General features: G+C 59.9%; 56 protein-coding genes (1 of these 56 cut by a window edge). 23 read left to right on the top strand and 33 right to left on the bottom strand.

The window, feature by feature from the left end:
• The 7 genes from ubiB to ACZYTD_RS03340 all read left to right on the top strand — a co-directional run.
• A protein-coding gene (gene ubiB, locus ACZYTD_RS03370; protein WP_463889188.1) for a ubiquinone biosynthesis regulatory protein kinase UbiB crosses the window boundary here: on the top strand, positions 1-1,083 show its 3' portion. 552 nt of this gene lie to the left of the window's left edge; the window shows 1,083 of its 1,635 coding nt (coding positions 553-1,635); its start codon lies beyond the left edge, outside the window; it ends in the stop codon at positions 1,081-1,083.
• A 40-nt stretch (positions 1,084-1,123) separates the two neighbouring features.
• Entirely contained in the window at positions 1,124-1,399 is a 276-nt protein-coding gene (gene tatA / locus ACZYTD_RS03365; RefSeq protein ID WP_463889186.1) for a twin-arginine translocase TatA/TatE family subunit, read from the top strand.
• Between the two features lie 3 nt (positions 1,400-1,402).
• Positions 1,403-1,864 carry a Sec-independent protein translocase protein TatB gene (gene tatB, locus ACZYTD_RS03360; RefSeq protein ID WP_463889185.1) on the top strand — a complete coding sequence of 154 codons (462 nt, stop codon included), beginning with the start codon at positions 1,403-1,405 and terminating at the stop codon, positions 1,862-1,864.
• Positions 1,861-2,595, top strand: a complete 735-nt coding sequence (gene tatC / locus ACZYTD_RS03355) for a twin-arginine translocase subunit TatC (RefSeq protein ID WP_463889183.1) — start codon at positions 1,861-1,863, stop codon at positions 2,593-2,595. The genes tatB and tatC overlap by 4 nt, the downstream gene beginning before the upstream one ends.
• Positions 2,588-3,382, top strand: a complete 795-nt coding sequence (tatD, locus tag ACZYTD_RS03350) for a 3'-5' ssDNA/RNA exonuclease TatD (protein WP_463889180.1) — start codon at positions 2,588-2,590, stop codon at positions 3,380-3,382. The genes tatC and tatD overlap by 8 nt, the downstream gene beginning before the upstream one ends.
• 68 nt (positions 3,383-3,450) lie before the next feature.
• On the top strand, positions 3,451-4,464 hold the full coding sequence (hemB, locus tag ACZYTD_RS03345) for a porphobilinogen synthase (protein WP_463889178.1): 1,014 nt from the start codon (positions 3,451-3,453) through the stop codon (positions 4,462-4,464).
• Positions 4,465-4,635: 171 nt separating this feature from the next.
• Positions 4,636-6,255, top strand: coding sequence for a phosphoethanolamine transferase (locus ACZYTD_RS03340; protein ID WP_463889176.1), 1,620 nt, complete (start codon positions 4,636-4,638; stop codon positions 6,253-6,255).
• A 67-nt stretch (positions 6,256-6,322) separates the two neighbouring features.
• On the opposite strand, the gene ACZYTD_RS03335 is transcribed toward ACZYTD_RS03340, so the two are convergent.
• The 18 genes from ACZYTD_RS03335 to ACZYTD_RS03250 form a co-directional block, all read right to left on the bottom strand.
• Entirely contained in the window at positions 6,323-8,497 is a 2,175-nt protein-coding gene (locus ACZYTD_RS03335) for a TonB-dependent receptor plug domain-containing protein (protein WP_463889174.1), read from the bottom strand.
• 350 nt (positions 8,498-8,847) lie between these two features.
• Entirely contained in the window at positions 8,848-9,828 is a 981-nt protein-coding gene (locus ACZYTD_RS03330; protein ID WP_463889172.1) for a transposase, read from the bottom strand.
• 266 nt (positions 9,829-10,094) lie between these two features.
• Positions 10,095-11,336, bottom strand: coding sequence for a beta-ketoacyl-ACP synthase (locus ACZYTD_RS03325; RefSeq protein ID WP_463889673.1), 1,242 nt, complete (start codon positions 11,334-11,336; stop codon positions 10,095-10,097).
• A gap of 37 nt (positions 11,337-11,373) precedes the next feature.
• Complete coding sequence (locus ACZYTD_RS03320; protein ID WP_463889171.1) at positions 11,374-12,099, bottom strand: 3-ketoacyl-ACP reductase FabG2; 726 nt, start codon at positions 12,097-12,099, stop codon at positions 11,374-11,376.
• Positions 12,096-12,572, bottom strand: coding sequence for a hotdog family protein (locus ACZYTD_RS03315; protein WP_463889169.1), 477 nt, complete (start codon positions 12,570-12,572; stop codon positions 12,096-12,098). The genes ACZYTD_RS03320 and ACZYTD_RS03315 overlap by 4 nt, the downstream gene beginning before the upstream one ends.
• Positions 12,569-13,765 carry a beta-ketoacyl-[acyl-carrier-protein] synthase family protein gene (locus ACZYTD_RS03310; RefSeq protein ID WP_463889166.1) on the bottom strand — a complete coding sequence of 399 codons (1,197 nt, stop codon included), beginning with the start codon at positions 13,763-13,765 and terminating at the stop codon, positions 12,569-12,571. Before ACZYTD_RS03310 ends, ACZYTD_RS03315 begins: the two co-directional genes overlap by 4 nt.
• A gap of 61 nt (positions 13,766-13,826) precedes the next feature.
• Positions 13,827-14,441 (bottom strand): DUF3261 domain-containing protein, encoded by a 615-nt coding sequence (locus ACZYTD_RS03305; protein ID WP_463889165.1) that lies wholly within the window; start codon positions 14,439-14,441, stop codon positions 13,827-13,829.
• Between the two features lie 182 nt (positions 14,442-14,623).
• On the bottom strand, positions 14,624-17,062 hold the full coding sequence (locus tag ACZYTD_RS03300; RefSeq protein ID WP_463889163.1) for an MMPL family transporter: 2,439 nt from the start codon (positions 17,060-17,062) through the stop codon (positions 14,624-14,626).
• Positions 17,034-17,696 carry an outer membrane lipoprotein carrier protein LolA gene (locus ACZYTD_RS03295; protein ID WP_463889161.1) on the bottom strand — a complete coding sequence of 221 codons (663 nt, stop codon included), beginning with the start codon at positions 17,694-17,696 and terminating at the stop codon, positions 17,034-17,036. The genes ACZYTD_RS03300 and ACZYTD_RS03295 overlap by 29 nt, the downstream gene beginning before the upstream one ends.
• Positions 17,693-18,115, bottom strand: coding sequence for an acyl-CoA thioesterase (locus tag ACZYTD_RS03290; protein WP_463889159.1), 423 nt, complete (start codon positions 18,113-18,115; stop codon positions 17,693-17,695). Before ACZYTD_RS03290 ends, ACZYTD_RS03295 begins: the two co-directional genes overlap by 4 nt.
• Before the next feature lie 84 nt (positions 18,116-18,199).
• Positions 18,200-19,792 carry an HAL/PAL/TAL family ammonia-lyase gene (locus ACZYTD_RS03285; RefSeq protein WP_463889158.1) on the bottom strand — a complete coding sequence of 531 codons (1,593 nt, stop codon included), beginning with the start codon at positions 19,790-19,792 and terminating at the stop codon, positions 18,200-18,202.
• Positions 19,776-21,455, bottom strand: coding sequence for a glycosyltransferase family 2 protein (locus tag ACZYTD_RS03280; protein ID WP_463889156.1), 1,680 nt, complete (start codon positions 21,453-21,455; stop codon positions 19,776-19,778). The genes ACZYTD_RS03285 and ACZYTD_RS03280 overlap by 17 nt, the downstream gene beginning before the upstream one ends.
• Positions 21,452-23,293, bottom strand: coding sequence for an ApeI family dehydratase (locus ACZYTD_RS03275; RefSeq protein WP_463889154.1), 1,842 nt, complete (start codon positions 23,291-23,293; stop codon positions 21,452-21,454). The genes ACZYTD_RS03280 and ACZYTD_RS03275 overlap by 4 nt, the downstream gene beginning before the upstream one ends.
• On the bottom strand, positions 23,287-23,883 hold the full coding sequence (locus tag ACZYTD_RS03270) for a COG4648 family protein (protein ID WP_463889153.1): 597 nt from the start codon (positions 23,881-23,883) through the stop codon (positions 23,287-23,289). Before ACZYTD_RS03270 ends, ACZYTD_RS03275 begins: the two co-directional genes overlap by 7 nt.
• Positions 23,883-24,131 (bottom strand): acyl carrier protein, encoded by a 249-nt coding sequence (locus ACZYTD_RS03265; RefSeq protein ID WP_463889151.1) that lies wholly within the window; start codon positions 24,129-24,131, stop codon positions 23,883-23,885. Before ACZYTD_RS03265 ends, ACZYTD_RS03270 begins: the two co-directional genes overlap by 1 nt.
• A gap of 16 nt (positions 24,132-24,147) precedes the next feature.
• Positions 24,148-24,414: a phosphopantetheine-binding protein gene (locus ACZYTD_RS03260; RefSeq protein ID WP_463889149.1), complete on the bottom strand. Its 267-nt coding sequence runs from the start codon at positions 24,412-24,414 to the stop codon at positions 24,148-24,150.
• The gene (locus ACZYTD_RS03255; protein ID WP_463889147.1) at positions 24,371-25,180 is read right to left on the bottom strand and encodes a lysophospholipid acyltransferase family protein; all 810 of its coding nucleotides are present in this window, start codon (positions 25,178-25,180) and stop codon (positions 24,371-24,373) included. Before ACZYTD_RS03255 ends, ACZYTD_RS03260 begins: the two co-directional genes overlap by 44 nt.
• The gene (locus ACZYTD_RS03250) at positions 25,177-25,884 is read right to left on the bottom strand and encodes a beta-ketoacyl synthase chain length factor (protein ID WP_463889145.1); all 708 of its coding nucleotides are present in this window, start codon (positions 25,882-25,884) and stop codon (positions 25,177-25,179) included. Before ACZYTD_RS03250 ends, ACZYTD_RS03255 begins: the two co-directional genes overlap by 4 nt.
• Before the next feature lie 234 nt (positions 25,885-26,118).
• On the opposite strand from ACZYTD_RS03250, the gene ACZYTD_RS03245 reads away from it, so the two are divergent.
• The 6 genes from ACZYTD_RS03245 (at position 26,119) to ACZYTD_RS03220 (ending at position 31,658) form a co-directional block, all read left to right on the top strand.
• Positions 26,119-26,514, top strand: a complete 396-nt coding sequence (locus tag ACZYTD_RS03245; RefSeq protein ID WP_463889143.1) for a hypothetical protein — start codon at positions 26,119-26,121, stop codon at positions 26,512-26,514.
• Positions 26,515-26,561: 47 nt separating this feature from the next.
• Positions 26,562-27,629 carry a methyltransferase gene (locus ACZYTD_RS03240; protein WP_463889140.1) on the top strand — a complete coding sequence of 356 codons (1,068 nt, stop codon included), beginning with the start codon at positions 26,562-26,564 and terminating at the stop codon, positions 27,627-27,629.
• A gap of 299 nt (positions 27,630-27,928) precedes the next feature.
• The gene (locus tag ACZYTD_RS03235) at positions 27,929-28,822 is read left to right on the top strand and encodes a cation diffusion facilitator family transporter (protein ID WP_463889137.1); all 894 of its coding nucleotides are present in this window, start codon (positions 27,929-27,931) and stop codon (positions 28,820-28,822) included.
• Positions 28,823-28,884: 62 nt separating this feature from the next.
• On the top strand, positions 28,885-30,621 hold the full coding sequence (gene treZ / locus ACZYTD_RS03230) for a malto-oligosyltrehalose trehalohydrolase (RefSeq protein WP_463889135.1): 1,737 nt from the start codon (positions 28,885-28,887) through the stop codon (positions 30,619-30,621).
• Between the two features lie 306 nt (positions 30,622-30,927).
• The gene (locus tag ACZYTD_RS03225; protein WP_463889133.1) at positions 30,928-31,350 is read left to right on the top strand and encodes a nucleotidyltransferase substrate binding protein; all 423 of its coding nucleotides are present in this window, start codon (positions 30,928-30,930) and stop codon (positions 31,348-31,350) included.
• Entirely contained in the window at positions 31,350-31,658 is a 309-nt protein-coding gene (locus ACZYTD_RS03220) for a nucleotidyltransferase domain-containing protein (RefSeq protein WP_463889671.1), read from the top strand. Before ACZYTD_RS03225 ends, ACZYTD_RS03220 begins: the two co-directional genes overlap by 1 nt.
• A gap of 51 nt (positions 31,659-31,709) precedes the next feature.
• On the opposite strand, the gene gabT is transcribed toward ACZYTD_RS03220, so the two are convergent.
• Together gabT and ACZYTD_RS03210 are read right to left on the bottom strand one after the other, a co-directional pair.
• On the bottom strand, positions 31,710-32,987 hold the full coding sequence (gene gabT, locus ACZYTD_RS03215; RefSeq protein ID WP_463889131.1) for a 4-aminobutyrate--2-oxoglutarate transaminase: 1,278 nt from the start codon (positions 32,985-32,987) through the stop codon (positions 31,710-31,712).
• 35 nt (positions 32,988-33,022) lie between these two features.
• Positions 33,023-34,483, bottom strand: a complete 1,461-nt coding sequence (locus ACZYTD_RS03210; RefSeq protein ID WP_463889129.1) for an NAD-dependent succinate-semialdehyde dehydrogenase — start codon at positions 34,481-34,483, stop codon at positions 33,023-33,025.
• Positions 34,484-34,600: 117 nt separating this feature from the next.
• On the opposite strand from ACZYTD_RS03210, the gene ACZYTD_RS03205 reads away from it, so the two are divergent.
• From ACZYTD_RS03205 to ACZYTD_RS03195, 3 genes are all read left to right on the top strand, one after another.
• Positions 34,601-35,548, top strand: a complete 948-nt coding sequence (locus ACZYTD_RS03205) for a LysR family transcriptional regulator (RefSeq protein ID WP_463889126.1) — start codon at positions 34,601-34,603, stop codon at positions 35,546-35,548.
• Positions 35,549-35,792: 244 nt separating this feature from the next.
• Positions 35,793-36,212, top strand: a complete 420-nt coding sequence (locus ACZYTD_RS03200) for a surface-adhesin E family protein (RefSeq protein WP_463889123.1) — start codon at positions 35,793-35,795, stop codon at positions 36,210-36,212.
• 9 nt (positions 36,213-36,221) lie between these two features.
• A complete protein-coding gene (locus ACZYTD_RS03195; protein WP_463889120.1) occupies positions 36,222-36,806 on the top strand; it encodes a hypothetical protein in 585 nt (194 codons plus the stop codon).
• Positions 36,807-36,881: 75 nt separating this feature from the next.
• On the opposite strand, the gene tehA is transcribed toward ACZYTD_RS03195, so the two are convergent.
• The 3 genes from tehA to ACZYTD_RS03180 all read right to left on the bottom strand — a co-directional run bounded on the left by tehA (position 36,882) and on the right by ACZYTD_RS03180 (position 38,640).
• Complete coding sequence (tehA, locus tag ACZYTD_RS03190) at positions 36,882-37,817, bottom strand: dicarboxylate transporter/tellurite-resistance protein TehA (RefSeq protein WP_463889118.1); 936 nt, start codon at positions 37,815-37,817, stop codon at positions 36,882-36,884.
• A gap of 231 nt (positions 37,818-38,048) precedes the next feature.
• A complete protein-coding gene (locus ACZYTD_RS03185) occupies positions 38,049-38,171 on the bottom strand; it encodes a hypothetical protein (protein WP_463889115.1) in 123 nt (40 codons plus the stop codon).
• A 49-nt stretch (positions 38,172-38,220) separates the two neighbouring features.
• Complete coding sequence (locus ACZYTD_RS03180) at positions 38,221-38,640, bottom strand: organic hydroperoxide resistance protein (protein WP_463889112.1); 420 nt, start codon at positions 38,638-38,640, stop codon at positions 38,221-38,223.
• Positions 38,641-38,796: 156 nt separating this feature from the next.
• Between ACZYTD_RS03180 and ohrR the strand changes: the two genes are divergently transcribed.
• Together ohrR and ACZYTD_RS03170 are read left to right on the top strand one after the other, a co-directional pair.
• Positions 38,797-39,234 (top strand): transcriptional regulator OhrR, encoded by a 438-nt coding sequence (ohrR, locus tag ACZYTD_RS03175; RefSeq protein WP_463889110.1) that lies wholly within the window; start codon positions 38,797-38,799, stop codon positions 39,232-39,234.
• A gap of 110 nt (positions 39,235-39,344) precedes the next feature.
• Entirely contained in the window at positions 39,345-40,325 is a 981-nt protein-coding gene (locus ACZYTD_RS03170) for a transposase (RefSeq protein ID WP_463889107.1), read from the top strand.
• Positions 40,326-40,608: 283 nt separating this feature from the next.
• Here ACZYTD_RS03170 and ACZYTD_RS03165 read toward each other — a convergent pair whose 3' ends face one another.
• The 6 genes from ACZYTD_RS03165 to plsB all read right to left on the bottom strand — a co-directional run bounded on the left by ACZYTD_RS03165 (position 40,609) and on the right by plsB (position 48,608).
• On the bottom strand, positions 40,609-41,433 hold the full coding sequence (locus ACZYTD_RS03165) for an ABC transporter permease (protein ID WP_463889105.1): 825 nt from the start codon (positions 41,431-41,433) through the stop codon (positions 40,609-40,611).
• A 13-nt stretch (positions 41,434-41,446) separates the two neighbouring features.
• Positions 41,447-42,694, bottom strand: a complete 1,248-nt coding sequence (locus tag ACZYTD_RS03160; protein WP_463889103.1) for an ABC transporter permease — start codon at positions 42,692-42,694, stop codon at positions 41,447-41,449.
• Positions 42,695-42,755: 61 nt separating this feature from the next.
• Positions 42,756-43,790, bottom strand: coding sequence for an ABC transporter substrate-binding protein (locus ACZYTD_RS03155; RefSeq protein WP_463889101.1), 1,035 nt, complete (start codon positions 43,788-43,790; stop codon positions 42,756-42,758).
• 23 nt (positions 43,791-43,813) lie between these two features.
• Entirely contained in the window at positions 43,814-44,908 is a 1,095-nt protein-coding gene (locus tag ACZYTD_RS03150) for an ABC transporter ATP-binding protein (protein ID WP_463889098.1), read from the bottom strand.
• A 476-nt stretch (positions 44,909-45,384) separates the two neighbouring features.
• The gene (locus tag ACZYTD_RS03145) at positions 45,385-46,071 is read right to left on the bottom strand and encodes a 4'-phosphopantetheinyl transferase family protein (protein WP_463889095.1); all 687 of its coding nucleotides are present in this window, start codon (positions 46,069-46,071) and stop codon (positions 45,385-45,387) included.
• A 56-nt stretch (positions 46,072-46,127) separates the two neighbouring features.
• Positions 46,128-48,608 carry a glycerol-3-phosphate 1-O-acyltransferase PlsB gene (gene plsB / locus ACZYTD_RS03140; RefSeq protein WP_463889093.1) on the bottom strand — a complete coding sequence of 827 codons (2,481 nt, stop codon included), beginning with the start codon at positions 48,606-48,608 and terminating at the stop codon, positions 46,128-46,130.
• A 209-nt stretch (positions 48,609-48,817) separates the two neighbouring features.
• Between plsB and lexA the strand changes: the two genes are divergently transcribed.
• A complete protein-coding gene (lexA, locus tag ACZYTD_RS03135; protein WP_463889090.1) occupies positions 48,818-49,444 on the top strand; it encodes a transcriptional repressor LexA in 627 nt (208 codons plus the stop codon).
• 171 nt (positions 49,445-49,615) lie between these two features.
• On the opposite strand, the gene trmL is transcribed toward lexA, so the two are convergent.
• Entirely contained in the window at positions 49,616-50,080 is a 465-nt protein-coding gene (gene trmL, locus ACZYTD_RS03130; protein WP_463889088.1) for a tRNA (uridine(34)/cytosine(34)/5-carboxymethylaminomethyluridine(34)-2'-O)-methyltransferase TrmL, read from the bottom strand.
• 188 nt (positions 50,081-50,268) lie between these two features.
• Between trmL and fieF the strand changes: the two genes are divergently transcribed.
• The 4 genes from fieF to ACZYTD_RS03110 all read left to right on the top strand — a co-directional run bounded on the left by fieF (position 50,269) and on the right by ACZYTD_RS03110 (position 53,692).
• Complete coding sequence (fieF, locus tag ACZYTD_RS03125) at positions 50,269-51,198, top strand: cation efflux pump FieF (protein WP_463889086.1); 930 nt, start codon at positions 50,269-50,271, stop codon at positions 51,196-51,198.
• 3 nt (positions 51,199-51,201) lie between these two features.
• Complete coding sequence (cysE, locus tag ACZYTD_RS03120; RefSeq protein ID WP_463889084.1) at positions 51,202-51,981, top strand: serine O-acetyltransferase; 780 nt, start codon at positions 51,202-51,204, stop codon at positions 51,979-51,981.
• Positions 51,982-52,063: 82 nt separating this feature from the next.
• The gene (locus ACZYTD_RS03115; RefSeq protein ID WP_463889082.1) at positions 52,064-53,332 is read left to right on the top strand and encodes a hypothetical protein; all 1,269 of its coding nucleotides are present in this window, start codon (positions 52,064-52,066) and stop codon (positions 53,330-53,332) included.
• A 150-nt stretch (positions 53,333-53,482) separates the two neighbouring features.
• Positions 53,483-53,692, top strand: coding sequence for a cell division protein ZapB (locus ACZYTD_RS03110; protein ID WP_463889080.1), 210 nt, complete (start codon positions 53,483-53,485; stop codon positions 53,690-53,692).
• A 71-nt stretch (positions 53,693-53,763) separates the two neighbouring features.
• Here the strand turns inward: ACZYTD_RS03110 and rraA are convergent, their stop codons facing one another.
• The 3 genes from rraA to yedE form a co-directional block, all read right to left on the bottom strand.
• Complete coding sequence (gene rraA / locus ACZYTD_RS03105; protein ID WP_463889078.1) at positions 53,764-54,249, bottom strand: ribonuclease E activity regulator RraA; 486 nt, start codon at positions 54,247-54,249, stop codon at positions 53,764-53,766.
• Positions 54,250-54,388: 139 nt separating this feature from the next.
• Complete coding sequence (gene yedF, locus ACZYTD_RS03100) at positions 54,389-54,625, bottom strand: sulfurtransferase-like selenium metabolism protein YedF (protein WP_463889076.1); 237 nt, start codon at positions 54,623-54,625, stop codon at positions 54,389-54,391.
• Positions 54,622-55,896, bottom strand: a complete 1,275-nt coding sequence (gene yedE, locus ACZYTD_RS03095) for a selenium metabolism membrane protein YedE/FdhT (RefSeq protein WP_463889669.1) — start codon at positions 55,894-55,896, stop codon at positions 54,622-54,624. Before yedE ends, yedF begins: the two co-directional genes overlap by 4 nt.
• Between the last annotated feature and the right edge of the window lie 118 nt (positions 55,897-56,014).

Genomic DNA, 56,014 nt, shown 5'->3' with positions numbered 1-56,014 from the left:
CTGCGTCCGGTGGAGGTGGTGACCGACTACCGCAAGACGCTGCTCGATGAGCTGAACCTGATGAGCGAGGCCGCCAATGCCATTCAGCTCAAACGCAACTTCGATGGCTCCAACCTGCTCTATGTGCCCCTCATCCATACCGACCTGTGCCGGGAAAATGTGCTGGTGATGGAGCGCATCTATGGCATTCCGGTCTCGGATCGGGAGGCTCTGGAGGCCAATGGCACCGACCTCAAGCTACTGGCCGAGCGCGGGGTGGAGGTCTTCTTCACCCAGGTGTTCCGCGACAGCTTCTTCCACGCCGACATGCACCCGGGTAACGTCTTCGTCTCCTATGACCATCCGCACGATCCGCTCTGGATCGGCATAGACTGCGGCATAGTCGGCACCCTGAACCGGGCCGACCAACGCTATCTGGCGGAGAATTTCCTCGCCTTCTTCAACCGGGACTACCGCAAGGTGGCCGAGCTTCATGTGCAATCCGGCTGGGTGCCGCCCGATACCAAGGTCGAGGAGTTTGAGGCGGCCCTGCGTACCGTGCTAGAGCCCATCTTCGCCAAACCTCTCATCGAGATCTCCTTCGGCCAGGTGCTGCTCAACCTATTCAACACGGCCCGCCGCTTCAACATGCAGGTGCAGCCGCAACTGGTGCTGTTGCAGAAGACCCTGCTCTATGTGGAGGGATTGGGCCGCCAGCTCTACCCGCAACTGGATCTGTGGCAGACGGCCAAACCCTATCTGGAGCGCTGGATGCGCCAACAGCTGGGCCCCCAAGCCGCCTGGCGCTCCCTGCAGGAAAACGCCCCCTTCTGGCTGGAGAAGCTGCCGCAACTACCGGATCTGCTCTACGATGCCCTGCAACAGGCCCAACATCAGCAACACCAGTTTGAGCAGTTGGCCCGCCGCTTTCAGCAGCAGAATCATCGCCAGGGGGAAGCACGTTTCCTGCTCGGCATAGGCGCGGCCCTGCTGTTGGGTGGCGCTTTATTACTGGATGGCGCCCACCCCTCGGTCGGTTGCGCCGCCATCACCATGGCGCTCTTGTGCTGGCTGCGCGGCTGGTTCAAGATGCGAGCACATTAATCCCTGCCTCACTGGCAAGGAAACGTCACAGAGGTGAATCATGCACTTTAGTATTACCGAGCTGCTGCTCATCGCCTTCATAGTGTTGGTGCTGTTTGGCACCAAGCGTCTGCGTAACATGGGCGGCGATTTGGGCAATGCCCTGCGCGACTTCAAGAAGGCGCTGCACGAGGATCCGCAAGCCAAGCCAACGGCGGATCCCGCCGCCACAGCGGCCACAACGGCCAAAGCCGACGAGCCGGAAAAGCTGGCCGATGCCCAATTCCATGAGGGGCCAGCCCCCCAGCAGCCGCCCCGCGACAGCCAGGATAAATAATCCATGTTCGATGTGGGTATAGGCGAGCTGCTGCTCTGTGCCGTGGTGGCGCTGATCGTGCTGGGGCCAGAGCGGATGCCAGTGGCGGTGCGCAGTGTGGCCAAGTGGATAGGTACCATTCGTGCCACGCTGCATGCGGTGAAAAACGAGTTCGAACATGAGCTGGAGTTAGACAAGCTCAAACAGGAACTGCAACAAACCAGCGACCAGGCTCAGGAACTGACCCGCAGCACCCTGCTGGACCCCACCCCCAAGGCGCCGCCCGCCGCTCATTCCGCCGACAGCGCAGCTGAGAGCGTAGCCGAGAACAGCATCCCCCCCAGGGCGGAGTCGCAGTTGGAGCTCTCGCTCGATATCCAGCAAGCCGTTATCCAGCAAGCCATAGACGAGCTGAAAAAAGCCAGCCCGGTGCAACCGCCGCTGCCGGAACGCGCTCCCCCCTCTTCGCCCCTGGATAAATCATGAGTCAGCCCCTGATCGCCCATCTGCTGGAGTTGCGCCGCCGCCTACTGCGGGCCCTGGCCGCCGTAGCCCTGCTGTTTATCGGCCTGCTCTACTTTGCCAACGACATCTACCACCTGCTGGCCCTGCCCCTGTTGCAGAGCCTGCCACAGGGAGCGCAGATGATAGCCACAGATGTGGCCACCCCCTTCGTCATCCCCATGAAACTGACCCTCTACGTGTCGCTGTTTCTGGCCATCCCCTATGTGCTTTACCAGATCTGGGCCTTCGTCGCTCCCGGCCTCTACCAGCATGAACGGCGCCTGGTGCTGCCGCTGGTGGTGGCCAGCGCCAGCCTCTACTATGCCGGCATGGCCTTCGCCTACTTTGTGGTCTTCCCCATGGTCTTCAGCTTCTTCGCCAACACGGCGCCGGAAGGGGTGACCATGACCACAGACATAGCCAGCTACCTAGGCTTCATCATGGGCATGTTCTTCTCCTTTGGTCTGGCCTTCGAGGTACCGGTGGCGGTCTGCCTGCTCTGCTGGAGCGGCGCCACTACCCCCGAGCTGTTGGCCAAGAAACGCCCCTACTTCATAGTCGGTGCCTTCGTGGTCGCCATGTTCCTCACCCCGCCCGACGTGCTCTCTCAGACCCTGCTGGCAATCCCCATCTGCCTGCTGTTCGAGCTGGGGCTGCTGATGGGGCGCGCCTATCGCAAGAGCCCGTCGACCGACGAGAGACCCCATGATTGATATCGGCCTGAACCTGGGTAACAGCCAGTTTGACCACGACCGTACCGAGGCAGTGGCCCGCGCCCAGGAGGCGGGGGTAGAGGCGCTGATCCTCACGGGAACCGATCTGGCCGAGAGCCAGGCTGCCGCCACGCTCGCCGCCCACTGGCCCGGTTACGCCTTCAGCACGGCGGGCGTCCACCCCCATGATGCCCGCCACTGGGATGAGCGCAGTGCCGACACCCTGCGCCAGCTGGCTCGGCTACCCCAGGTGGTGGCCATAGGCGAGTGTGGTCTGGACTTCAATCGTGACTTCTCGCCGCGCCCGGCGCAGGAGGCGGCGTTTACGGCCCAACTGGCCCTGGCCGCTGAGCTACAAAGACCGGTGTTTATGCATTGCCGGGATGCGCATGAGCGTTTCATCGCCCTGCTCACCCCTTGGCTGCCGCAACTGCCCGGCGCCGTGCTGCACTGCTTCACCGGCAACCGAGCCGAACTGGAGCAGTGCCTGGCGCTGGGGCTGCATATCGGCATCACGGGTTGGGTCTGCGATGAGCGCCGGGGCGAGGAGCTGCGCAGCCTGGTGCCCCTGATTCCGCCCGGCCGCCTGATGATAGAGACAGATGCCCCCTATCTCATCCCTCGGGATCTGAGCCCCAAGCCCAAGTCCCGACGCAACGAGCCGGCCTTCCTGCCCCATATCGCCGCGACCGTGGCCGAGCTGCGCCAGGAGAGCCTGGTCAGCCTGTTGGCCCATACCCGCGCCACCACGCGCGCCTTCTTTCGCCTTGATGAGCGCGGCGCATGAGCCCAATGGGTGCTATTCCGGCCTCGCGCTCGTCCGTCCCTTTTCCGTTCCCTATGCCGAGGTAATGCATGACTCAGTTTGTCTCCGCCGCCTTCCCCGCCCGTCGTCCCCGTCGTCTGCGCAAGCAGGAGTTCAGCCGCCGTCTGGTGCGGGAGAATGTAGTCACGGTGAATGACCTCATCTATCCGGTATTCGTACTGGAGGGAGAAAACCGCCGCGAGGCCATCGCCAGCATGCCGGGCATAGAGCGCCTCTCCCTCGATCTGCTGCTGCAGGAGGCGGCCGAGCTGGTAGCACTGGGCATCCCGGCCATCGCCCTCTTCCCCGTCATAGGCCAGGAGCACAAGAGCCTGGACGCGGCCGCGGCCTGGGAGAGTGACGGCCTGGTGCAGCGCACGGTACGTGCCCTCAAGGCCGCCCAGCCTGAACTGGGCGTCATCACGGATGTGGCGCTGGACCCTTACACCAGCCATGGCCAGGACGGCATCATAGATGAGAGCGGTTATGTGCTAAATGAGGTGACCACCCGCGCCCTGGTGAAGCAGGCCCTCTCCCATGCGCTGGCAGGAGCCGATGTGGTGGCCCCCTCCGATATGATGGATGGCCGCATCGGCGCCATCCGCGAGGCGCTGGAGAGCCATGGCTTCAGCCATACCCAGATCATGGCCTACTCGGCCAAGTATGCCTCCCACTACTACGGCCCCTTCCGCGATGCCGTCGGCTCGGCCGCCAATCTGGGCAAGAGCAGCAAGGAGAGCTACCAGATGGATCCAGCCAACGGCGATGAGGCCCTGATCGAGGTGGGGATGGATATCGCCGAAGGGGCGGACATGGTGATGGTCAAACCCGGCATGCCCTATCTGGATGTGGTCTACCGGGTGAAACAGCAATATGGGGTGCCCACCTTCGCCTATCAGGTGAGCGGCGAGTACGCCATGCACATGGCGGCCATTCAGCATGGCTGGCTCAAGGAGCGCGAGTGCATCATGGAGTCACTGCTCTGTTTCAAGCGCGCCGGCGCCGACGGCATACTCACCTACTTCGCCAAACGCGTGGCCCAGTGGCTGGCCGAAAGCCGCTAATCTGAGTGGGCGCCATTAGGCGCCCTAGCTATCCCAACTACCGGCTACTGCTCCACAAGCTTAAAGTAACCTTAAGCGGGCCGAAATTTATGTTACCGGCAAAGGTAGCCCTGCCGGGAAACCGCGTATATATTGACCGGCTCGCGACTCCCCCCGCAATTTGGGTTCCCTATGAAAAAACGATTTTCAATTGGCTCAGTGTCTCTCTCTTTGCTGTATGCCCTCTTCTTTGTGCTGACCAGCAACCAGCAATTCTGGTCCAAGACCCTGGCCTTCTTCCCCCTCAGCCAACCCGGCAGTCTGGCCTTTATCGCCTCCATCTTCAGCGTGGTGCTGAGCCTGCTGCTGCTGCTCATCACCCTCGTCGCCTGGCCGGGCGTGCTGCGCCCCCTACTCACCCTGGTGTTGCTCGGCAATGCCTCGGCCGCCTACTTCATGAATAGCTATGGCATCTCCATCGACCGCTACATGTTGCAGAACGTCTTCGAGACCAACCCTGCCGAAGCCCTGGAGCTGCTGAACTTCAAGCTGTGCGCCTATCTGCTGGGACTGGGTCTACTGCCCAGCCTGCTGCTGTGGCGCACGACGATCCGCTACGGCCGCTGGACCAGCCTGTTGCTGCACAAGCTGGGCATCATAGCCCTGACCCTGGTGGTGATCGGCGGCAATGCCTGGTTCTTCTATCAGGATTACGCCTCCTTCTTCCGCAATCAGGGCGAGGTACGCCGCTTCTTCACGCCAGCCAACTTCCTCTATGCCAGTGGCGACTATCTGCACCAAATCTGGTTCAAAAAGCCCAAGGTGCTGGAACGAGTCGGGCTGGATGCCAAGCAGGCGGCTAGCTGGCAACAGCACAGCAAACCCACCCTCCTGGTCCTAGTAGTGGGGGAAACCGCCCGCGCCGCCAACTTCGGCCTGGATGGCTATGGCCGCCAGACCACGCCGCAACTGGCCAAACTGGATGTGATCAACTTCCCCCAGGCTAGCTCCTGTGGCACAGCCACCGCCACCTCTGTGCCCTGCATGTTTTCCCCCATGAGTCGCGAGCAGTACAAGAGCAGTCAGCATCAGGAGAGTGTGCTGGATGTGGTGCAGCGCGCCGGGCTCTCCGTGCGCTGGAAGGACAACAACTCCGGCTGCAAGGGCACCTGTGATCGGGTTAACTACGAAGACCTGAGTCAGGCCAAGGATGCCAAGTGGTGTCAGGGGGGCGAATGTTTCGATGAAGTTCTGCTGCAGGGGCTGGAGCAACAGCTAGCCCAGCAGAAGGGTAACCTGCTGTTGGTGCTGCACCAGAAGGGGAGCCATGGCCCCGCCTACTATCAGCGCTACCCCAAGCAGTTTGAACAATACACCCCCGTCTGTAACACCAACAAGTTGCAGGAGTGCAGCCGCGAGGCCATCACCAACGCCTATGACAACACCATTCTCTACACCGACCACCTGCTGGCACGGGTGATTGAGCTGCTCAAACAGCAGCAAGGTCACTACAACACGGCCATGTGGTATATGTCTGACCATGGTGAGTCGCTGGGTGAAAATAACCTCTACCTGCACGGCGCCCCCTACGACTTCTCCCCCGATACCCAGCGCCACATCCCCATGGTGCAGTGGATCTCCCAGGGCTTTGCCGAGCAGAGCGGCCTGGATCTGGCCTGCCTGCGCCAAGTCGCCACCCGCCCGGTCAGCCACGACAACCTGTTCCACTCTGTGCTCGGCATCCTGGATATCCAGACCCAGGCCTACCAGCCCAGACTGGATCTGTTCCAACCCTGCCGCAAGGTGAACTAAGCGGGTTGGCTCAACACACAAAGGCGCCATCAGGCGCCTTTGTGCTCTTGTGGTTCTCTCTGACCACTTAAAACTGGTAGCGGTAGGTGAGGGCCACGGCCGTGGCTTCGGAGCGGTAGTTGCCCACATTCAACAGATAGAGCCGCTTGTTGAGCTTCTTATCCACGGTTCCCAGCAGGTTGTAGCCGTTGAGGCTGAACTTACCCATGCTCTTGGTCTGGTAGCTCAGGCCCAGATCCAGGAAGGCGGCTGTGCCTACGGAATCTGTGTAGCCTGGGTCCGTCAGGTTGGTGGTGGAGGAGTTGGGATTGGTGAGCCGGGCATCGTTGGTCTGATCTATGATGTCTTGGGCGCCCTGGTAGTGCCAGAACACCCGCACATCACCGGTCAACTCCCAGGCCGGAGCAAAGCGCCAACCCCCATTGAGTTTGGTGATCTGGTTACTCCAGTTGTTGAGGTCGTTGCCATACCCCAGATGGGAGGCCGTGACGCGAGTCGAGCCACCCGGAGCCAGATCGAAGTCATCCAGCTTACTGTAGCCATGAGAGAAACCCAGGTTGATATCATCGCGCTGATAGCCCAGCTCCAGCTCCAACCCGCCATACTTGAACTCCCCCACGGGTTGCGCGTGCAATGTGACATTGTTGAAGTCGAGCACCTCCACCTTGCTGTAGAAGCCGGTGAGGATGAGGTTGGTCTCTGGGGTGAATTGACGGCTATAGGCCAGCTCACCACTGCTCAACTGCTCGGTTTCCCCCTCACTGCCCACCTGGTGCATGGCCCGCAACTCCTCGGCATTGTTCTTGCGCACCGAGCGACTCAGCACCCCCTTCACCGTATCCTTGTCACTCACAGTCGCCACCAGGGCCAGACGTGGTGACCACATCCAGTCGGTGTATTGATCCTTGTCGGCCCGCAGACCGATGAAGTTGGTGAGCCAGGAGTTGATCTGCCACTGGTGCTCACCAAATAGCCCCAGCGCCGTGGTGTCCCACACCTCCATGCGCCCTGTCGTCGCCGAGTAGGCATAGTCATACTCGGAAGTGGGCAAGCCCCAGCGCGAGTAGATCACTTCGCTGCCCAGAGCCGAGGCATGATGCTCATTGTGGTTCCAGTTGAAGGTACCGCGCAGCAGATACTCCTCCTCCCTGTGGTTCTCGGCTATCTTGCCTGCATCGAATGAATCTGGCATCTCCCGCAGGTAGGTCGTGGTGTCATAGCCTCCCTTGAGCTCAAACCACATGGCGGAGTTGATCACCATCTGCTGGGAGAGATCCAGCGCCAACTGCTGGTAGCCAACGCCATTGACGGCATAGGCATCCTGAGGCTTGCCGGTCACCGTCTTGGTGTAGATGGTCTTGTGCTCCCAGGTCAGCTTCTCGCCGCCCTGGGTATAGCGCAGCCAGGCGTTGAAATTCTGCTTCTGGTAATGGGCGTGCAGCTTGGCCTTGGGGTGGTTGTGAAACGACTCATGGTTGTCCGGCGTGTTATACCCCACGGCTTGGCCACTCTGGATATGTTGCCCCCAGGAGGTGGTACCACTCAAACCATAGACCAGAGGCGAGCTACCATCGCTGGCCCCCGGATAATCACTGAGCCCCGCATAAAGCCAGAGGCCATGGTCGGCGCCATCCCCCAAGGGTACCGCCTTGCTCATCTCCAGAGAGCGAAAATCCTCCCCTTCCCCCCACTTCAGCGTCATGCCATCCGGGCCATGGTCGGCGTAGCTGTCGGTCTGGATATTGACCACCATGGAGACAGCCCCAGGCCCGTAGACCACAGAGCCCGGCCCACGCACCACGTCAATCTTGCGGATGTCGCCGAGCATGGGCATGTCCCGCTCACTCAAGGCACCGAAATGGGTTTTCTCGTTCACCACCCGGCCATTGACCACTAACAGATATTTGTCATCCCGGTGGCTGATGAGGCCGCGCACCCCCATATGGGAAGCTTCCCAGTGGTGGGGCAGGTAGTGAAAGTTGGGAACATAGATTTCCAGCAGGTCAAAGAGGGAGCGAGCGCCGGAACGTTCTATCATGGCTCTATCTATGGTGGTGATGGAGGCTGGCATGCGCCGGGTGGCAGTGGGTGTGAGGGTAGCGGAGCCGTCAACCTGCACCTGCATCAACTGATTCAAATCCAGCTGTAGCAGATCCTCTTGCTGTGTCTTTTGACTCCAAGCTGTTCCCGGTAGACAGAGACACAGCCCAAGCCAACTGTAGTTCGGCCATTTCCTATTCATGCCCGACTCCTTGGGTATTCGACTACTTACTATTGTTATAGTTAATAAATTGTAAACATTGTGTAACGAACAAGATTGTTTTGGAAATGAGCGGTGAGAATGAGCGGGACATCCACTTCCAGGAAGACAGCAATGAGCAGGAAGCAATGAGCAGGACATCCACTTCCAGTTTCACCTAAACCTCCGGCACCAGAATAATCGCCTTCTGCATGACGACCATGCTCGATGACAACACTTACTTGCTTATTTTTCCCAATAAAAATAAAGAGTCGCCTGGCATAGCCCAAGCACCGTCAAGAGAGCATGGACTCCCGATCAATCGCATTGGTTAACATAAGTAGATGTACTTATTACAGTAAGGTCGACCTTAGCAAACCGCCCCTGACATTCTGGCGACTGGTGAGTCTGGCGTGAGCGGCGGCGCCGGTGACCAGCCCTATGACAGTGCCGCGTGAGAGCTGCTTTTTCGCCAACTCAGACAGGAAGCTACGGCTATCAATACCCAGACGGGACAAGATTGGCGGAACCGCGGCAGCAATCACTCCCCGCTTGTCATAACGCTGTGCTCTTCCCGTCCAATCGAGTAGCTGCAGGTAATCCTTGAGGGTATAGGGCAAACTCTCAGGCTGGGGTGTGAAGGTTGCAAAGGGAAGTAACCAGGGGTGGTTGACCTCTGGCTCTGATGCAGGTGAGTTTGATTCCACCAACCGTTGATGAATGGATACATCCACCGACTCTTCCGGCCTGGATACCAGACTGGCGCGTAATGGGTTCAGGTCGACATAAACCATACTGGCCAGTAGCCCCTCCTTATCCAGTATGGCTTGCGATTTAAAGCGCCCCTCCCAGAAGCGACCTTTACAACCATCTTCAATGTTGGCCTGACGTGCTATGTATTCGTTCAGGCAACGCATATACCAGGAAACATCGGCCAGACGTTTGCGCCACAGGGCAACCAGTTTCTCTACCACCTCGTTTTCAGCCTCTACCGTTTTGCCTTGCTGCCAGAGTTCTACAATTTCAGGCACACAAAACAGTCGGCCCCAGCGGGAGATAACCTCATCATGAGTCAGAGATAATGCCTTGTTTTGGTTGATGTGAATGACCAGATGGTAGTGATTTGACATCACAGCATAGGCGCCCAGCTCGATGGTGAAAACCTCTGCCAAAAAGGCGAGCCGCGCCAACACCCAGCCTTTGCGATGACTGTAATCCTTGCCGGTCAACTCATCCTCCCCGCACAGGAAGGCTCGACGAACACAACGGCCAATGCAGTGGTAATAAGGCGTGGAGGATGTGCAAATCAGCTGACTGCGAGGTAGGGTCATCATCCACTCCAACAGAACTATCCTGTTCAAAGTGTAGGTGCTGTTTTTATATACAGCAAATTAAGGTGAATGTCCTCTCCACTTCTATGACAGCCGCAGCGTCCTGCCCCCTGTGAGCGAGGAGATGGGTCTCCTGCCCCCTGCTCCCGCTCTCCTGTCCTACCCCGTTGAGGTGGATGTCCTCCCGATCTCTCCCGATCTCCCCACTCTCGGATCCACGGCGTGTCGGCGTCAAGTTGCCCCAACACCATTCCGCCACCAGCCGTACCTCAGCGCTCCAGCCAACGCTTGAAGATAAGTGAGGTGTTGATGCCGCCGAAGGCGAAGTTGTTGGACATCAGATACGCCACCTGCAGCTCACGCCCGCCCCCCACTATGTGATCCAGCTTGCCGCAGGCGGGATCCGGCATCTCCAGATTGAGAGTCGGTGCAAACCACCCCGAATTCATCATCTCCAAAGAGAGCCAGGCCTCTATGGCCCCGCAAGCACCCAGCGTATGACCGAAGAAGCTCTTGAGCGAAGAGATGGGTGTCCTGTCGCCAAATAGGGCGTGGGTGGCCTGGCTTTCGGCCAGATCTCCCCGTTCGGTGGCTGTCCCGTGGGCGCTGATGTAACCAATCTGCTCTGGCCGCAAGCCAGCCTGCGCCAGCGCCAGCTGCATGCAGATCTGCATGGTCTCCTTCTGCGGCTGGGTTACATGGGCGGCATCGCAGTTGCTGGCAAAGCCCACCAGCTCGGCCAAGATAGTGGCGCCTCGGGCCTGGGCGTGCTCCAGCGACTCTAGCACCAGGCTGCCCGCTCCCTCACCAATCACCAGGCCATCCCGCTGGCTATCGAAGGGACGCGGCGTCCGCTCCGGATGATCGTTCATCTGGCTGGTGGCAAACAGGGTATCGAACACCGCCGCCTCGGAAGGACAGAGCTCCTCGGCACCACCGGCCACCATGACCTCCTGATAGCCGTGACGAATGGCCTCGGCCGCATAGCCTATGGCCTGGCTGCCCGAGGTGCAGGCGCTGGAGGTGGGGATCACCCGCCCCCGCAGACCAAAGAAGAGGCCCACATTCACCGCCGCCGTGTGGGCCATCAGCTGCACATAGGTGGTGGCATTGATAAATTCGGTGCTCTTTTGGGTCAGCATGTTGCCAAAGGCCGCCATGGGTGGCGTGCTGCCGATCGAGGAGCCATAGGCTATGCCGGTACGACCATCGGTGAGCAGGCTCTGCCCCAATAGCCCGGCCTGAGCCAGGGCGCGCTCCGTAGCGACTGTGGCCAGCAGGGAAACCCGCCCCATGCTGCGGGTCTGCTTGCGGTTGTAGTGTGCAGGCAGGGTGAAATCGGTGATCGGCGCCGCCAGGCGGGTGTTGAGCCCGGCATACTCGTCCCACTCGGGCATCTGGATGACGGCGCTGCGGCCCGATTGCAACCTGGCGAGAATGGGTGTCCACTCCAGACCAAAGGCGGTCACCCCGGCCATGCCGGTGACCACCACGCGTCTGACTTGCTGCATCGGGTTCATGATGGCTGATCCTCGCTGCGATGCACCATTACGCCATGCCCCCATTGATGGAGATGACCTGGCGGGTCACATAGGCGGCAATATCCGACATCAGGTAGCTGACCAGACCGGCCACCTCCTCCGCCTGCCCCAGCCGCTGCAGGGGTATCATCTTCAGCGCTTCGCCGGCCAACTCATCGGGCACCATGCCGGTGTCGATAAGGCCGGGGGCCACGCAGTTGACGGTGATCTTGCGCTTGGCCAACTCCAGCGCCAGCGCCTTGCTGGCACCGATAATCCCGGCCTTGGCAGCGCTGTAGTTCACCTGGCCCCGGTTACCCATCAGCCCCGAGACCGAAGAGAGGGTGACAATCCGCCCCCCTTTTCGCGCCGACACCATGGGCATGACGCAGGGGTGCAAGACGTTGTAGAAGCTATCCAGATTGGTGTGGATCACCCCGTCCCACTCCGCTTCACTCAGGGCGGGGAAGGCACCATCCCGCACTATGCCGGCATTGTTCACCACCCCATAGTAGGGGCCATGTAATGCCATATCCGCTTCCAGTGCCTGACGACACCCTGGCCGATCGGCGATATCGAACTGGATGAGGCGCCCCGCACCACCGGCGGCGACCAGCTCGGCCAGCGTGGCCTCGGCCCCCACCCGATCAGAGTGGTAATGCACCAGCAGGGTGAAGCCATCGGCGGCCAGACGCAGGGCAATGGCGCGACCTATCCCCTTGCTGGCCCCGGTTACTAATACGGTCCGTTTCATCTCGAGCTCCCAAGCAGGGTCGTCAGTTGTTGTTCTGTGGGCTCCAGTGTGCTGAGCCGAGCCTCGGCCACCCGCTCCCCAGCACAATAGATCAGGCAATTAAAACTGGAGAGGCCCCCATCCTGCAACAGTTGGCTCACCTCTATGGTCAACAGCGCCCCCGCCGGAAGTCGGGGCTGCAGTGCATCATACTTGCGCGCCCCCAGCAATAAGCCAATCTGGGGCGGCTCCCCCCGTAACCACCCCTGATAGCCGCTCCAGGCGGCCACACTCTGGGCCATCAGCTCTATGCCGATCCAGCCCGGCAGACTGCCATCGGGCTCCAGAAACAGCGCCAGCCGCTCCCCGACCTTGACCTCGCAACAGGCCGAGGTGTCACTGACCCGCACTAGCCGCTCCAGCAGCAACATGGGGGCGGAGTGGGGCAACAGCAGGGCGATATCAGGAAAGGTCGCAAGCTCAGGATGGGTCATGGTGTGCTCCAGAGAGAGTCATTACGCCCAAACAGCAGGCTGACATTATTGCCACCAAAGGCAAAGGAGTTGGAGAGGATACGCGGCTCGGCCAGCGCCTGGGGGGCCAGCAGCAGATTGATGGGCGCCAGGCTCGGGTCTCGCCCCTCGGCGCGCACTCTTTGGCTGGGCAGTGACACGTCGCTGGTGAGCAACAACCAGGCCAGGGCGGCCTCTGTGGCCCCTGCCGCCCCCAGGGTATGGCCGGTGAGTGGCTTGGTAGAGCTGCAGGGCACGCCAGCGCCAAAGAGGCGATAGACGGCCTTGGCCTCCATCTCGTCGTTGAGCTTGGTGCCTGTGCCATGCAGGTTGATGTAACCCACCTGGTGGGGCGCTATGTCGGCCTGCTGCAGGGCCATAGCCATGGCTGCCTCGGCCCCCACCCCCTCGGGGTGAGGCGCCGAGATATGATAGGCATCGGAAGACTCCCCCGCTCCCAGCAAGGCCACCGGACCCGGCTCCCGGGTCAGCAGACAGAGCGCCGCCCCCTCGCCGATATTGATACCGTCCCGACCCAGACCGAAGGGGGCACAGATGCCAGAGGAGAGCGACTCCAGAGAGGCAAAGCCGTTGAGCGTCAGGCCACACAGGCTGTCTGCCCCCCCCACCAGCACCAGATCCGCCAGGTCGGCAGCCAGCAGCCGCTGGGCACTGATAAAGGCCCGGGCGCTGGAGGAGCAGGCGGTGGAGAGGGTATAGGCGGGGCCAGTGACCCCCAGATACTCGGCCAGAAACTCGGAAGGATCCCCCAGCTCCTGCTGGGCGTAGTGGTAGGAGTCGGGTAGTTCCCCCTGCCGGGTCGCTGCTGTCAGCGCCTGGGTCCCCTCCTCTATCCCCGAGGTGCTGGTGCCTAGCACTATGGCGATGCGCTCGGGGGCCACCCCCTGCCGCCACTGCGCAAACACCTCGCGGATCTGCATGAAAGCCGCCAGCAACAGGCGATTGTTGCGGCTGGCGTGGCGGGCGAACTCGGCCGGCAGCAGAGGCAGTTCACCCGACACCGCGCCCACCGCCACGCTACGGGCAGGCTGCAGCCAGTCATCACGCCAGGTGAGAGGCTGACTCTGTGCATCATTCAGGGTCGCCGCCACCTGGGCCAGGTCCCGCCCCATGGCGTTGATAAGGCCAACGGCCTGCAGATAACAGGGCATCATAGTCCCGCCTCCTGAACATGGGTCCGATCCCGGCCCACGCCCTGCAAATAACAGCAGCGGATCATGGTGTCACCTCCTGACCACCAGAGGGGGCAGCCTCAGGCAGGGTTTGGATAGAGAGCCGATAGCCGAAGGCGTGTTGCCACAGCATGACGGGCTCTCGCTCTGCGCCAGCAGTCGACATACTCCCCTCACGATACTGGATCTCGCTCACCAACAGCCCCTGCCCATCCCGCAACTGACGCAACATGGGTGTGTCGATGAGCTGCCAGCCGGCGGGCAATTTGGCCTGCCAAACGGCTTGCGGCCAGTAGCTCAACATCACATCGGCCAGCACCTGAGCCGGCGGCGGCAGAGCGCCCAGGGCCGCCAGCGGTGGCAGCTGTTCGCTGCGAATGCCTTGGGCATCATAGTCGATGCGAAAGAGGCGCACCCCCAGCAAAGAGAAGCCCACCAGGCTCACCTTCTGGCCATCGGCCTCCAGGGCCACCAGCAGGCTCTGGCGCTTGGTCGGCTCACCGTCGGCGGTAGGCATCTGCACCGTCAGTAGTTGCTGCAGGCGTAGCGGCGTGGCCCGGTTGGGCGCAGGCAGATTCACCACCACCTCCCGGGTCAGCGCCGCCTTGGGCTCGGGCGCCGAGGCACAGCCACAGAGGCAGAGCAAGAAAAAGAACAAAGCGAACAGGACACCCACTCTCAGCCGCAAGAGAACAGGATGAAAGAGAACAGGACACCCACCCTCAGGAAGAGAGAGAAGAGGACACCCACTCTCAGCACCAGGCCGAAGAGGAAAATAAGGAAGATGAGAAAAGGAGACCCACTTGTGAGAAAAGGACACCCACCCGATGGCACTATGTTTCATGACTTGGCTCCTGGCGTCGCTTTGGGCTCTTTGGGCTCGGCTGGCATGGCCAGGGGAGCAAGCAGGAAGGAGAAGAGGACACCCACGCTCAGCACCAGCCCGAAGCTGGCGATGGCCTGGGTATGACTCAGGGCCAGCAGACCGAAGGCCAGCTGTGTGGTCAGATTGGCTAGCAGTACCGCCAATAGCGTGGCCAACTGCCGCTCCTGACGCTGGGCGCGCGCTTCCGGGGTCTGACTCGCGTGGTGGCGGCCATCACCCTGACTGCTATGCGCAAAGAAGAGACCGTAATCGATACCTATGCCGAACACCAGACTCATGGCCAGGAGGCTGAAGAGGGTGAAAGGCCAGCCACAGAAGCCCAGTACCGCCGCCGAGAGCATCAGGGCTATACCATTGGCCAGCAGCATGCGGCCCGTGGTAGACCATCCCAGCTTGTGTACCAGCAGCGCCGCCGAGAGCAGCCCCCCCAGCAACAGCAGCCCCCCCAGCAAGAGGCGATAACGGGCGAAGAGCTGGCTCCACTCCTGCCGCTTATCCTGCCAGTGGACCCCCGCCAACCCCTGGGTCGCCGCCTGCAGCTGGCTGGCATCCCTGACGCCGCTCACCGGCACCAGTATCGCTACCTCACCCCGCGCGTTGCCAAGCCAAAGCAGCCGCAACCCCTCACTCACCGAGCTGGCAAGCCATGCCTCTGGCGTCAGGAGCGCGAAGGGCGGTACCTGAGCCGCTATAGTTATGCCCGCCTGGCGCAACTTAGCCAGCACCTGGGGCTGCAGTTGACTCAACGCCTGATGATGGGCGCGCTGCCGGGCCGCCGAGGGCAGGCTGTCACTCACGAGCCGATAGTCGGCTATCACCGCCTGCTGCCGGAGTGGGGCCAACCGCTGGCCCAAGGCCTCCAGTCGCTGCAACGCCTGCTCGCTATTTTTCCCAACGACCAGAAAACCGGTGAGCTCACCACTCTGGCCCGTGAGCCTGGCCACTTGCTGATCCTGGGCCTGCAACGCCCCAGGCAGCGGCTGCAGGCGACGGATGTCATCGTCCACCTGCAAGCGCAGCAGCCCGGCGCCCGCCACCAGCAGTAGCAGCAGGGGCAAGCCCTGGCGCAACAAACGACTCTGGCGCCACCAACTGAGCCAGCCGACCAGGGCTCGCCGCCAGGGGATGGGACGACTGGGCATCTTGCCCACCAGCAGGGGAAACCAGCAGAAGAGAGTGATAAAAGAGCCGATGAGCCCGGCCAGCGAAAAAACCGCCATCTGCTGCAGGCCGGGGAACGGCGCCAGCCAGAGCAGCAGATAGGCCAGCAGCGTAGTCAGCAGTGCCAACAACAAAGGCTGGCGCAGCCGCAGCGCCGTGGCCAGCGGCGTCTCCTCCTCCCCATGCAAGCGCCGCTCACTCAGGTAGTGCAGAGAGTAGTCATCCGAGATGCCGATGAGGCTGGTGCTGATCACCAGGGTGAAGAGGTGAATCTGGCCAAAGCAGAGCAGGACAGCCAACAGGCCACACACCATACCCACAGCCAAGGGCAGCAGGCAGAGCAGCAGGGGGCGCCAGCCACGGAACACCCACCAGATCAGCAGCATCACCCCCAGCAGGGACCCTAGCCCTATGGTGGAGATATCCGCCTTGGCGAGCTGTGCCGCATGATCGCTGTAGTAGAGCGTCCCGCGCCGCAACAGCTCACTGCCGGGGAATCGACTCTGCAGTTCCTGCTCCCGCTGCGCCAGCTGGCTCACTAGCTCATGCCCTGCCGCCATGTCGAAGGCCGACCCCTTGAGCTCGGCGCGCAACAGATACCAGTCACGCCCCCCCGCATCTCGACTCACCAGCCAACCCCCCTGCTGACGCAGCGGGCCCGAGAGTTGCCCCTGCAGCGCGGCTCGGGTCAGCAGCAGAGGATCGGCCTGCCACTCGGCGGGGCTGACGCCGGCAAAAGGGGAGTAGATCTGCCCCAGCACCCACTGGCTCCATACCGCCGCCCCCTGGCTCAGACGCTGTTGACTCTTCTCATCCAGTCGCTGATAGCGAAACGCCTGCAGATAGTGACGCCAGGCTTGGGGGTCTACCTGATCCGCCCCCCGGCTATGTTGCAGGCCGGTGAGCTCGTTTAGCTGTTGCTGCCACCAACTGGCTGCCGTAGCACCGGATTCTCCGGCGGGCAGGCTGACAAGCCAGAGCAGTTGCCGATCCAGCCGCTGGCTTAACTGCGCCTGCCACTGAGGATCCCGATCCAAGGCCTCCTCTTGGGGCAGCAGCGCCATCACGCTGCTATTGAGCGGACGCTGGGGCAAGAGCCAGAGCAGAGCCGCCGTCAGTAACAGGGAAACCAGCAACCAACCCCAGGCCAACTGCCGCCAGCGACGGCGTAATGGGGGAGAGTCTGGCAACGCAGTGGTGATCTCAGGGGGCAAAACGGCGTTGCTCGACATCACTCAACTCGACTGGGTTGGGGAGCACAGGGGTAAAGGTCAGCCGGGTGGTATCCCCTTGCCGATCGCGTATGGTGAGCCGATCCAGACTCTGAGCCCCGGCCAGCTCCAGGGATAAAAAGATCTGATTGAGCGGAGCCTGCTTGGGGGTGAGCAAGAGTTGCCAGCCCCCTTCACCCGGGGTAAAGCCGAGCTCGAACTGGCGGGCGAGTACCTGGGTGTCGGAACGAAATAGACTCAGCAGCAGGTGGCTGAACTCGAAGAGCTGGGGGTTGGCCTGCGCCGTGATGACCTCGGCCGGTTGCCCCGCCAACTGCTGCACCAGACGGCTATCATCCAGCAGTAGCATGAGCTCAAAGGGCTGCAGCTGATGCCACCACAGCCCCTTGCGCTGGGAGAAGAGCAGCTCGCCACTGGAGAGCAGAGGCGCCGCCAGACCCGCCACCTGTTTCTCCTGGCGGAAGTGGGCTCGCAGCGTCGGCACGGCTGCCAACTGCTGCTGCAACTGGGCCAACGTCTGCGGCACCCCAGCCTGGCTCGACGCCTGGGCTTGCACCAGACCGCAGAGGCCAAACAGCAGAAAACAAACCGGGCGCAGCAGCGCCGAAGGTTGAAACCGCCGAGACCAGCTCATGAGGCCACACCCAGCTTCTGCAGCAGAATGGGGGGGGAAGCCAGCCGCATCTCGCCGCTGGCCTGCTCCACCGCCACCTGAATGGTGTAGCCCTTGCACAGGCGAACCCCGCTGGCGGCGTCCACTATCTCGTAGTCGATGCGCAGCCGGTACTCATACTCCTTGAGCCGGGCCACCACCCGCACCCTCTGCTCGAACTTCAGCGGGGCGATAAATTTCAGCCGGGTATCGATGATGGGCCAGAGAAAACCTGACGCTTCCATCTGCCGATAACCATACTCGAACTGCTTGAGCAGGACACAACGGGCCAGCTCCAGGTAGCGGAAGTAGTTGCCATGCCAGACCACCCCCATGGAGTCCACATCGTGGAAGGGGATCTCCAGCTCTATACTGGCTTCAGGCCATTGCCATTCACTCATCGCAATCCCCTCTCGACCAATGCGGCCGTCAATGCTGGCACCACATCTCCAGCTCTATGCTTGCCGATCTTGGGCCACTGCCATTCACTCATGCTCACCCCCGGCTCTTGCGGCCATCTCTTCGCGGTAAAGCGGCCAACTGGCTTGCTGTATGGTGGCGATCAGCTGACGTAGCTCCGCCTCCAGGGCTCTATCCTCTACCAGCGGCGGGCTGATGGCCCGCACCTGGCACAGGCTCTGTTGCAACGAAGCGGCCAGACGCGCCGGGCTGGCCCCCTCCAGCGCCAGGCGCTGCTCCACCCCTTGCGTGGCCGCCAGTAGCGCCGCCGCCGCCACCTGCTCGGTGAGTTGCAATACCCGCAAACAGTCCCGGGCGGCTATGGTGCCCATGCTCACCTTATCCTGGTTGTGACACTCGGTGGAGCGGGAGAAGATGCTGGCGGGCAGGGTCAACTTCAACGCCTCGGCGGTCCAGGCGGAGGCGCCTATCTGCAGCGCCTTGAAGCCGTGGTTGATGGCCCGGCGCGCGCCCTGAGCCCCCGTCAGGTTACCAGGCAGCCCCTTGTTAAATTTCACATCCACCAGTTGCGCCAACTGCCTATCCAGCAGATCGGCCAGATTGGCCACCGCCGTCTTCATGCTATCCATGGCCATGGCGATATGGCCGCCGTAGAAGTGGCCGCCATGCATCACATGCTCCTCTTCGCCATCGATGAGCGGGTTGTCATTGGCGCTGTTGAGCTCGTTCTCTATCATCTGGCGCCACCAGGGCAGGCTGTCCGCCACCACCCCGATGACGTGAGGGGCGCAGCGCAGCGAATACCTGTCCTGCAGCCTGTCGCTCTGCCGCGGAAGTTCACCGGCCTGCAGATCGGCCCGTAACCAGGCGGCGATCTGCTGCAACCCGGGGTGTGGCTTGGCGGCAAAGAGCCTGGCATCAAAGTGGAAGGGGTTACCCGCCAGCGCCTCACACATCAGGGCCGTGATGCGGGTCGACAGCCGCATCAGATAGTCGCAGCGGGCATAGGCCAGACAAGCCAGTGCCGTCATCACAGATGTGCCGTTCATCAACGCCAGCCCCTCCTTGGGACGCAGCGCCAGCGGCGTCACCCCCAGTTCGGCATACACGTCCGCCGTCAGGCGCAGTTGCCCGCGCCAGAAGAGCTCCCGCTCTCCCACCAGCACAGCCGCCACATAGGAGAGGGGCGTCAGATCGCCGCTGGCCCCCACCGACCCCTCTTCGGGAATGCGCGGCAAGAGATCCTGGGCCAGCAACCACTGCAGCCGAGTGAGCAGAGTCCAGCTCACCCCGGAGACCCCCTGCACCAGGGAGTTGAGGCGCGTGACCAGCACGGCCCGGGTCGCCTCCAGGCTCAGATCGGCCCCCAGACCACAGCCGTGAAAACGGGTCAGATGCAGGGGCAGCTCGGCCACCAGCTCGGGCGGTATCCCCTGCACCACTGAGTCACCATAGCCTGTGGTCACCCCGTAGATCACCCCCTCCTCAGCCAGCAGGCGATCGAGAAAATCCGCGCCGCGCTGGATGCGGGCGGCAAACTCGGGGGCATCATTGAGCCTGGGCCGGGCCTGGCCATGGGCCAGCGCCACCACCTCTTCTATGGTCAACCAGCCGGCCCCCAGGGTCACGGTAGCAAAAGCGTCAGTCTGTGGAGTCATCGGATAAGTGCCAGAAATCAAAGAAGTTAAACCAATCCAGCGGCGCCTTGAGGCAGTGATGCTGCAACCGCTCGGCATAGCGCTGCACCAGTTGCTGCAGTGCCGCCTCCCGCCCGCGCCGGGGCAGCGTCAGCCCCTCGGCGAAGGGCTCGAAATAGACACGAAACTGGTCCCGCTCCCGCAGGCCAAAGAGCAAGTAGACAGGCGCATCCAGCACACAGGCCAGGGCGAAAGGGCCTTGAGGAAAGGGGGCTGGTGCCCCGAGAAAATCAGCCCACACCACCTTGCGCTCCCGGGTGACTGAGGTGCGATCCCCCACCAGCACCACCCACTCCCCCGCCTCCAGCTTGCTCTTGAGCAAGATGGCGGTGCCGGGGCCCAGCTCGGTCACAGGAATGAGATTGAGGTTGGCCTGGGTGTTGGCGGCCTTGAGCAGCCGATTGAAGCGCTCGGCATGCTGGGTGAAGACCAGGGCATTGATGGTCACCTGCCCCATGGCTGTCCCCAGGGCGCGGCAGAGTTCCAGATCCCCCAGGTGGGAGCCCAGGATCAGCGCCCCCTGCCCACTGGCCTGCAGCAAGCGCGGGCGGGCCTCATCCATAAACTCCACCTGCTGGGGGCGGATCTCGCCCCGCCAGCCCGCCAGCTTGTCGAGCATGGCCTCACCAAAGCGCAGGAAGTGACGAAAGCTGGAGCGGGGCTCGGCAGGCAGGGCCAACCCCTGGGCGGTGGCGAACTGCTCCAGCCGCGCCAGATAGGCCGCAGAGGCCCGACGCTGGGCTCGCCCCGTGAGCCAGAAATAGCCGATCACCGGGTAGAGGAAGAGACGAAAACCCGGTTGCCCCAGGGTGTCATAACACCAGAGCATGAAGTTGAGCCCCCACTGGGCCCCTCGCTCCGGGGTGCGTGACCAGTGGGGCCTGCGCTGCCAGCACAGGCTGGGCAGGGCCAGTAAGCGCTCGCAGACCAGACGGGTATGCAGCCAGGAGATGCGCAGATTATCGCGCCAGAGCTGGAAGTGGGAGAGGCCATCGGCCGGGTAACTGACCTGGGTCGGGACGAAACGCACCGCCACCCCTGCCCAGTGCAACCGCACCATCACCTCGATATCAAAGTCCATGCGCCGCCCCCGCACCCTGGGCAGCAATGCCAGGGTCGCGGCCAGCGGATAGACCCGAAAGCCGCACATGCTGTCCTGAATATCCAGGCTGCAGGTCTCGATCCACACCCAGATATGGGTGATGTAACGGCCATAGCGGCGCCCCTTGGGCGCCGAGGCATCGTAGTGGGGGGCACCGGAGATGAGCGCCTGGGGGTGCACTTGGGCCTCCGCCAGCAGGCGCGGCAGATCGGCCAGCTCATGCTGGCCATCGGCATCCAGCTGCAGAGCATGGCTAAATCCCAGCTCGGCCGCCCGCTGCAGCCCGGTGATGACCGCCCCCCCCTTGCCCTGATTCACATGATGGCGCACCAGCGTCAGCCAGGGGTAACGCGCCGCCGCCTCGGCCAGCAGCTGGGCTGTGGCCGCTTCGCTGCCATCATCGACCACCACACAGGGCAGCACCTGCCCCTCAACGCCTTGATCCAGGTGTGCCAGGGTCGCTATCAGAGTAGCGCCGTGGTTGTAACAGGGGATCACCAGGCAGGGACGAAACTCGCTCATAGTTTGATCCGCCCGGAGCTTGCGGGCTCATCGCCCAGCAGATAGGTGAAGTGCAACTTGCCGGTGACCGGCTGCCAGAGCAGCTGCAGTGTGGCCATAGTCGCCGGACGCAGGGGCTGCTGGAATTTCACCATCTCCATACCGGCAAAGGTGCCCTGCACCCCCAGCAACTGCTGGGCATAGTGGATGGCCAGGTGGATCTGCACCACCCCCGGCAGCAGAGGCGCCTGGGGAAAGTGACCCTGAAACCAGAGCAGTTTGGGATCCAGCCAGAGGGCCAGCGTCAGCCGCTGACTCTCCCCCTCCGCCTGTTGGTGCTGTTCGCGGATCGGCGGCCAGCGCAACGGCTCGGCTGCAGCAGAAGTAGCATGTGAGAGTGGCTGCGCTCTGTCGGGATCAAGAGGCAACTCCTGCAGACAGAGGGCTTTCAATTCGGCATAGGCCAGCTTGCCCTGACTGTTGCGCGGCAGCGCCGCCAGGGGGCGCACGCGGCGCGGCAGGGCCACAGGCTCCAGCCAGGAGCGCAGGCTTTGGCGCAGCGCCAGCAGAAAACGCCCGGCGCCCAAGGTGTGCCACTGATGTTCCCCTTCGGGGGTCAGCACCAGGGCCGCCGCCAGCAGATCGCGATTGGCCAGAGTCAGGGGCACGGCGGCCGCCTCCGCCACCCAGGGGGAGGCCCGTAGCCGCAGCTCCACCTCATCTAACGAGATGCGCTTCTCCGCCAGCTTGATCAGCCGATCCTGACGCCCGACCAGGGCAAATCCCGAGTCACTCAGGGCAACCCGATCCGAGGTGGACCACCACGCCTCCGAGTCCAGAAAAGGGGAGCGGATGAGCAGCGTCCCCTGCTCATCCTGGCAAGTCTCGACCCCCGGGAAGGGACGCCAGAGGGCCTCACGGCTCTGAGCCTGGCGCGACACTGTATCAGCCTGTCTCCAGGCTGTTTCGGCCTGTCGCCAGGCAATGCCCCCCGTCTCGCTGCTGCCGTAGATCTCCACCGGCCACTGGCCATAGAGTTGCTGGCTCAACTGCGCCGCACCATGAGGCAAAGGGCCACCCGAGGAGAAGATGTGGTGACAGTCGGCCACCGGCAGCTCAGGGTCCAATCTGGCCAGGAAGGCGGGGGAGCTGACGAACAGCCAGGGTTGAGCGGGATGCTGAGCCCGCCAGCGACTCAGCTGTTCCGGGTACTCCACCGTTTCCGCCACAAAGGGGATACCGGCGCACAGGGGCAACAGAATACGAAACAGCAGGCCGTAGATATGTTGATGGCTGACGCTGGCCAACAGCGCACTCTGGCTGGCTGAGCTGAGCGAGGCCTGCCAGAGTTCGGCCTGAACGCGCACCTCGGCCTCCAACTGCTGCAGCCCCTTGTGGATGGCCTTGGGCTCACCGGTGGAGCCGGAGGTGAAGAGGGTCAGCGTCAGCCCCTGCCATGCCGGAAGCGGGACATCCACCCTCGCATCCCAAGGCTGTTGAGCCGTCGCCCCGGCCACCAACCAGGCCGACGGGCCCAGGTCATTGACCAACTGGGGTATATCGGTGAGCACACCATCGAAATGGGCCGAGAGCTCGGCCAGCTGGGCCGCCCTGTTATGGCCGGGCAGCACAGCGTGACAGCCCCCATGAGCGCAGGCCAGCAGGGCCACGGTGAAGCGGTAGCTCTCCTGATAGCAGAGGGCCCAACGGCGACCCGGCTGGGCCTGCAACCAGTGGCTTAATGCGGCGACATCCCGCCGCAGTTGTTGCAGCGTCAACGGGCGGCCCGCCAACCAGGCTATGGGGTAATCATCCTGGCGCAACGCCAGCAACTGGGAGAGAGGCAACAGATTCAACATGGCGAATCCTCGCTGCATTGTCCATCATGACTCAGGCGAGCCTGCACCCGCCGTCGAACCAGCCACTCGCCTGCCATCAGGGTGGCCAGCAAGAGGTAACTGAGCAGACCGTTATAGAGGCTCCAGAGGGCCATATCGCCCCACAACACAGTGGCTAGCGCCAGCGTACCGTTGAGCAGGAAGAAGCCGCACCAGATCTGAGTGACCCGGCGGGTATAGGGGATAGCCGCCGCAGGCAATTGCGGATCTTGCAGACGCGCCAACCGTTCAACCAGAGAGCGCGGCTGCCCCAGGCTCCAGGCAAAGAGTGCCAGTAGCAGCAGGTTGACCACCACCGGGTAGTAGAGCAGCCAGAGCGGATCGCGACACAGCAGAGTAAGCAGAGTGAGCGCCACTCCCACACCCGCCAGGGTACGACCCAGCCAGAGCCATTCGCGCAATTTCGGGGAGGCGCCGGGCCAGAAGCGCAGGGCAAACAACCCCAGCAGGATCAGCGCCCAGCCTGAGCCGCCATGGCTGATCCCCAGGTAGACCAGGAAGGGATAGAGCAGCAGCCCCAGGGCGGCCACCATGGTCAGCAGGTGCCGCATCACTGCTCGGCAAGCAGCTTGGCCAAAGCATCGACCACATCGGCCACGGTACGCACCGTCTTGAAGGTTTCCGGCTTGATCTTGTTACCGGTCAGCTTCTGCAACCGCACCACCAGATCGATGGCATCTATGCTGTCCAGCTCCAGATCCTGATAGAGGTGGGCTTCCAGCGTGACGGCCTCAGCATCCAGTTCAAACAGCTCCACCAGCGCGGCCTGTACCTCAGAGAAGATCTCCTGTTGATTCATGATTAGGCTCCTGGCGTTATGCGCGAGATGGGGCTTGAGATGCGACGAAGGCGGCCAAGGCGGCCACAGAGGCGAAATGACGACGGGTCTGCTCATCATCGGCCGCCAACACCAGGCCATATTTGCCCTTGATGGCCAGACCCAACTCCAGGGCATCTATGCTGTCGAGCCCCAGCCCGGCGCCAAACAGGGGGGCGTCGCTCTCGATATCCTCCGGGGTCAGCCCCTCCAGATTCAGGCTATCGATAATCAGTTGTTTGATCTCTTGTTGTAGTGTGCTCATCAGGCTTTCCATGCAACACCCCACTCGCAGGGAGCAGGGCCTGTGTTAAAAATTCGGTCAACTGCCGCGCCGCCACCGAAGGTGCCACGCGCAAAAATGGGGCTACCGCCACCTTATCCCCGATCATGACATGAAAATGGGGCTTACGAGTCGGAATATGATACCAAGACTCCTGTTTGGTGAGGGTGCTCGGCTGGCAGAGTATGTGCGCCAGACGCAGATCCGCGCCACACCGTACCGCTATATTGGCCGCCCCGCGCTGCAAACGCAGCGGCTGGCCCGGCGTGGTGCGGGTGCCCTCGGGGAAGATAAGCAGCAGGCCACCGGCTGCCAGTCGCTGCCGACACGCCGCCAGCAGCTGCTCGCCCTCGCCATTCGGCAGATACCCCGCGGCCCGGATCACCCCGCCAAAGCAGGGGTGCTGCCAGAGCGCCTGCTTCACTATGCAGTCACAGCGCGGAGCCACCGACGCCAGCAGCACATAGTCGATGAGGCTGGGGTGGTTGGCCACCAGCAGAGAGCCCCCATCCAGAGCCAGCCGCTCGGCCCCCTCGATCTTGTAACTCATGACCCCCAGCCCGGAGAGCACCCCCAGAAAGAAGCGAAAGCTGTGGCGGATGGTCCCCTGCGCCAGCTCCCGGCGCCTGGCTTGGCTACGGCAAGCCAGACGCAGCCAGGGAAACCACGCCAGGGTCAGCAGCAGGGCACCCACCCCGAACAAGCCGAAACTGAAGGCGGTGGCCAACAGGCGCCATAAGCGGTTCATGAGGCGGCACATGACCAGAGCGGGCTCCGGCGACCGGGCAAACGTATGCTGGCTTGCCCCAACAGGTATTGGCGCCAGAAACTCAGGGCCTGGTTGCCTTCAGTCGGCTCAGTCGCCTCACTCCCCAGGTAACGCCACTGCTCACCCGCCTCCAGCACCAGAGCCAAGGCATGGGCTGGCTCGTGCTCGGGCTGCCAGGATCCATAAAACGCGGGCAGTTGCCCCTCAAAGTAGAGCAGCAAGATCCGCCCGGATTCGACACTCAGGGTGGCACAGGCCTCCAGCAGGCCCGCCTGAAAGCTATTGGCTCCCGCCGCGAGCGAAGCGGCTGGCAGCGCTGCCTCACCCACTATGGTGAGCAGGCCAGCCACCGTATTGTGTACCGACATGGAGAAGTCGGTGGGCGACAGGGGCTGCTGGGCGACCAACTGCTGTAACAGGGTAAAGGTGCGAGCCAGCTCCCCATGACGGCTGACGCAGAGCAAACGGCAGGGTTGCCACGTCTGGATCAGGGGCAGGGCCAGTTGCAACGCCAGACGCGCATCCTGGCTCAGACGGCGAGCCGTCATGGCCGGTATGGCCGGGGTGGCAGGCATAGGCGCCACAGGCCAGAGCCCACTCTGGGCCCAGCGCAACCAGGCCTCCCGCTCACTCAAGCCAGGGGCCAGCGCATCCATCTCCAGCAGAGAAAACGAGGCGGCCATATCTACTCCCTTTACACCCAACAGACTCGCCGGCTCCCGCCTCTGGCGCTATATGCTACACATCATACAAGCTGTTACACCGCCAGACCATGCGGTAAGCCGACTACGATTCGGCTAATCCGCCTCGCAGGCGCCCAGTTGAAAGAGATAGCGATTACCACCAATACTGCTATCATTTACAAATCGTTACAAACAAAACATCATATATATCAAATAGATTAACACGGGGATGAGATGAAAAAGCTGACGCTGTGCTCCATACTGCTCGGCACGCTGTTGCTGACGAGTTGTGCCACCTATCAACCCATACTCAACATCAAACAAGAGCCGGTGACTCAGACTCTAAGCCAAAAACAGGTGGAGAAAGCCATACTCATGGGCGGCCTGCAAAAAGGCTGGACCATGAAGGTGACGCAACCAGGCCTCATCCGCGGCACCATCACAGTTCGCACTCATCAGGCCACCATAGATGTGCCCTATACTGACAAGGACTTCTCCATCCAGTACGTGAGCAGCGTTGGACTGAATGACAATGGCAAGGGCACCATTCATCGCAATTACAACAAGTGGATCACCCTATTGGATCAAGCCATTCGCATCGAGCTGACTGGCGCCGTCACCATTCCATAATAGTGCAGCATGAGCCGGGGGGATGCGCCCTCACCAAGGAGTCTTGCGTGTCACAACCACACCAAACCGCCAGCCTTTCGGCTCTGGAAGCCATCACAGAAGCCCAGAAGATCGCCTTCGCCCCCATGCTGTTTCAGGCCTGTTGGGCCCTGCGGGAAACCGGCCTGCTGGCCTATCTGGACGCCAATGCGCAAGGGGTCGCGATAGAGCAGGCCGCGACGGCTTGTCAGCTCACCCCCTACGCCGTGGGTGTCCTTTTCGACATGGGGATAAGTGGTCAGGTAATACGCCAGCAAGAGGCGCGCTATCTGCTGGATAAGGTGGGCCACTTCCTGCTGCATGACCCCATGACCCGCATCAACATGGAGTTCAGCCAGCATGTCTGCTACCAGGCCATGGGCCACCTGCTGGAAGCCATCCGCGAAGGCACACCGGCCGGGCTCAAGGTGTTTGGCGATTGGGCAACTATTTATCCGGCCCTGAGCCAACTGCCAGAGCCCGCCCGCCAGAGCTGGTTCGACTTTGACCACTTCTATTCGGATCGCGCCTTCAGCGAGGCTCTGCCTCATGTACTGGCGCTTAAACCTCGCCACCTCTATGACGTGGGGGGCAACACCGGCAAGTGGGCGCTGCGCTGTGCCGCCGCCGACCCACAACTGCAGATTACCCTGCTGGATCTGCCGGAGCAGTTGGCCCTGGCCCGGCAAAATATTGAGGCCGCCGAGCTGACGTCACGCATAGCCTGCCATAGCGTGGATCTGCTGCAGGCCCAGAGTCTACCCGGTGAAGCCGATCTCTGGTGGATGAGCCAGTTCCTGGACTGTTTCAGCCAGGAGCAGATAGTGGCAATACTGCGCCTCATCCGTCGCAGCATGAAGCCGGGGGCCAGGGTCGCCATTCTCGAGCTCTTCTGGGATCGTCAACCCTTTGCCGCCGCCAGCTTCAGCCTGAATGCCACCTCCCTCTACTTCACCGCCCTGGCCAACGGCAACAGCCGTTTCTACTCGGCCCAGGTGTTACTCGATTGCCTGGCGCAGGCGGGTTTTGTGCTGGAGCAGGAGATCAATAATATCGGCCGAGGCCATACCCTGTTGATTGCAGCGAGTTGCACATAGGCCTAGGGCTAACGAAAACCGCGTCGTCTCAGAGCCTAAAGAACCTCGGCAACCGGTCGAGGGCAGTCATCTTACGCTCTGCAGAGCGGCGCAGTGCATAATCGGGGCGGCCGGATGAATAAGAACCATGCGCACAGCGAAATGAGAATTAGTGTAACTACACTGATTAATAACCATTTTTCATCGATTTAGTCATCGGTTTATGATCCTGAATAAGTTTTGCTCACCTGCCCTCTGGCACCCTACGCCACACGTTAACCCTGCCCGACAGGCAGACATCAAAACCAGGGATTCCGGCCATGAGCCATTCAACGTGGAATAGAAAATCGCGCGCGGCGCTACTCTCCATCTGCTCGAATATCACCCTCATCATCATGAAGGTGATAGTTGGCGTCATCAGTGGCTCGGTCAGTATCATCTCCGAGGCCATCCACTCAGGCATGGATCTGGTGGCAGCCCTCATCGCCTTCTTCTCGGTGCGCAAGTCTGATGCCCCACCCGATGAGCGTCACCCCTATGGCCATGACAAGATAGAGAATGTCTCCGGCGTCATAGAGGCGGTACTCATCCTCATCGCCTCCGGCTGGATCATCATAGAGGCGGTGAAGAAGCTATTTAACCCTAGCGACATTGAAGGCATCAGCCTGGGTTTCATGGTGATGCTGGCCTCAGCCGCGGTAAACTGGATGGTCTCTGGCCACCTCTATCGTATCGCCAAGGAGGAGGACTCGGTCGCCCTGGCGGCCGATGCCCTGCACCTGAAGGCTGATGTGCTCACCTCCCTAGGGGTCGCGGCTGGACTGTTTGGCATTTGGGTTGCCAGCCACTTCGGTTATAACCTCTATTATCTGGATCCCGTGGTGGCGATTGGCGTGGCCATTTTCATCACCAAGGAGGCCATCGAAATGCTCAATCACGCCTTCCAACCCCTGGTGGATCACAGCCTGAGCGAGGAGGAGCTGGCCATCACGGCTCAGGTGATCCAGCAGTTCCGCCCGCAGAGCGATGGCTTCCACGACCTGCGCACCCGCCGCGCCGGGCGCCGCCGCCATATCGACTTCCACCTCACGCTGCCCCGGGATATGACAGTCGCCGAATCCCACACTATCTGTGATCAAATCGAGCGCGGCATAGAGGAGCGATTGCCCCATGCCGTAGTGCTTATTCATGTGGAGCCCGAAGGCCACCCCTGACGCAGCAGAAACAAACAGACCGCCCTCGGGGCGGTCCTCTTACCTTATTTTTAGGGGGACATATGGTCGCTTTGGGTCACTATCTGGATGAACAGGGTCGCTCGGCATTTCGCGTCTTCGCCCCGGAGCGGCAAGCGCTGGCGCTGTTACTCGAAGCCGAGCAACAGACTTATCCCATGACCCGGCAGGCCAATGGTCACTGGACACTGCAGCTACCGCAGCTGGCCGAGGGCAGCCGCTACCGCTTCGTCGTCGAGGGTAAGCCCTATCCGGATCCGGCCTCGCGCTGGCAGCCGGAGGGGGTGCATGGCCCCTCTGCCGTCTGTCACCCGCGCCGGGTGAATTCCCCTGGCTGGCGTAGTGTGGCCATAGAAGATGCCATCATCTATGAGTTGCATCTGGGCACCTTCACGCCAGAGGGCACCCTGGCCGCCGCCACCGGCAAGCTGCCCCATCTGCAGGCGCTGGGCATCACGGTGATCGAGCTGCTGCCCCTGGCCACCTTTCCCGGGACACGCAATTGGGGCTATGACGGCACCTACCTGTTTGCCCTGCAACCCAACTACGGTAGCTATGAGGATCTCGCCACCTTTATCGAGCAGGCCCATGAGCTGGGGATGGCCGTGATACTGGATGTGGTCTACAACCACTTCGGCCCCGAGGGTAACTACAGCGGGGTCTATGCTCCCTACACCAAACAGGCTGCCACCCCCTGGGGCGCCGCCATCAACTTCGATGGCGGCTATAGCGAGGGGATCCGCGCCTTCTACCTGGCTAACACCCGCTACTGGCTGGAAGAGATAGGCTTCGATGGCTTCCGCATGGATGCCGTCTCCCTCGTCTTCGACAGCTCACCCCGCCATATATTGCGGGAGATCACCGATCTGGCACGCAGCATAGGGGCCGCCGAAGGACGCGAAATCCTGATGATAGCCGAGCACCTGTGCAACGAGACCACGGTGACCAGCGAGCAGGGCTATGGCTACCACAGCCAGTGGAATGATGACCTCAACCACGCACTGTTTGCCTACCTGACGCCAGAGCGCAGCCGCCACTACGCCAGCTTCGGTGACTTCGCCGCCATAGTGAAGGGGCTGGAAGAGGGCTTCGTACTGGATGGCAGCCGCTTCGACTACCACAGCAACCGCAACAAGGGCACCAACAGCCGCCACACCCACCCCAGCGAACATGTGGTGCATATCCAGGATCATGATCAGGTGGGCAACCGCCCGCAGGGCGACCGGATGATCGCCACCTATGGTCGCGACAAGGCGCTGCTGGCCATCACCGCCATCATGGCCAGCCCCTATGTGCCCATGCTCTTCATGGGAGAGGAGTATGGCGAGACCGCCCCCTTCCTCTTCTTTGAGGCATTTGGGGATGAACGTCTGATCGCCGCCGTGAAAAAGGGCCGCAAGCGGGAGTTTGCCTTCAGCGGGGCTGAACCCCGGGATGCCCATGCCGAGGCGGCTTTTCTGGATTCCAAGCTGCAGTGGGAGCGGTTGGCCAGCAGTGAGGGGCAGAGCCTCTTTCGCTTCTATCAGGCGCTGATCGCCCTGAAGCGAGCCGGAAAACTCGGCCCCCGCGAGCGAAGCAAGATCGAGATCGCCAGTGATGAAGCGACCGGTGTCATCTGCCTGCGCACAGAGGAGAGCCTGACGCTGCTCAACCTGTCGGATCGGCATCAACAGGCCCTGCCCAGCGGGGCCTGGGCCCTGTGTTTAAGCAGCGATGAGCCGGGCACCGCCGGGGAACTCCCGCCCTACAGCGCCCATGTCTACCTGCGCATCACCGAGTAAAGCTCGCCCCCGGTCATAGAGGCCAAGCCTTGTCGAGCCACGATGAGGAGAGAGGATAAAAGCTTAGGGCCAGCCAATGCTGGCCCTTCTGCTTCTTGCCACTGGACACCCACTACATGAATGAAGAGCGTGAGAAGCGAATGCCACTGGACACCCACTTACGTGAATGCAGATTGGATGGATGCAGATTGGACACCCACATAAACGCTGACAGCGCCCAGCGCTAGCGGCAGGGGGAACCTTGTGTGAATACATGACGCTTCTGGTAATCTTGCTGCAGAAGCACGTTTTCAAATCGAGGTGGCAATGTGTTCCGATATTCGCTGGATACAGTGTTTTGACAATTATCAACGGGCGTTACAGACCTTAAGTCGGGCGGTGGCGCTGTCGGCAGAGCGTCCCCTCTCCGAGCTGGAGCAACAGGGAGTGATCCAGGTATTCGAGTTCACCCATGAGCTGGCCTGGAATATGTTGAAAGATTTTCTGGAGGCGCAGGGTATTGCTGGCCTGATTGGCTCGCGGGATGCCATTCGCACGGCGTTCAAAAACGGGCTGCTCCAGGAGGGAGAAACCTGGATGGAGATGATCAAGGCGCGCAATCTCAGCTCCCATACCTATCAACTGGAGCTGGCCAATCGTCTCGCCGCCGAGATTTTGCAGCGCTTCTATCCCGCCTTTGTGGCGCTGGAGCAGAAGATGCAGGAGTTGGTGCTAAGGGAAGCGCCGTGATGCGTTTTGGTCTGCCCGAGTCAGCCATTGCCAGGATCTGTGCCGTCTTTGCCGCTCACCCCGAGATCGAGAAGGCGGTGCTTTACGGTTCGCGCGCCAAGGGTAACTTCAAGCCGGGCTCCGATATCGACCTCACCCTCTATGGTTCCGGGCTGACTCACGCTCTGCTGCTGGATCTGCTGGTGGAGCTGGATGACCTGCTGCTGCCCTGGATGATCGATCTCTCCCTCTTTGCCAGCCTCAATCATCCTGCCTTGCAGGAGCATATCGAGCGGGTGGGTGAGGTGTTCTATCAACGGGGTGAATGAGATGGATACGCAGAGTAGGGCCAGCAGTTGCTGGCCCTTTGCATTTTAGCCTTATGCCAGTTCGGCGAACAGGCTGGCGAGGATGGCGGCGCCTTCGTCCAGCACTTCCATCTCTATGGTCAGCGGCGGCAGGAAGCGGATGACGTTGCCACGGGTGCCGCAGGAGAGCAGCAGCAATCCCTTTTCGGCAGCTTTGGCGCAGATGGCCTTGGTCAGGGCGGCGTTGGGCTTGTTGATATCGCCCTCCTCCACCAGCTCCAGGGCAATCATGGCACCCAGATTGCGGATATCGCCCACCAGCGCTGGATAGCTGGCGCGGATGCCCTGCAGATGCTTGACCAGGCGCTCGCCCACGGCCTGGGCGCGCTCGCACAGCTGCTCTTCGCGGATGGCGTTGATCACCGCCACCCCGGCGGTACAGCCCAGGGGTGAACCGGCGTAGGTACCGCCCAGTCCGCCCGGTTGCGGGTGATCCATGATCTCCGCCTTACCGGCCACGGCGGCGATGGGATAACCCCCACCCAGCCCCTTGGCCATGGTGACCAGATCCGGCTCGATACCGGCATATTCGTGGGCGAAGAACTTGCCGGTACGGGCAAAGCCGGTCTGGATCTCGTCACAAATCAGCAGTATCCCCTTCTCGTCACACAGGGCGCGCAGGGTTTGCAGGAAGCTGGCCGGTGCCGGGTAGAAGCCACCCTCGCCCTGGACGCACTCTATGATGATGGCCGCGACCCGGGCCGGATCGATATCGCACTTGAAGAGCTGGTTCAGGGCTTCCAGGCTCTGGGCCTCGGTGATCCCCAGCAGGGCATTGGGGTAAGGAATGCGGTGCAGCTCGGCCGGGAAGGGACCGAAGCCCGCCTTGTAGGGCTGCACCTTGCCGGTCAGTCCCATGGTCAGCAGGGTGCGACCGTGGAAGGAGCCGTTAAAGGTGATGACGCCGGAGCGACCTGTATAGGAGCGGGCTATCTTCACCGCGTTTTCCACCGCCTCGGCACCCGTGGTGACGAAGATGCTCTTCTTCGGCGTCGGGCCAGGCAGGGCGGCATTGATCTCTTCGGCCAGCGTCACCGCAGATTCATAAGGGTTCACCATCAGACAGGTGTGGGTGAAGCTCTCCACCTGCTCTTTCACGGCGGCGGTGACCTTGGGGTGGCAGTGGCCTGTGTTGACCACGGCGATGCCGCTACCAAAGTCGATATAGCGCTTGCCTTCCACATCCCACAGCTCGGCGTTTTTGGCGCGCTTGACGTAAACCTGATAGGCGTTGCCTTCACCGCGGGCGATGGCCTTGTCCTTGCGTTGTTGCAGTTCGCTGTTGTTCATACTCACTCCTTGTTGCTCCCTGGGTTGGCTTCCGGTCAGGCCAGACCGCCGAGGCAGAGATATTTGATTTCGGTAAATTCTTCGAGCCCATATTTGGAGCCTTCGCGCCCCAGTCCCGACTCCTTGACGCCGCCGAAGGGAGCCACCTCGGAGGAGATGCCGCCTTCGTTGATGCCGACCATGCCGTACTCCAGCTGTTCGGCGACCCGCCAGATGCGGCCCAGGTTCTGGCTGTAGAAGTAGGCGGCCAGACCAAAGGGGGTATCGTTGGCCAGGGCAATGGCCTCGGCCTCGGTGTCAAAACGCATCAGGGCGGCCACCGGGCCGAAAATTTCATTGTCGAAGATGGCCATCTGGCGCTGGATATTGCCCAGTACCGTCGGCTGGAAGAAGAGGTTGCCGGCGCGGGCGCGCTCGCCACCGGCCAGCAGGCTGGCGCCCTTGGCGATGGCATCGGCCACCAGTCCTTCCACCTTCTCTACCGCCTTGCTGTTGATGAGGGGCCCTATGGTGGCACCGGCTTCGGTGCCCGGGGCGACCTTGAGCTGGGCCACGGCGGCCACCAGCTTCTGCACAAAGGTGTCATAGATACCGGCTTGCACCAGGATTCGGTTGGCGCAGATGCAGGTCTGACCGGCATTGCGGAACTTGGAGAGCATCAGCCCCTTGATGGCGGCGTCGATATCCGCATCATCGAAGACGATAAAGGGCGCGTTGCCACCCAGCTCCAGCCCCATCTTCTTCACCGTGTCGGCACACTGGGCCATTAGGCGCTTGCCCACCGGGGTGGAGCCGGTAAAGGTGAGTTTGCGTACCCGACTGTCGCTGCAGAACACATCGCCGATGGCGGCGGCGTTCTTGCCGGTGACAATCTGGAACACATCTTCGGGGATCCCGGCCTGCTGGGCCAGGGTGACCAGCGCCATGGCCGAGAGCGGGGTCTCGTCGGAAGGCTTGAGCACCACTGTGCAACCGGCACCCAGGGCCGGAGCCACCTTGCGGGTGATCATGGCGCTGGGGAAGTTCCAGGGGGTGATGGCGGCGACCACGCCGATACCCTGCTTGATGGTCAGCAGACGGCGATCGGCGGTGGCGGCCGGCAGTATATCGCCATAAAGACGTTTCGTTTCTTCGGCAAACCATTCAACATAGGAGGCACCATAGACCACCTCGCCACGGGCTTCGGCCAGGGGCTTGCCCTGCTCCAGCGTCATCAGCAGGGCCAGCGGCTCCTGATGTTCCATGATGAGTTCAAACCAGCGGCGCAGCAGGGCCGAGCGCTCCTTGGCGCTCTTGGCCTGCCAGGCTGGCAGGGCGGCATGGGCGCGTGCAATGGCGGCTTCGGCCACGGCGGCACCCTGATCGGCGACAGTGGCCAGCAACTGGCCGCTGGCCGGGTTAAATACGTCAAAATAGGGGCCGGTGCTGGAGCGCCAGGCGCCTTTGTGCCATTGGCAGAAGGGTTGCAGCAGGGGCTCGAGGGATGCGTTGAACATAACAGACTCCGGTCGGTAACTGGGGCCATCCGGGGATGGCGATAAGCCTATTATTGGCCTGGCTTGGTCAGGTATAAATCAGAACCCATCAATGTTTGGTTTGAGGAAGTAACAACAATGGCGCAGGTCTCGCTGATCGAGTTGGGGCAGGTAGGGGATTACGAGATCCGTCTGCTGAAGGTATTCAAGACTGTGGTGGAGTGCGGCGGCTTCTCGGCGGCCGAGACGGTACTCAACATCAGCCGCTCCACCATCAGCGTGCATATGGCCAACCTGGAGCAGCGCCTCAAGCTCAAGCTCTGCAGCCGGGGCCGCGCCGGGTTTGCCCTCACCGACGAGGGGGCCATCATCTATGAATCGGTGCGCCGCCTCTTCTCCCAGCTGGAGGATTTTCGCTCCACGGTCAATGCCCTGCATGTGCAGATCTCCGGCGAGCTCAAGCTGGTGGCCAGCGACACCATCAGTCTGGATGAGCGCTGTTGCTTCCCCGAGGTGCTGGCCGAGTTCTGCCAGCAGGCACCGGATGTCTTCGTGCAGTTCGAGACCGCCCCCATGAGCGATATCGAACGGATGATCTTGAACGGCGAGGTGGATGTGGGCTTTATCCCCTATCACCGCCAGCTGGACGGCCTCATCTATCACCCGCTGTATGAGGAGACCTGCTACCTCTACTGCAGCCATCACCACCCGCTGTTCGGCGAACAGGATGAGGCGCAGCTGCGGGAACGGCTGCAGAACTGCCGCTCGGTGCAGGCCGGTATCCAGACCAACCCCGAGGTGGCGATGCAGATGGTGGGACTGGTCAAGAATGCCACCGCCTACTACTACGAGACCCGGGCCGTGATGATCCTCTCCGGCGCCTATGTGGGCTACTTGCCGGAACACTATGCCAACAAGTGGGAAGAGGAGGGACGCCTGCGCAAGCTGCTGCCCGCCGAACGCTGTTACAAGCTGGGCCTCGCCGCCATCACCCACCAGTTCGGCCGCCTCAACAAACCCCGCGACTTCTTTATGCGCCTGCTGCTGGCCCATGTGGATCGGCAACGGCTTGGGATAAAACCTTAATAAAATCAAATTGATATATAATAGTCAATAAAATCAATGATATATAACATATTGATTTTATTGGCTATTGTTTTCATGAGTGCTGACTGACAACGACCGTGAACTGGGATTGTTACAAAGTTTATTGCTAACAATAGGGTTCAATCATACCAATGGCCGCTTCTTTCGAGTTGGCCTACTTTTAAGAAACAGCAGAGTTCAATTTGTTAAGTTTGCACTCACTCCGAGCAAGGAGGGAAAGAGTATGAAGATTACATATCTCACATTGCTGTTGTCACTCTGTGTTCCGATGTTAGTCCATGCTACCGATTGGGTATTGGTTGCCTATGGCGATGGGGTCTTTGTTTTTGCGGATCAAGATTCCGTCCGCAGGAGTGGAAGCCGTGTCAAGACATGGCTCAAATGGCAATGGACAAAGCCTGTTGAGGCGCCAAATACGTTCCCCAAGATAGTCTATCAATCGGCAAAGCAACTCCAAGTCTCCGATTGTGCAAAGGGATCTTTTGCAACGGCTCAGAGCATCCTTTATTCGAAGTGGGACGGAGGGGATGTGGTGTATAGCTCCTCGAGTGAGGAAGTTTTCTGGAGATTCACTGAAGTTGCTCCAGAAACAATCGGAGAGTCAATTCTCAACTTCGCTTGCAAGGACTCTTCAGCCAAATAGGGAATAGGCATGCCTATTGAACTGGATGGATTTGAAATTACTTGGTACATGCAAGAAATCAGCATGCATGGTTTAGGGGCCGACATTGAATTCGACCATCTCATTTCTGTTATTGGAAATCCTGTTACCTGCCAGACACGCCAAGTGTGGTTTCACCTTACATCCTTTTTGTCTCATGCGGCGATGATCTCAAAGTACCTGTCGCCGATCTCAAAAAAAACGCCAGCAGTTGAACGAGCAAAGGCGCTTAGAAAAATTCTCGGAGTCAGCGACTCTTCAGTCGTGTTATCAAGAGACTCAAGAGACAATGTCGAGCACTTTGATGAAAGGATCGACAATTGGATTGGAACCGGAAATCGAAACATTCTTGAACTCGTTCTTCCAGATCGGGCTGGCTATACATTTCTGCGAGTGGATAAAAAACGAGTAAAACGGGTATTAATCTTGGATGAACTTGTTTTCATATCTGAAAAGAAAGATGCAACCAAGTTTGAACTTCCACTTCATCCCCTGCACCAAGAGGTCATCCGCATTGCTGCAGGTGCTGAGCAATGGATCAGAGATAGTTCTCCATACTACTTCATCTTTCCCTAAAACTAGTCAGCGATGGGCGCCATCTGATGGGCAGAACCGGGGCCGGACAGCCACTTATAGATGGCTGTCCCACTCCTAGATCAGCTCTCTTCGCCAGAGCAGGTGGGCGGTGCGCAGGGTCAGGTAGCCGATAAACAGATTGGCGGCGATAAAGATGGGCAGCGCCAGCAGGCGGGCGGGTTCGGCGCCAGCCAGGGCCAGCTTCAGGGTGCCTACCGTGGTGGCGGCCACGCCGAAGGTGTAGGCCCAGTAGGAGGGGGCAAAGCGTTGGGCCCCCAGCCAGCGCCAGAGGCGCAGGCCCAGCAGCAGCTGGAACAGGCCATAGCCCCAGAGCATCAGCAGCCAGGGGGTGACAGTGCCGGGATAGAGGATCAGCGCCGCCATCAGGCAGACCACGGGCGGCGCAAACTGGATGCCCAGCAGTGGCCGTTGCGCCACCGGCAGGCTGGCCTGCTGGGTCAGCCGTTGCAGGATTTGGGATTCCAGCGCCAGCCAGGAGAAGAAGCCCGCCCCCAGAAACAGCCAGCCCCATTGTGGCTGTCCCAGTGCGCCCAGGGCGGCGGCACTGGTGAAGTTGCCCGCCACGGTGGGCAGATAGAGAGTCGGAACCGTGTCAGTGCCTTCGCGCCCCCCTTTCCAGAGTATTCCCGAGTGCCAGAGGGCAAAACCCAGATGCCAGCCTAGCCCCAGCACCAGCAGGAGGCTGGCCAGAGCGCGGCTATGGGGCAGCACCGCCAGCACCATCAGCAGGGTGGCCACTCCCAGCAGCGCCGGTGTGGAGCCCTGCACCGGATGCAAAAACTCCTGCTGGCTGCGCGCCGGATCCCGCACCGCCTGCCAGCCATAGCGCAGCAGTAACAGCAGCCAGATCAGGGCGGCCAGTGCCAGCACTGCCTCACCGATCAGTGGTGGCCATGCCCAGAGTGTCGAAGCCAGACGCCAGGCTTGTCCCAGACCGGAGAGGCCCAGCACCATGCCGAAGAAGGAGGCGGGAACAGGTTTGGTTTTCACGGTTATCCATCACAGGTGGTGGGCAGGCTGCCATTCTAGCCTGTCTGCGATGTGGAACGACATAAGGAGGGTGTGCCTCAGAGGTCTGGCGACGTGCTTAGCCCTCATTGTGTGTTTGCGGCCAGCTCATTCTGGTTAGTGAAAAATAATGAATAAAATCAAATAGATATAAAATATCCAATAAAATCAATGGAATATAACGTGTTGATTTTATTGGTAAAAATATTCTCATTATGGCCGCTCCACGGCACCGATATCCATGCCAGCGCCCATCAGGCCGATGTTGCCATAGAGATCGATCCGCTCGACTGTCATGTCGGCATCATCGGCATAGGACCAGTGAGTGCAGGACACCCATCCTAAGAGGGGTGTCCTTGGTGGCGGCACCTGCTGGTGAGCGCTGTTATAACGACTCACCATTGACGGAGAGTGAAACCTCGATATTACCCCGGGTCGCATTGGAGTAAGGGCAGACCTGATGGGCGGTAGCGACCAGCGCACGAGCCGCTTCGCGAGGCAGATCCAGCGTTACCTCCAGCTTCACGCTCAGGGCGAAACCGGTTGCCACCTGGTGCAAGCCCACTTCGGCACTGACGGGAGCGGACACCAGCTCCAGCTTCTGCTGCTTGACGACAAACAGAATGGCATTGGAGAAGCAGGCCGCATAACCCCCCGCAAACATCTGCTCGGGATTGGTGGCCTTGCCGCTGCCGCCCAACTCCTTCGGATAGCCCAGATCCAGTGACAGCAAGCCATCGGCACTCTCTACATGGCCATTACGACCTGTGGTGGCGGTAGCGCGGGTAGTATAGATAGCACTCATAGGTAACTCCTTTGGAAAAGATGATGTGAACTTTAGTGATTACACAATTAAGTTGTGTACAATTCACTTGCGGTTATTTGTACACATCTCCTGTCCATAACGCAACTAGATTGTGTACAATGTAATTGTATTTTTTCTTTCCCATCCGGAGTCACCATGCCGACATCCTATCCAGAGCTGCAGCTGGACAAGCAGATCTGCTTTGCCCTCTACAGTGCCACCAACACCATGATCCGCGCCTACCGCCCCTGGCTGGAGCAGCTGGATCTCACCTACCCCCAATATCTGGCCATGCTGGTGTTGTGGCAGGAGGAAGGGGTGAGTGTCAAACAGCTGGGGGAGCAGTTACATCTGGACTCGGGCACCCTGACTCCCCTGTTGAAGCGACTGGAAGGCAAAGGGTTGCTTACTCGTGGGCGCAGTGAGGAGGATGAACGAGTGCGGGTATTGGCGCTGACGGAGGCTGGTCGTGCCTTGCATGGTCAAGCGGCCGCCATTCCCGGTGAAATGCGCTGCCAGCTCACCCTGAGTGACGAGGAGTTACTGCAGCTCAAGACGCTGTGTGAAAAGCTGGGACAACAACTAGCCTGCTGACACAGCAGGCCAGGTTGTCGGAGGGGGAAGCTGGACACCCATCTGTTATTTTGCTGTATATAAAATCAGTGACTATAATTCCAGTATGTTCCGGTCAACAGGTGATGACCATGACACTTCCGCGCAGCCAACTGGTTTGTACCTCTGTGACTCCCTACTACCACTGTATCTGTCGCTGCGTACGGCAGGCCTTTCTCTGCGGTGAAGATGCCGTGACCGATAAGGATTACAGTCATCGTAAGGGATGGGTGCTGGAGCGCCTGGCCTTGTTGGCAGAGGTGTTTACCATTGAGCTTTGTGGTTATGCCGTGATGTCCAATCACTATCATCTGGTCTTAAGCATCAATCAAGACAAGGCGTTGCAGCTGAGTGACAATGAGGTTGCCAATCGCTGGAGCCGCTTGTTTGTATTACCAGAGGTTATTGATCGTTGGCAGCAAGGCTCGGTTGATAGCTCTGAAAGCAAGCTGGTAGAGACGCTGATTGCTGTCTGGCGTAGGCGCCTTGCGGATCTTTCCTGGTATATGCGCTGCCTGAATGAACATATTGCCCGACTGGCAAATATGGAAGATGGTTGCAAGGGACGCTTCTGGGAGGGGCGTTTCAAATCACAGGCCATATTGGATGATGTGGGTTTGATGGCCTGCATGGTCTATGTGGATCTCAATCCGTTACGTGCAGCCTTGGTTTCAGTACCGGAAGACTCAGCGGATGTTTCCATTCATCAGCGTCTGGCGGAGTTGAGATCACCCAACAAAAAGGCTGGTTGTGACAAACCCTTACTGTTGCCATTTTCCCAAGGGCGAGCCCAACCAGATTGTTTACCCTATACCCTGTCGGATTATCTAGCGCTACTGGATTGGAGTGGCCGGGCACAGCGCATTGATAAACCAGGTTCCATTCCCCCGAATGTGCCAATGATTCTTGTCCGGCTAGGGATTGATAGCGATAGCTATCTTGCTGCTCTGGCTTGCCAACGACTTTCTCGCGGCACTGCGATTGGGCAATTCACCAATTCCATCCACCTCGCTGTGGCAACAGGCAGGCATAGAGTAGTTGGCAGCTTTCTGCGTGCCAGAATGGTTCCATAACCACATTCCTATGGGTTTCTTATCATTGCGTAGCTGCAGTAATTTTCCTGATTACCCGATTCATTGTGTTTGTCGATGAAAGATATACCTCGTCATTGCAGGAAAATTACTCCTGCGGCGTCCTTTGTCTGCGCAGAGGATGCTTTTTTGATTGCCGAGAATAAAAGTGGCTGTCCTTGGCGGTGAGACTGGACACCCACTCTAGTAAGTGGATGTCCCGGATGAATAAGTGGATGTCCCTGATTAGATGGCTGTCCAGGCTCAGACGGGTGGCTGTCCAGCCTTAGGCGATTTGCGCCTTCATCTTCTCGGCGCGGCCGCGCAGCCACTCCAGGGTCAGCAGCATCAGCACAGAGGTGAGGATCAGCAAGGTGGCGGCGGCGGCTATGGTGGGGCTGATATTTTCCCGTATGCCGCTGAACATCACCCGGGGCAGAGTCGCCTGCTCGGGGCCCGCCAGGTAGAGGGTGACCACCACCTCGTCAAAGCTGGTGGCAAAGGCAAACAGGGCGCCGGAGATCATGCCGGGGGCAATTAGCGGCAGGGTCACCCGGAAGAAGGTGAGTACCGGCGAGGCACCCAGGCTGGCGGCGGCGCGGCTCAGATTCTGGTTATAGCCCTGCAGCGTGGCGGTGACTGTGATGATGACAAAGGGGATGCCCAGCGCGGCATGAACCAGGATCAGTGCCAGATAGCTGTTAGCCAGCCCCAGTGGCGCAAAGAAGAGATAGGAGGAGACCCCCACTATCACCACTGGCACCACCATGGGCGAGATGAGCAGGCTGGTGAGCAGTCCCTTGCCGGGGAAGCTGGCGCGGGTCAGGCCAATGGAGGCCAGGGTGCCGAAGAACATGGCCACCGCCGTGGCTGCCGGAGAGACGATCATGCTGTTGCGCAGGGCTCGCATCCACTCCGGTGAAGAGAAGAAGGTTTCGTACCAGCGCAGCGACCAGCCCTGCAGCGGGTAGACCAGAAAGGCCCCGCTGTTGAAGGAGAGCGGGATGATGACCAGTACCGGCAGCATCAGGAACAGCAGGATCAGACCGCAGAGCACACGATGGCTCCAGTACCAGCTACGGTCAATGCCAGAGGCGTAGGGTTGCAGCATAACGGCTCCTTGGTTAGCCCAGTTTCAGACGGTCGGCGCCGACCAGCCAGTTGTAGACGATATAGAGCAGCAGGGTGGCGAGCAGCAGCAGACCGCCCAGCGCCGTGGCCATGCCCCAGTTGATGGTGGTGTTGGTGTAGAAGGCGACGAAGTAGCTCACCATCTGATCGTTCGGGCTGCCCAGCAGCGCCGGGGTGATGTAGTAGCCGATGGAGAGGATAAACACCAGCAGACACCCCGCCCCCACACCGGCGTAAGTCTGGGGAAAGTAGACCCGCCAGAAGCTGGCTATGGGCGAACAGCCCAGGGAGATGGCGGCGCGCTGATAGCTGTTGGGGATGCTCTTCATCACGCTATAGAGCGGCAGCACCATGAAGGGCAGCATGATGTGGACCATGGAGATGTAGACGCCGATGCGGTTGAAGACCAGCTGTAGCGGCGTGTCGATGAGGCCAAGCCCCATCAGGAACTGATTGATCAGGCCATTGGATTGCAGCAGCACTATCCAGGCGGCGATCCGCACCAGCACCGAGGTCCAGAATGGCAGCAGCACCAGTATCATCAGCAGGTTGGCGGAGCGTTCCGGCAAGGTGGCCAGCAGGTAGGCCAGCGGATAGGCCAGCAGCAGACAGCAGGCGGTGATGACCAGACTCATCCAGAAGGTGCGGATAAAGACATTCTGATAGATGGCCTGATCCTCGCTCACCTTGACTATCTGCCCGGCATTGTCGCGCTGCAGATCGATGGAGGAGAGCAGATAGGCATCGGTATAGGGGCTGCGGTTGCGGGCTATGGCTTGCCAGTAGGGCAGTTCACCCCAGCGCGGGTCCAGCTCCAGCATGGCATCGCGCCAGGAGTCGGGGGCCGGATCGAAGGGTAAGCCATCGGCCGTGTTATTGAGCAGGCTGCGATAACCGGAGATCTCGCTATTGAGTCGTTTACCCAGATTGCCCAGCTTGTCGGCCTCACTGGCGCTGGCGATCTCCTCGGCCAGGGCGTGGAAGGTGGCGTCATCGGGCAGGCTCTTGCCATCCCAGTCGGCCAGTGCGCTGCTGGTTCTGGGTATCAGGGTCGCCACATCCGGGTTCTCTATGCTTTTTTTCAGCATCAAGCCCATGGGCAGCAGGAAGATCAGCAGCAGAAACAGCACCAGCGGGGCGATGAGGGCCAGCGACTTGAGCCGGTTACGGCGTTCTGCCCGGTATAACTGCTGTTGCAGGCTGCTGGTATCGGTTGAAGAGGGGGCAAGAGTCGCACTCATACGCATCATCCTGATCGGGGGAAAAAGAGGGGTCAGGAGCCCGAGACTCCTGACCCGGGGCTTACTTGGCGGCCCAGGCGTTGAAGCGGCGCTCCAGCTCCTCGCCATGATCCAGCCAGAAGCTGGGGTCGATGGCGGCGGCCAGCTTCATGTTCTGCTCGGAAGAGGGCAGCACGGCAGCCAGTTCGGCAGAGACCAGGCCATTGGCGCTCTTGCGGGTCGGGCCGTAGGGGATCAGCGTGGAGTAGGCGACCTGACGCTCGGGCAACAGGGTGGAGGCGATAAACTTCATGGCCTCGTCCTTGTTGGGTGTCCCCTTGGGAATGACCCAGTACTCCATCTCGTAGAGGCCGCCGTTCCAGACGATCTCCAGATCCTTGTTGCCCTCGTTGCGGGCATTGGTGATACGGCCGTTATAGGCGGCGCTCATCACCACATCGCCAGAGATAAGGTATTGTGGAGCCTGGGCCCCGGCTTCCCACCACTGGATATTGGGTTTGAGTTCATCCAGCTTCTTGAAGGCACGATCCACCCCGGCCGGAGTGGCCAGCACGCTGTAGATATCCTTGGCGGCAACCCCATCGGCCAGCAGGGCGGCTTCGAGGGTGTACTTGGCGGTCTTGCGCATGCCGCGCTTGCCCGGGTTCTTCTTCACATCCCAGAAGTCGGTCCAGGAGGTGGGAGGGGTGGCGACCTTCTTGCTGTTATAGGCGAAGATGGTGGAGTAGACGAAGAAGCCCACGCCACACTTGCTGGCGGCACCGGGAATTAATTCGGACTTCTTACCGATGATCTTGTAATCGAGTTTTTCAAAGAAACCTTCGTCACAACCCCGGGTCACTTCGGAGGATTCCACTTCCACCACATCCCAGGAGACACTCTTGGTTTCCACCATGGCCTTTAATTTGGCCATTTCACCATTATATTCCCCGGCTATGACATTAACGCCGGTATCTTTGGTGAAGGGCTGATAATAAGCCTTGGCCTGGGCATCTTTATTGGCGCCACCAAAAGAGATGACGGAAATTTCTTTGGCCTGCGCGCCTAAAGAGGCAATGGCGATGGCACTCATTAACAAGCAAGATTGATATTTCATATTGCGTTCCTTGATAGCTGAAATTAATCCATGACATCCAGTGCGCGGGTATATTCCCGTTGCCAGCCGATATGGAGTTCATCACCAAACTTGATATTGCCGTCGAACTGACCGGCGGGGATTTTTACAACAAAATGGTCCGAGCCACAGGTGTCGAGGCACAGGCGGATATGGTCACCCAGGTAGACAAACTCCTTGATCCGGCCACTCACCAGGTTGTCGCAACTCTTAGCGGCTTCGCCGAGCAGAATGCGCTCCGGGCGCACCGAGACTGTGGTGGCTTCACCCACGGCAGCGATATTGATGGCCAGCGCCTTGAGCAGGGTGCCGTCGGCCAGTTTCACCTCGCAATGGTCGCCATCTATGCTGGCGATGGTGCCGTGGATCTGGTTGTTTTCACCGATAAACTGGGCGACAAAGGCGGTCTTGGGCTCCTCGTAGAGTACCTTGGGGGCATCGATCTGCTGGATCTCTCCCTTGTGAAACACAGCGACCCTATCCGACATGGTCAGCGCTTCGGACTGGTCATGGGTCACATAGACTATGGTCAGGCCGAACTTGTCATGTAACTGCTTGATCTCCAGCTGCATATGCTCGCGCAGCTGCTTGTCCAGCGCGCCAAGCGGCTCATCCATCAGCACCAGCCTGGGTTCGAACACCAGGGCTCTAGCCAGGGCCACCCGCTGCTGCTGGCCGCCGGAGAGCTGGCTGGGGTAGCGGTGGGCTATGTCGCCCATCTTGATCATGTTGAGGGCGTTGGTGACCCGCTCCTCGATATCGCTCTTGGCCAGACGGCGCACCGTCAGCGGGAACGCCACATTCTCGGCCACCGTCATATGGGGGAAGAGGGCATAGTTCTGGAACACCATGCCGATATCCCGCTTATGGGGCGGCAGCTGGTTCAACACCTTACCCCCCAGGGTGATCTTGCCGCTGGTAGAGGTTTCAAAACCGGCCAGCATCATCAGGCTGGTGGTTTTACCCGAACCACTGGGGCCCAGCAGGGTCAAAAATTCCCCCCGGTAAATATCCAGATTGAGATCTTTGACAATCAAATTCTTGCCGTCATAACTCTTCTGGATATTTTCAAATTGAACAAAAGGCGTCTGCTGTTTCATAGGGCTCTCTTACACCATTATTTAATGATGTGAAAAAGGGTTGCCGAAATTAATACGTTATTTTTCAGGATTAAATAACAACGACTTTATTTATCCCGACGTCGTCGGCTAGGCCAATTGAGCACACTATAAAGGGGAAGGCTTAGGTGTATAAATGGCAGCGTTTTAATGTTCACATTGAGAGGATTAAAACAATGGAATTGCGATTTTTCTTGTTTGCTGCGCTAAGAGGTGAGATATTCGATGATTTTGTTGGTTGTCGGCAAGGATAATACCCTTACGGTATTTTACTATACACCCTAATTCTCCCAAATGTGTAGCCCCATTCTGGATATTATGATGCAACTTGGTGCATTACTTGTTTTTATTATTTGGTGAGACATACCGGTTTTGATGTTATTCGACGATCCCACCCTGAGCGAGCGTCAAATGGAAGCAATCGAACCTGCACCCCAACTCGGTAGAAGCCGCAGCCATCAGGAGGCTTCCACGCGATATGAGCGTTGCCAATCCAGTTCGGCAGACACAAACCCTCCCGAGGCTTGCCACTGCCAGCAGGAAACCGTGCTGACTGCAGGGCCATAGAGAGCTAATGCTACCTGCGACAAAGTGGCTGTCCTGAGACACCCCGGAACCACCTCAGAGGTGAGCAGCCGCTGCTCACCAGGCAGGAGTTGCAACCGTGACAGACCCGCCAGGCCGCGACCACTGGCCTTGAGTATGGCCTCGCGCAGGGTCCAGAGATGGTAAAAGCCCGCCAGTTCATCCCCTTCCGCCGCCAACCACTGCTGCTCGACCGGGCTCAATACCGACTCTAGCAGCCGTTGCAGGTTACGCCTGGGTCGGTACTGCTCGATATCCAGCCCCAGAGGGCCCACCCCCAGCGCCAGTGCCAGATAATCACCGCTATGACTGAGGCTAAAATCTGGCAGCGCCGGGTTGGCAAAACCGGGACGGCCATGCTCCCCCAGCATCAGCTCGGGGCAGACGGCCACGCCATAGAAGTGAGCCAAACCCAAGGCCAACAGACGGCGCCCGGCCAGATAGCTCTGGCGCCGAGTAGCCGACATGCCCTGTGCCCGGCCCAGAGTCGCCGCATCCAGGCTCCCCGCGGGCAATGAATCGGCCTCGGAGAGACGTAGCCAGAGTAGATGGGTGTCCATTAGCGGCTCACACTCCAATTCACAGCCCAGATTAGGTGGGTGTCCATTAACCACTGTTAACTGCTCGAAATAGGTGGGTGTCCATTAACAACCACGTTAACAACCACGGCGGCGCGTTCGATCTGCAGGGTGCGGCGGATCCGATCTGGCAGCAGAGGCAAGAGTATCTCGGCTAACTGGGCTATGGCCTCCTGGTTGCAAGCCACGACTTCCTCGGCCTCCTGACAGTGCAGATACCCCTCCAACCTCAAGGTCTGCAGCAAGGTGACAAACAGGCTCTTGTCGCTAAATTCCGGGGCATGGATGCCATGCAGGGTGCCCAAACGCACTGCCAGCATCTGGCTGTCCGACTCCAGTTGCGCCAGGGTGATGGTGGGCTGCTGCTGGATCTGACTCAGGGTGATGGCGTAGCGCTGCAAGGTCTCCTGGATGCTCTGGGCCAACAACAGCAGACGCATCTGCTCGGCCGGTCGCACCCAATACCCCTCTTGACGCACTTCAATCAGCTGCAACTCCACCAAGGAGTGGAGTATCACCTCCACCTCGCTTGCCAATTCCGTCATCTCAAAGCGCAGGAACAGCTCGCTCTTGAGCAATGGATAGAGACGCTGGCAGTGGGTCAGCAGAGTCGCGTTATCCAACCCCTCGTTGCGCTCTATCAAACTGGCCACCAAGCCCGGCAGGGCGAAGAGGTGCAGTATGTTGTTGCGGTAGAAGGTCATCAGGATCGCCTGATAACGATCCATGGTGATGATCTGCCCTAGCCTGTCTTCCACCACCTGAAACTTGTTGAGCTCCAGCGCCTGGGCCAGCAACTGCTCGGCACCAATCCCGGGCACAGTGCTATGGCGACTATAGGGGGCTCGCCTTAACAGCTCGGTATAGAGGTGAATTTGAGCCACCAACTCCTCGCGCGGCAATGCCTGCTTCTCGGTGGCCAGCAGCGCCAGGGCACTCAGGGTCAGCCCATTGACCGCCGCCGCGCTGTTAATTCTGGTCATCAGCTGGTTGGCTAACTTATCCACGGTCGGTGCCAACCATTCTGGCTTGTGCTGACCGCTCGGGTCCAGGTCGGCCCGCCACTCGGGTACCTCCTGTTGCAGGAACTGATGCAGGGTCAGGGGCTCGCCAAAATTAACGAAGCTGCGGCCGAAGTTGCGCAACTTGCCGAGAATACCCAGCACCTGCCAGAAGCTCTCCTTCTCCTTACGACTGCCCTTGAGCTCCTTGAGGTAGGTGTTCACCTCCATCACATGCTCATAGCCCAGATAGACGGGAACAAAGGTGAGCGGTCGATTGATACCGCGCAGCTGGGCCTGCAGCGTCATGGCGATCATGCCGGTCTTGGGCTGTAACAGGCGGCCAGTGCGGGAACGTCCCCCTTCGGTGAAGTACTCCACCGCATAACCCCGGGCAAAGAGCTGGTTCAGGTATTCGCGGAATACTGTGCTGTAGAGCTTGTCGCCCTTGAAACTGCGACGCAGGAAGAAGGCGCCACCATATCGGAACAGGGGGCCAGCGGGCCAAAAGTTGAGGTTGATGCCGGCGGCGATATGGGGCGGCACCATGCCTTGATGATAGATGACATAAGAGAGCAGCAGGTAATCCATGTGGCTGCGGTGGCAGGGCATATAGATGATCTCGTGCCCCTCGCGCGCCAGGCGTCGTACCGCCTCGGCCCCATGGACCGAGATGCCACGATAGAGCTTGTGCCACAACCAGCCCAACAGCGTATCGCCAATGCGGATCAGTCGGTAGGAGAGATCCGAGGCCATCTCATCCAGATAACTGTGGGCCCGCTTGCGCATTAGCGCTTCATCCACGCCCTCGGCCTTAGCTTGAGCTTGGATGGCCTGCACTATGGCTTCGCTGCGTAACAATTGACGGAATAGCTGCTGGCGGTCCGGCAGCTTGGGTCCCTTGGATGCCTGCCGCTGACGGCTGAAGTGGATGCGCGCCACCCGGGCCAGCTTGTGGGCCACACTCTCGTCTGTCCCCAACTCGCTGACCAGCGCGCGCAGTGAAACCGGCGCAGAGAAGCGCACCCGATTCTCCCGACCATGCAACAGCACGGTCAGCGCCTTGCGCAGGGCATTGGGTACTTTGGGCGGCGGTTGCAAACGCTGCTGCTCCCGGCCCGGTGCCCGCTGCCACAACAGGGTGACCGGCAAGAGTTGGATGTCCAGTGTCGGATCTTGCTCATGCAGGACCAGCCAGCGCTGGAAAGTCGCCAGCTTGGGCTCTTCCCGGCGCGGGATACCAAAGGGCAAGGGCGGCTGATCCAGACACACATAGCGCGGACAACTCTCGCCCTGCCACTGCAGGGGAGTGAAGGGGCTCGGCAGGCCCAACTCGGCGGCACACAACTCCAGGGTCAACAGATCGCTGAGGGAGTCCGTGCTCAAGGCATAGACTATGGGTCGGGTCAGATCGAGCTGCAGCTGAGTAAGCGGGTCTTCCGGCAGGCTGGTGTGATTGACCAGCAGGCGGACAGGCAGGCGGCACAGGCTTCGAGCCAGGGCGGAGCCAAAGGACATGGGAGTGAACCTCACAAAAACAGAACCGCGCCAGCATAGCAAAACTGGCCCGACTTGTCCTGAGGCCCCGGCGCAGCCCAATCAGGAGCCAAGGAGAGAGCCAAGTCGCAGCCAGCAAAGATTTTCCTGTCACAAGGGTCATCGGCCTTGCGATTCTCTAACGCCTGTATATACTCACAGTAATCTGTATAAATAAACAGGCGAATAGTATGAAACTTCTCACACCCCGGCAGGCTGAAGTGCTAGCGCTCATCAAAGAGTGTATGCAACAAACCGGCATGCCCCCCACCCGCGCCGAGATCGCCTTGCGCTTGGGCTTCAAGTCCGCCAACGCCGCCGAAGAGCACCTCAAGGCCCTCGCCCGCAAAGGGGTCATTCATATCATGCCTGGCACCTCTCGCGGCATTCAGCTGCTACAGCAAGAGGATGAAGTATCGGAGGAGCTGGGCTTACCCCTCATAGGGCGAGTGGCCGCCGGTGAACCTATTTTGGCCCAGGAACATGTTGAGACCCACTACCAGATAGATCCCGCCATGTTCCACCCCCGCGCCGACTTTCTGCTGCGCGTTCAAGGTATGAGCATGAAGAACATCGGCATTCTGGATGGAGACCTGTTGGCGGTGCATAAGACAGAACAGGTGCGCAATGGCCAGGTCATAGTGGCCCGCGTGGGTGATGATGAGGTGACAGTGAAACGCTTCGAGCGCAAGGGTAACCTGGTGTTGCTGCGCCCGGAAAACGATGAGCTGGAACCCATCCAGGTGGATCTCACCGAGCAGCACCTGAACATCGAAGGCTTGGCGGTGGGCGTGATCCGCAATGGTGAGTGGCACTAAGCGGCCCGAACACCCTTGTCATGGCTCGTCACTCTGGACTCTGCTGTAGAGCGAATTTGCACGCGAATTGTTGCCTGTTCGCGAGCAAGCTCGCCTCAGCAAAAGCGGCAACAGTATGTCACTCCGCTTGCATCACTCCCCTGGCGTGGGCAACCACGCCCCTCCAGCCGTTTAAACCGAGCCAGCGTACCCTAGCTGGCGCCAGCTTTCATAGACAAACACCGCCACCGCATTGGAGAGGTTCATGCTGCGACTCTGAGGCAACATGGGCAGACGCAAGCGCTGTTCCGGCGGCAGACTCTCGATAATCTCAGCGGGCAGCCCCCGAGTCTCGGGACCAAACAGCAGTACATCCCCGGCCTGAAAACAGACATCCGATGGGCACTGCTTACCCTTGGTGGTGCAAGCAAATACCCTGGGGTTATCCAGAGCCTGCAGACAGCTGGCCAGATCCGGATAGCGCTGCACCTCGGCAAATTCGTGGTAATCGAGCCCGGCGCGTCGCACCCGCTTATCATCCCAGGCAAAACCTAAGGGTTCGATCAGATGCAGCTTGTAGCCGGTATTGGCACAGAGGCGGATGATGTTGCCGGTATTGGGCGGGATCTCGGGCTGAAACAGCACTATATGCAGCATTGTGGCTCCTCGGCCTGGCTGGGGGCGCTAGGATAACCAAGCTGGCGGTAACAGGGAATCAAGGATTGCTCGCCACTTTTCCCCAAGCTGCGCAAGATGGTTTGTCCTGCCTGATGATGCGGGTATGATAGTGATCTTTTTCACATTTGCCGATGCGGAGCATTGGCTGGTTTGTCGAGGATGACACTGTGACCCAAGCCTCCTACTCCCGCCTGGTGACCCTGGCCGGGCTGGCCTCTACCGCCACGGCCGGCGTACTGATCCTGGCCAAGCTGAGTGCCTGGCTGCTCACCGGCTCTTCGAGCATGCTCGCCTCCCTGACCGACTCCCTGATGGATATCAGCGCCTCGATCATCAATCTGCTGGCCATCCGCTACGCTCTGGTGCCTGCCGATGATGACCACAGCTTCGGTCACGGCAAGGCGGAATCCCTGGCCAGTCTGGCCCAGGCGGCCTTTATCACCGGATCAGCCGTAGTGCTGGTGATGAACGGTTTCTCGCGCCTGGTGAACCCAGAGCCAATGCGCCATCTGGATTTGGGTCTCTGGGTCACCCTAGGGGCGCTGATCCTCACTTGTCTCCTGGTGCTATTCCAAAGCTATGTGGTACAGCGCACCAACAGTCAAGCGATCAAGGCTGACCGACTGCACTACCAATCTGATGTGCTGCTCAATGCGGGTGTGCTGCTAGCGTTGGGACTCTCCTGGTATGGCTGGCTCTGGGCCGATGGCCTGTGTGCCATCTTGCTGGGTCTTTATATTCTGCGCAGCGCCCTACAGATAGGCTATGAAGCGGTGCAGACCCTGCTTGATCGCCAATTGCCCGATGAGGATCGTGAAGCCATCCGCCAGATTGCCACCACCATGTCTGGCGTCCATGGCATTCATGACCTGCGTACCCGTCAATCTGGCCAGATGCGATTTATTCAGCTACATCTGGAGTTGGATGACCAATTGCCTTTAGTCCAGGCACACAACATCGCTGATCGGGTGGAAGTGCTGCTGCAAGAGGCATTTCCCATTTCCGACATCATCATACACATGGATCCCATCTCGGCCCTGGAGCACGAGAAGATGGCAACACCATTGGCCCAACAAGATGCAGTAGTAGAAGGGTAAATTATGGCCTGCTTGAAACAACTGACCTGGGACAAGATCCGCGAAGAAGCCATTTTGATGGCGGCCGAAGAGCCCATGCTCGCCAGCTTCTTCCACTCCACCATACTCAATCATGAGAGCCTGCGCTCGGCCTTGAGCTTCCAACTGGCCAACAAACTGGGCTGCTCAGTCATGCCCGCCATGGTGCTGCGTGAGGTGATCGAAACGGCGCTCAACGCCGATAGCGGCATCATGGATGCCGTCGCGGCCGATATTTGCGCCGTCAAGGAGCGGGATCCCGCCGTGCGCTTCTACTCAACCCCCCTGCTCTATCTCAAGGGCTTTCACGCTCTGCAGGGCTACCGGGTGGCTCACTGGCTCTGGAGTCAGAATCGCCGACCCCTGGCCACCTTCCTACAGAATCAGATCTCTGTGGTATTCGGCGTCGATGTGCATCCCGCCGCCCAAATCGGTCAGGGCATCATGTTTGACCATGCCTCGGGCATAGTCATAGGTGAAACCGCGGTAGTGGAGAACGATGTCTCCATACTGCAAAACGTCACCCTCGGCGGTACTGGCAAGGAGCATGGTGACCGCCACCCCAAGATCCGTGAAGGGGTGATGATAGGCGCAGGTGCCAAGGTGCTGGGCAACATAGAGGTGGGTCGCGGTGCCAAGATTGGCGCCGGTAGCGTAGTACTGCAGGCCGTGCCACCCCACACCACGGTGGCGGGCGTTCCCGCCAAGGTAGTGGGTTACCCCGGCTGTGACAAACCCTCGCTGGATATGAACCAGGGGATCTGACCCCAGGCACTTTTCGCGTCTGGCGGGCCACAGGAGGCAACTCATTCACCGGCCCGGCCTCGCCAGTAATAGGAATTCTGGCTTGAGTAAACCCATCGCTGGCATCTTGATCCTCTTCATGTGGCTGGCCGATCTTGCCCATCTCTACCTGCAGCTGACCATCTGGCCAGCAGCAGCCTTAGCCTGGGCCGCTGCCCTGCTGCTGGGGCCAAAACTGGATCGTGCCGCTCGCCGCCAATGCTTGGCACTCTACCTCGCCGCCCTGTTGTTGTTGCTGCTAGCCTGGAGTCAAGGCGCCAAACTGACGCTGGATGCCATGCTGTTGCCCAACATAGACATGGTCACACTGTTTGCTGCCGTCAGTTGCCTGAACCTGGCCACCGGCTCATTGAGCCAGACCAAGGGGAGCTGGCGCGGCTGGAAGGGCGTGTGGGGCACTCTGCTGGGCGTCAATCTACTGGGTGCAGTCATCAACATGTCGGTGCTGTTCGTGGTTGGCGATCACCTGGCCAAGCAGGGGACACTGGAGCGCCGTCAGGTGATCATGCTCAGCCGCATCTACTGCTGTGCGGCCTTCTGGTCCCCCTTCTTCATCGCCATGGCCGTGGCCGTTACCTATGCCCCTGGCATGATCTTCAGCCATATCCTGCCCTTTGGCCTGCTAGGCACCCTGGCCGCCATGGTGATCACCCTGCTGGAGGTGAAAAATTTGGGTGTCCACGATTTCGAAGGCTACCCACTGAGCCTGCACACCCTCATGCTGCCAGGCTTGCTGGCCCTGGCCGTGGTGGCGGGTCGCCTGTTGTGGCCCAACCTCAGCATCATAGGCATCATCTCCCTCTGCGCTCCCCTCATCTCCTTCTTGTTGATGCCCAAACAGGATCTAGGACCCACGCTAAGGCGCCAGGTCACCCAGCGCTTCCCTGCCATGGGCAGCCAGATAGTACTGTTTCTCGGCGCAGGGCTGCTCGCCGCCAGCGTCAATGCCTTGACCCAGGTCTGGTCGCCCCAACCCCTGCTTGCCATGTTCCACCACTTCGGTGCTCTGGAGGCCACCCTGACCGTCACCCTGATCCTGTTCATCGCCTACTTCGGGGTCCATCCCATCATCACCATCTCTTCCATCGCGCCGCTACTCTGGCACCTGCACCCCGACCCCAACCTGTTGGGGATGACCTTTCTGCTGGGCTGGGGGCTCTCCACTGGCGCCACTCCTCTTTCGGGAGCTAATCTGGCGCTGTTGGCCTGCTACAAGGTTCGAGCGAAAGACCTGTTAATCTGGAATCTGGGCTATGCGGCTAAGATGTTGGGAGTCTGTGGCGCCCTGTTCATCCTCTATCAATGGCTGTGATTAAATATGCCGAGCAGGAAACGAGCGATAGGATACGCCAGCCGAGCAAACCAGGCTGTAACCCTTGTTGCCACTGGGCTGACGGGGTATGCTGACCACAAATGAGGGGCTAGCCCCCTGCTCAACATGAACCAGAGAATGGGTATGACTATGTCTTTAGAAGTGCTGGAACAACTGGAAGCGAAGGTGCAAACCGCCGTCGATAACATCTCCCTGCTGAAAATGGAAAAAGAGGAGCTGATGATCCAGCTGCAACAGCTCAAGGATGAGAATCTGCAACTGCGTAACGACCATCAGGCATGGCAAGAACGCCTGCGCGCCCTGCTCGGCAAGATGGATCAGATGGAAGAAGCGGTCTAAGCCCGTGGCTTTCGATGCCAGAATGACAAAAGCCGGTCAATTGACCGGCTTTGTTGTCTTTGGCGCTAGGGCTACTCTATGTCCAGAGGCTCTGGCGACAGGATGATGCCTGTGGTGTCGGCATAGAGATGATCATCCGGCAGGAAAGTCACACCGCCAAAGTTAACCGGCAGGTCAGTCTCGCCGGTATCCGCATCGTCAGCGCCAACTGGGATAGAGGCCATAGCCTGGATACCAATCTCCAGCTCCGCCAGAGAGTCAATTTCACGGACACTACCGTAGCAGACGATCCCTTCCCAGCCATTATCCATGGCTGTGGTGGCCATGGCGGCATCCAGCAGAGCGCGACGCAAAGAGCCACCGCCATCGATTAGCAATACCCGGCCGACGCCATTCTCCTTGATGATCTCGCGGATCAGGCCATTGGCCTCGAAGCACTTGATGGTGGTTATCACACCACCGAAGGAATTTCTCCCGCCGTAACTACTAAACAAGGGCTCAACCACATCGATCAAGTCCGCATAGGTGTCACAGAGTTCTGAAGTATTGTATTCCATGGTATTTTTCACCGCCGAGTATGCTGGTGACTCAAGTATAAGGAGAGCACCTGGCAATTCAAAGGAATTATCCATCTGGCTACACAAGAGTGACCGCAAGCGCAACTTTTAACCTGCACATGCCCACGGTCACCCCATGCTAACGCCGGATAAGATAGCGTATGGTAGGCCCATCCTGCTCAATCGCCAGCACAGTGTAGCCATGATTGCGCGCATCCAGCGGAATGTTGTTGATGGACTGGGGGCAATCCGTCACCACCTCCAGCACTTCACCAGGAGCCAGTTGTGGCATAGCCTCAAGCGTAGCCACCGCCGGATAGGGACAAGGCTCACCCACCATGTCGAGTCGATAATCAGGAACTATAGGCTGCTTCATACACCCTCCTCAGCCGGTACGTAAACGCTGGCCACCTTACGCGCAAAAAAGCGCCGTTCCCACCACAGGATCAAGAGCAGTGCCAACAGCAACAGTCCGTAAGTGATGGCTAACCCGCCCAAGGAGCCAAACTCGGTCAACAGATTAATCTTGCCGTAAGGCAACACCAGGATAGGAGCTAGGTCATCCCAGAAGTAGGCCAGGGTCGTTGCCCCAATGATGTTACCCAGACCCACCCACCAGAAGTGGATCTGTCCCTCTACGGCTCGATACATCCAACCCGTCTCGCAACCACCGGCCAGTACTATGCCAAAACCGAAAAGCAGCCCGCCTAATATGGCGTTAGGACCGGCCCACATGATCTTGGGCTGAGCGCCCAGTTGCAAGTAACTGAAGATACCGATGGCACTCACCGCCATACCCAGAATAATTGCCTTAGCCATCTGGGTGCGCCCTGTGATCCACAGGTCACGAAATGCCGAGGTAAAGCAGATCTGCGCCCGCTCGATCAGCAGACCGAAACCAATGCCACACAGCATGGCCAGTCCCAGCTTGGGCATGGCGAAGCAACGCCACAGGGCCCACGCCAGCATGGCTAGCAAGATCACCATCCCCAAACGGAAACGACGTCTCGCCTTTGCCGGATGCTGCTGCAGAGGCGTCGCGGCAGAGACTTTTTGCAGCGTCACAGGGATACGAAATAGCGGCAACAGTGTCACTCTGGCCCCGAAGTAGGAACCCAGTGCCGTCGCCAGGGCAAAATACCAGGCGTGTAGTGAAAACTGGGGAATACCGGTGAAAAAAGCAGCCAGATTACACCCCATTGCCAGCCGCGCACCAAAGCCCGCTATGATGCCCCCGATCACGGCCTGCACCACACGGATACGGTGAGTCGGGTGGCGCAGCTTCAGGTTATTGGCCCACAAGGCCGCAGCCAGGCACCCACCCAACATACCCAGTATCATCATGCCATCGATCCGATCCAGCGGTGAGCCTTGTAACCCTATGACTTTGAAGTATCCCCACTCTTCGGGATGGGCGCCGAGCAACTGCATCAGATGCCCGCCCCAGCGCGTAAACTCACCCGTAACCGCCCAGAAGGTACCCGTCAGGCCAAAGTAATAGGTCGCTAACACACCCGCCGCGATAACCGCGGGCAGAGGCGGCCAGAAGGTGATCAGGTATTTCTTTTTGAAGGTTTGCCAATTCATTTGAAGCTCCTCGGGAGTCCAGGCATCCGGCCTAGTCACTGTGATAACAAACAGAGGCATCATACGCGTCACAAGCGTGGCGCCTCAGAGCCCAGATCAAAGGAGGGGAGAATAATGGTGGCGTAGCTGTTTATCCGCTGTTTGCAAAACGCAGACAAAACAAAAAGCCCAGACGCTA

This window comes from Pseudaeromonas sp. HNCC25DJ180, assembly GCF_055413345.1.
This window is presented reverse-complemented; position numbering and strand designations above follow the sequence as displayed.

Bases quoted from the DNA above. Each gene is read 5' to 3' on its own strand.
- ACZYTD_RS03330 (WP_463889172.1), bottom strand. From the start codon at position 9,828: ATGATGACCCTACCTCGCAGTCAGCTGATTTGCACATCCTCCACGCCT.
- ACZYTD_RS03195 (WP_463889120.1), top strand. From the start codon at position 36,222: ATGCCTATTGAACTGGATGGATTTGAAATTACTTGGTACATGCAAGAA.
- tatD (WP_463889180.1), top strand. From the start codon at position 2,588: ATGATTGATATCGGCCTGAACCTGGGTAACAGCCAGTTTGACCACGAC.
- ACZYTD_RS03265 (WP_463889151.1), bottom strand. From the start codon at position 24,131: ATGAATCAACAGGAGATCTTCTCTGAGGTACAGGCCGCGCTGGTGGAG.
- ACZYTD_RS03260 (WP_463889149.1), bottom strand. From the start codon at position 24,414: ATGAGCACACTACAACAAGAGATCAAACAACTGATTATCGATAGCCTG.
- ACZYTD_RS03250 (WP_463889145.1), bottom strand. From the start codon at position 25,884: ATGGCCGCCTCGTTTTCTCTGCTGGAGATGGATGCGCTGGCCCCTGGC.
- ohrR (WP_463889110.1), top strand. From the start codon at position 38,797: ATGCCGACATCCTATCCAGAGCTGCAGCTGGACAAGCAGATCTGCTTT.
- ACZYTD_RS03300 (WP_463889163.1), bottom strand. From the start codon at position 17,062: ATGTCGAGCAACGCCGTTTTGCCCCCTGAGATCACCACTGCGTTGCCA.
- ACZYTD_RS03225 (WP_463889133.1), top strand. From the start codon at position 30,928: ATGTGTTCCGATATTCGCTGGATACAGTGTTTTGACAATTATCAACGG.
- ACZYTD_RS03295 (WP_463889161.1), bottom strand. From the start codon at position 17,696: ATGAGCTGGTCTCGGCGGTTTCAACCTTCGGCGCTGCTGCGCCCGGTT.
- ACZYTD_RS03310 (WP_463889166.1), bottom strand. From the start codon at position 13,765: ATGATGCCCTGTTATCTGCAGGCCGTTGGCCTTATCAACGCCATGGGG.
- lexA (WP_463889090.1), top strand. From the start codon at position 48,818: ATGAAACTTCTCACACCCCGGCAGGCTGAAGTGCTAGCGCTCATCAAA.
- ACZYTD_RS03220 (WP_463889671.1), top strand. From the start codon at position 31,350: ATGCGTTTTGGTCTGCCCGAGTCAGCCATTGCCAGGATCTGTGCCGTC.
- plsB (WP_463889093.1), bottom strand. From the start codon at position 48,608: ATGTCCTTTGGCTCCGCCCTGGCTCGAAGCCTGTGCCGCCTGCCTGTC.
- hemB (WP_463889178.1), top strand. From the start codon at position 3,451: ATGACTCAGTTTGTCTCCGCCGCCTTCCCCGCCCGTCGTCCCCGTCGT.
- ACZYTD_RS03325 (WP_463889673.1), bottom strand. From the start codon at position 11,336: ATGCAGCAAGTCAGACGCGTGGTGGTCACCGGCATGGCCGGGGTGACC.
- yedF (WP_463889076.1), bottom strand. From the start codon at position 54,625: ATGAAGCAGCCTATAGTTCCTGATTATCGACTCGACATGGTGGGTGAG.
- tatC (WP_463889183.1), top strand. From the start codon at position 1,861: ATGAGTCAGCCCCTGATCGCCCATCTGCTGGAGTTGCGCCGCCGCCTA.
- ACZYTD_RS03270 (WP_463889153.1), bottom strand. From the start codon at position 23,883: ATGCGGCACCTGCTGACCATGGTGGCCGCCCTGGGGCTGCTGCTCTAT.
- ACZYTD_RS03255 (WP_463889147.1), bottom strand. From the start codon at position 25,180: ATGAACCGCTTATGGCGCCTGTTGGCCACCGCCTTCAGTTTCGGCTTG.
- cysE (WP_463889084.1), top strand. From the start codon at position 51,202: ATGGCCTGCTTGAAACAACTGACCTGGGACAAGATCCGCGAAGAAGCC.
- ACZYTD_RS03315 (WP_463889169.1), bottom strand. From the start codon at position 12,572: ATGACCCATCCTGAGCTTGCGACCTTTCCTGATATCGCCCTGCTGTTG.
- ACZYTD_RS03280 (WP_463889156.1), bottom strand. From the start codon at position 21,455: ATGAGCGAGTTTCGTCCCTGCCTGGTGATCCCCTGTTACAACCACGGC.
- ACZYTD_RS03210 (WP_463889129.1), bottom strand. From the start codon at position 34,483: ATGTTCAACGCATCCCTCGAGCCCCTGCTGCAACCCTTCTGCCAATGG.
- yedE (WP_463889669.1), bottom strand. From the start codon at position 55,896: ATGCCTCTGTTTGTTATCACAGTGACTAGGCCGGATGCCTGGACTCCC.
- ACZYTD_RS03205 (WP_463889126.1), top strand. From the start codon at position 34,601: ATGGCGCAGGTCTCGCTGATCGAGTTGGGGCAGGTAGGGGATTACGAG.
- ACZYTD_RS03145 (WP_463889095.1), bottom strand. From the start codon at position 46,071: ATGGACACCCATCTACTCTGGCTACGTCTCTCCGAGGCCGATTCATTG.
- ACZYTD_RS03320 (WP_463889171.1), bottom strand. From the start codon at position 12,099: ATGAAACGGACCGTATTAGTAACCGGGGCCAGCAAGGGGATAGGTCGC.
- ACZYTD_RS03180 (WP_463889112.1), bottom strand. From the start codon at position 38,640: ATGAGTGCTATCTATACTACCCGCGCTACCGCCACCACAGGTCGTAAT.
- treZ (WP_463889135.1), top strand. From the start codon at position 28,885: ATGGTCGCTTTGGGTCACTATCTGGATGAACAGGGTCGCTCGGCATTT.
- ACZYTD_RS03155 (WP_463889101.1), bottom strand. From the start codon at position 43,790: ATGAAATATCAATCTTGCTTGTTAATGAGTGCCATCGCCATTGCCTCT.
- ACZYTD_RS03150 (WP_463889098.1), bottom strand. From the start codon at position 44,908: ATGAAACAGCAGACGCCTTTTGTTCAATTTGAAAATATCCAGAAGAGT.
- ACZYTD_RS03285 (WP_463889158.1), bottom strand. From the start codon at position 19,792: ATGACTCCACAGACTGACGCTTTTGCTACCGTGACCCTGGGGGCCGGC.
- ACZYTD_RS03165 (WP_463889105.1), bottom strand. From the start codon at position 41,433: ATGCTGCAACCCTACGCCTCTGGCATTGACCGTAGCTGGTACTGGAGC.
- ACZYTD_RS03160 (WP_463889103.1), bottom strand. From the start codon at position 42,694: ATGAGTGCGACTCTTGCCCCCTCTTCAACCGATACCAGCAGCCTGCAA.
- trmL (WP_463889088.1), bottom strand. From the start codon at position 50,080: ATGCTGCATATAGTGCTGTTTCAGCCCGAGATCCCGCCCAATACCGGC.
- tatB (WP_463889185.1), top strand. From the start codon at position 1,403: ATGTTCGATGTGGGTATAGGCGAGCTGCTGCTCTGTGCCGTGGTGGCG.
- ACZYTD_RS03170 (WP_463889107.1), top strand. From the start codon at position 39,345: ATGACACTTCCGCGCAGCCAACTGGTTTGTACCTCTGTGACTCCCTAC.
- ACZYTD_RS03110 (WP_463889080.1), top strand. From the start codon at position 53,483: ATGTCTTTAGAAGTGCTGGAACAACTGGAAGCGAAGGTGCAAACCGCC.
- ACZYTD_RS03340 (WP_463889176.1), top strand. From the start codon at position 4,636: ATGAAAAAACGATTTTCAATTGGCTCAGTGTCTCTCTCTTTGCTGTAT.
- ACZYTD_RS03290 (WP_463889159.1), bottom strand. From the start codon at position 18,115: ATGAGTGAATGGCAATGGCCTGAAGCCAGTATAGAGCTGGAGATCCCC.
- ACZYTD_RS03275 (WP_463889154.1), bottom strand. From the start codon at position 23,293: ATGTTGAATCTGTTGCCTCTCTCCCAGTTGCTGGCGTTGCGCCAGGAT.
- rraA (WP_463889078.1), bottom strand. From the start codon at position 54,249: ATGGAATACAATACTTCAGAACTCTGTGACACCTATGCGGACTTGATC.
- ACZYTD_RS03200 (WP_463889123.1), top strand. From the start codon at position 35,793: ATGAAGATTACATATCTCACATTGCTGTTGTCACTCTGTGTTCCGATG.
- tatA (WP_463889186.1), top strand. From the start codon at position 1,124: ATGCACTTTAGTATTACCGAGCTGCTGCTCATCGCCTTCATAGTGTTG.
- gabT (WP_463889131.1), bottom strand. From the start codon at position 32,987: ATGAACAACAGCGAACTGCAACAACGCAAGGACAAGGCCATCGCCCGC.
- ACZYTD_RS03235 (WP_463889137.1), top strand. From the start codon at position 27,929: ATGAGCCATTCAACGTGGAATAGAAAATCGCGCGCGGCGCTACTCTCC.
- ACZYTD_RS03335 (WP_463889174.1), bottom strand. From the start codon at position 8,497: ATGAATAGGAAATGGCCGAACTACAGTTGGCTTGGGCTGTGTCTCTGT.
- ACZYTD_RS03245 (WP_463889143.1), top strand. From the start codon at position 26,119: ATGAAAAAGCTGACGCTGTGCTCCATACTGCTCGGCACGCTGTTGCTG.